At 64.7% G+C, this 41,072-nt stretch carries 40 protein-coding genes; 23 read left to right on the top strand and 17 right to left on the bottom strand.

Going from position 1 to position 41,072, the window contains the following annotated elements; genetic code table 11:
• The 3 genes from ACTHNC_RS07195 to ACTHNC_RS07185 form a co-directional block, all read left to right on the top strand.
• Positions 1 to 885: hypothetical protein (locus ACTHNC_RS07195; RefSeq protein ID WP_440293915.1), on the top strand; the 885-nt coding region annotated here is incomplete at its 5' end.
• A complete protein-coding gene (locus ACTHNC_RS07190) occupies positions 873 to 3,968 on the top strand; it encodes a type I restriction endonuclease subunit R (protein ID WP_440293914.1) in 3,096 nt (1,031 codons plus the stop codon). The genes ACTHNC_RS07195 and ACTHNC_RS07190, both read left to right, overlap by 13 nt.
• Positions 3,955 to 4,680, top strand: coding sequence for a M48 family metallopeptidase (locus tag ACTHNC_RS07185; RefSeq protein WP_440293913.1), 726 nt, complete (start codon positions 3,955 to 3,957; stop codon positions 4,678 to 4,680). The genes ACTHNC_RS07190 and ACTHNC_RS07185 overlap by 14 nt, the downstream gene beginning before the upstream one ends.
• A gap of 39 nt (positions 4,681 to 4,719) precedes the next feature.
• Here the strand turns inward: ACTHNC_RS07185 and ACTHNC_RS07180 are convergent, their stop codons facing one another.
• Positions 4,720 to 5,277: an ImmA/IrrE family metallo-endopeptidase gene (locus ACTHNC_RS07180; protein WP_440293912.1), complete on the bottom strand. Its 558-nt coding sequence runs from the start codon at positions 5,275 to 5,277 to the stop codon at positions 4,720 to 4,722.
• Positions 5,274 to 5,768 (bottom strand): helix-turn-helix domain-containing protein, encoded by a 495-nt coding sequence (locus ACTHNC_RS07175; RefSeq protein WP_440293911.1) that lies wholly within the window; start codon positions 5,766 to 5,768, stop codon positions 5,274 to 5,276. The genes ACTHNC_RS07180 and ACTHNC_RS07175 overlap by 4 nt, the downstream gene beginning before the upstream one ends.
• 160 nt (positions 5,769 to 5,928) lie before the next feature.
• On the opposite strand from ACTHNC_RS07175, the gene ACTHNC_RS07170 reads away from it, so the two are divergent.
• The 11 genes from ACTHNC_RS07170 to ACTHNC_RS07120 all read left to right on the top strand — a co-directional run bounded on the left by ACTHNC_RS07170 (position 5,929) and on the right by ACTHNC_RS07120 (position 22,990).
• A complete protein-coding gene (locus ACTHNC_RS07170) occupies positions 5,929 to 6,222 on the top strand; it encodes a multiubiquitin domain-containing protein (protein ID WP_440293910.1) in 294 nt (97 codons plus the stop codon).
• The gene (locus ACTHNC_RS07165) at positions 6,197 to 7,384 is read left to right on the top strand and encodes a ThiF family adenylyltransferase (protein WP_440293909.1); all 1,188 of its coding nucleotides are present in this window, start codon (positions 6,197 to 6,199) and stop codon (positions 7,382 to 7,384) included. Before ACTHNC_RS07170 ends, ACTHNC_RS07165 begins: the two co-directional genes overlap by 26 nt.
• Positions 7,381 to 7,803 (top strand): DUF6527 family protein, encoded by a 423-nt coding sequence (locus ACTHNC_RS07160; protein ID WP_440293908.1) that lies wholly within the window; start codon positions 7,381 to 7,383, stop codon positions 7,801 to 7,803. Before ACTHNC_RS07165 ends, ACTHNC_RS07160 begins: the two co-directional genes overlap by 4 nt.
• A gap of 326 nt (positions 7,804 to 8,129) precedes the next feature.
• On the top strand, positions 8,130 to 8,531 hold the full coding sequence (locus ACTHNC_RS07155) for a hypothetical protein (RefSeq protein WP_440293907.1): 402 nt from the start codon (positions 8,130 to 8,132) through the stop codon (positions 8,529 to 8,531).
• 15 nt (positions 8,532 to 8,546) lie between these two features.
• Entirely contained in the window at positions 8,547 to 9,719 is a 1,173-nt protein-coding gene (locus ACTHNC_RS07150; RefSeq protein ID WP_440293906.1) for a protein kinase family protein, read from the top strand.
• Between the two features lie 781 nt (positions 9,720 to 10,500).
• On the top strand, positions 10,501 to 14,409 hold the full coding sequence (locus ACTHNC_RS07145) for a DUF7507 domain-containing protein (protein ID WP_440293905.1): 3,909 nt from the start codon (positions 10,501 to 10,503) through the stop codon (positions 14,407 to 14,409).
• A gap of 653 nt (positions 14,410 to 15,062) precedes the next feature.
• Positions 15,063 to 16,052, top strand: coding sequence for a hypothetical protein (locus tag ACTHNC_RS07140; protein ID WP_440293904.1), 990 nt, complete (start codon positions 15,063 to 15,065; stop codon positions 16,050 to 16,052).
• A 215-nt stretch (positions 16,053 to 16,267) separates the two neighbouring features.
• Positions 16,268 to 17,770, top strand: a complete 1,503-nt coding sequence (locus ACTHNC_RS07135; protein WP_440293903.1) for a LuxR C-terminal-related transcriptional regulator — start codon at positions 16,268 to 16,270, stop codon at positions 17,768 to 17,770.
• A 516-nt stretch (positions 17,771 to 18,286) separates the two neighbouring features.
• Positions 18,287 to 21,013 carry a DUF7507 domain-containing protein gene (locus ACTHNC_RS07130; protein WP_440293902.1) on the top strand — a complete coding sequence of 909 codons (2,727 nt, stop codon included), beginning with the start codon at positions 18,287 to 18,289 and terminating at the stop codon, positions 21,011 to 21,013.
• A gap of 224 nt (positions 21,014 to 21,237) precedes the next feature.
• Positions 21,238 to 21,399 (top strand): hypothetical protein, encoded by a 162-nt coding sequence (locus ACTHNC_RS07125; RefSeq protein WP_440293901.1) that lies wholly within the window; start codon positions 21,238 to 21,240, stop codon positions 21,397 to 21,399.
• Positions 21,400 to 21,421: 22 nt separating this feature from the next.
• On the top strand, positions 21,422 to 22,990 hold the full coding sequence (locus tag ACTHNC_RS07120) for a helix-turn-helix transcriptional regulator (protein ID WP_440293900.1): 1,569 nt from the start codon (positions 21,422 to 21,424) through the stop codon (positions 22,988 to 22,990).
• A gap of 243 nt (positions 22,991 to 23,233) precedes the next feature.
• On the opposite strand, the gene ACTHNC_RS07115 is transcribed toward ACTHNC_RS07120, so the two are convergent.
• From ACTHNC_RS07115 to ACTHNC_RS07090, 6 genes are all read right to left on the bottom strand, one after another.
• Positions 23,234 to 23,608, bottom strand: a complete 375-nt coding sequence (locus ACTHNC_RS07115) for a tetratricopeptide repeat protein (protein WP_440293899.1) — start codon at positions 23,606 to 23,608, stop codon at positions 23,234 to 23,236.
• Between the two features lie 158 nt (positions 23,609 to 23,766).
• Positions 23,767 to 24,936, bottom strand: coding sequence for an epoxide hydrolase family protein (locus ACTHNC_RS07110; RefSeq protein ID WP_440293898.1), 1,170 nt, complete (start codon positions 24,934 to 24,936; stop codon positions 23,767 to 23,769).
• Positions 24,937 to 25,018: 82 nt separating this feature from the next.
• Positions 25,019 to 25,141, bottom strand: coding sequence for a hypothetical protein (locus ACTHNC_RS07105; RefSeq protein ID WP_440293897.1), 123 nt, complete (start codon positions 25,139 to 25,141; stop codon positions 25,019 to 25,021).
• A 267-nt stretch (positions 25,142 to 25,408) separates the two neighbouring features.
• The gene (locus tag ACTHNC_RS07100; RefSeq protein ID WP_440293896.1) at positions 25,409 to 25,768 is read right to left on the bottom strand and encodes a hypothetical protein; all 360 of its coding nucleotides are present in this window, start codon (positions 25,766 to 25,768) and stop codon (positions 25,409 to 25,411) included.
• Positions 25,765 to 26,550 carry a permease prefix domain 1-containing protein gene (locus tag ACTHNC_RS07095; RefSeq protein WP_440293895.1) on the bottom strand — a complete coding sequence of 262 codons (786 nt, stop codon included), beginning with the start codon at positions 26,548 to 26,550 and terminating at the stop codon, positions 25,765 to 25,767. The genes ACTHNC_RS07100 and ACTHNC_RS07095 overlap by 4 nt, the downstream gene beginning before the upstream one ends.
• Positions 26,547 to 26,870 carry a PadR family transcriptional regulator gene (locus ACTHNC_RS07090; RefSeq protein WP_440293894.1) on the bottom strand — a complete coding sequence of 108 codons (324 nt, stop codon included), beginning with the start codon at positions 26,868 to 26,870 and terminating at the stop codon, positions 26,547 to 26,549. Before ACTHNC_RS07090 ends, ACTHNC_RS07095 begins: the two co-directional genes overlap by 4 nt.
• Positions 26,871 to 26,942: 72 nt before the next feature.
• On the opposite strand from ACTHNC_RS07090, the gene ACTHNC_RS07085 reads away from it, so the two are divergent.
• On the top strand, positions 26,943 to 27,746 hold the full coding sequence (locus ACTHNC_RS07085; protein WP_440293893.1) for a methyltransferase domain-containing protein: 804 nt from the start codon (positions 26,943 to 26,945) through the stop codon (positions 27,744 to 27,746).
• A gap of 83 nt (positions 27,747 to 27,829) precedes the next feature.
• On the opposite strand, the gene ACTHNC_RS07080 is transcribed toward ACTHNC_RS07085, so the two are convergent.
• Both ACTHNC_RS07080 and ACTHNC_RS07075 read right to left on the bottom strand, forming a co-directional pair.
• Positions 27,830 to 28,429 carry a cation transporter gene (locus ACTHNC_RS07080; protein ID WP_440293892.1) on the bottom strand — a complete coding sequence of 200 codons (600 nt, stop codon included), beginning with the start codon at positions 28,427 to 28,429 and terminating at the stop codon, positions 27,830 to 27,832.
• Positions 28,426 to 28,812, bottom strand: a complete 387-nt coding sequence (locus tag ACTHNC_RS07075) for a hypothetical protein (protein WP_440293891.1) — start codon at positions 28,810 to 28,812, stop codon at positions 28,426 to 28,428. Before ACTHNC_RS07075 ends, ACTHNC_RS07080 begins: the two co-directional genes overlap by 4 nt.
• Before the next feature lie 92 nt (positions 28,813 to 28,904).
• On the opposite strand from ACTHNC_RS07075, the gene ACTHNC_RS07070 reads away from it, so the two are divergent.
• The 3 genes from ACTHNC_RS07070 (at position 28,905) to ACTHNC_RS07060 (ending at position 30,668) form a co-directional block, all read left to right on the top strand.
• Positions 28,905 to 29,459 (top strand): DUF2127 domain-containing protein, encoded by a 555-nt coding sequence (locus tag ACTHNC_RS07070; RefSeq protein WP_440293890.1) that lies wholly within the window; start codon positions 28,905 to 28,907, stop codon positions 29,457 to 29,459.
• A gap of 22 nt (positions 29,460 to 29,481) precedes the next feature.
• Positions 29,482 to 29,958, top strand: coding sequence for a GNAT family N-acetyltransferase (locus tag ACTHNC_RS07065; RefSeq protein WP_440293889.1), 477 nt, complete (start codon positions 29,482 to 29,484; stop codon positions 29,956 to 29,958).
• Between the two features lie 125 nt (positions 29,959 to 30,083).
• The gene (locus ACTHNC_RS07060; RefSeq protein ID WP_440293888.1) at positions 30,084 to 30,668 is read left to right on the top strand and encodes a dihydrofolate reductase family protein; all 585 of its coding nucleotides are present in this window, start codon (positions 30,084 to 30,086) and stop codon (positions 30,666 to 30,668) included.
• Positions 30,669 to 30,670: 2 nt separating this feature from the next.
• On the opposite strand, the gene ACTHNC_RS07055 is transcribed toward ACTHNC_RS07060, so the two are convergent.
• Complete coding sequence (locus tag ACTHNC_RS07055; protein WP_440293887.1) at positions 30,671 to 31,180, bottom strand: AAA family ATPase; 510 nt, start codon at positions 31,178 to 31,180, stop codon at positions 30,671 to 30,673.
• A gap of 130 nt (positions 31,181 to 31,310) precedes the next feature.
• Between ACTHNC_RS07055 and ACTHNC_RS07050 the strand changes: the two genes are divergently transcribed.
• The gene (locus tag ACTHNC_RS07050; RefSeq protein ID WP_440293886.1) at positions 31,311 to 33,044 is read left to right on the top strand and encodes an alkaline phosphatase family protein; all 1,734 of its coding nucleotides are present in this window, start codon (positions 31,311 to 31,313) and stop codon (positions 33,042 to 33,044) included.
• 99 nt (positions 33,045 to 33,143) lie between these two features.
• On the opposite strand, the gene ACTHNC_RS07045 is transcribed toward ACTHNC_RS07050, so the two are convergent.
• Together ACTHNC_RS07045 and ACTHNC_RS07040 are read right to left on the bottom strand one after the other, a co-directional pair.
• Positions 33,144 to 33,791, bottom strand: a complete 648-nt coding sequence (locus ACTHNC_RS07045; RefSeq protein WP_440293885.1) for a dihydrofolate reductase family protein — start codon at positions 33,789 to 33,791, stop codon at positions 33,144 to 33,146.
• A 1-nt stretch (position 33,792) separates the two neighbouring features.
• Complete coding sequence (locus tag ACTHNC_RS07040; protein WP_440293884.1) at positions 33,793 to 34,131, bottom strand: ArsR/SmtB family transcription factor; 339 nt, start codon at positions 34,129 to 34,131, stop codon at positions 33,793 to 33,795.
• A 209-nt stretch (positions 34,132 to 34,340) separates the two neighbouring features.
• Between ACTHNC_RS07040 and ACTHNC_RS07035 the strand changes: the two genes are divergently transcribed.
• A complete protein-coding gene (locus ACTHNC_RS07035; RefSeq protein ID WP_440293883.1) occupies positions 34,341 to 34,685 on the top strand; it encodes a YciI family protein in 345 nt (114 codons plus the stop codon).
• 16 nt (positions 34,686 to 34,701) lie between these two features.
• Here the strand turns inward: ACTHNC_RS07035 and ACTHNC_RS07030 are convergent, their stop codons facing one another.
• Entirely contained in the window at positions 34,702 to 35,370 is a 669-nt protein-coding gene (locus ACTHNC_RS07030; RefSeq protein WP_440293882.1) for a VOC family protein, read from the bottom strand.
• Between the two features lie 47 nt (positions 35,371 to 35,417).
• On the opposite strand from ACTHNC_RS07030, the gene ACTHNC_RS07025 reads away from it, so the two are divergent.
• Together ACTHNC_RS07025 and ACTHNC_RS07020 are read left to right on the top strand one after the other, a co-directional pair.
• Entirely contained in the window at positions 35,418 to 35,954 is a 537-nt protein-coding gene (locus tag ACTHNC_RS07025; protein ID WP_440293881.1) for a YbhB/YbcL family Raf kinase inhibitor-like protein, read from the top strand.
• A 33-nt stretch (positions 35,955 to 35,987) separates the two neighbouring features.
• Positions 35,988 to 36,521: a mycothiol transferase gene (locus ACTHNC_RS07020; protein WP_440293880.1), complete on the top strand. Its 534-nt coding sequence runs from the start codon at positions 35,988 to 35,990 to the stop codon at positions 36,519 to 36,521.
• A gap of 1 nt (position 36,522) precedes the next feature.
• Here the strand turns inward: ACTHNC_RS07020 and ACTHNC_RS07015 are convergent, their stop codons facing one another.
• On the bottom strand, positions 36,523 to 37,998 hold the full coding sequence (locus tag ACTHNC_RS07015) for a DHA2 family efflux MFS transporter permease subunit (RefSeq protein ID WP_440293879.1): 1,476 nt from the start codon (positions 37,996 to 37,998) through the stop codon (positions 36,523 to 36,525).
• Positions 37,999 to 38,075: 77 nt separating this feature from the next.
• Between ACTHNC_RS07015 and ACTHNC_RS07010 the strand changes: the two genes are divergently transcribed.
• Entirely contained in the window at positions 38,076 to 38,759 is a 684-nt protein-coding gene (locus ACTHNC_RS07010) for a winged helix-turn-helix transcriptional regulator (protein WP_440293878.1), read from the top strand.
• A gap of 70 nt (positions 38,760 to 38,829) precedes the next feature.
• On the opposite strand, the gene ACTHNC_RS07005 is transcribed toward ACTHNC_RS07010, so the two are convergent.
• Together ACTHNC_RS07005 and ACTHNC_RS07000 are read right to left on the bottom strand one after the other, a co-directional pair.
• On the bottom strand, positions 38,830 to 40,122 hold the full coding sequence (locus ACTHNC_RS07005; protein WP_440293877.1) for an ABC transporter permease: 1,293 nt from the start codon (positions 40,120 to 40,122) through the stop codon (positions 38,830 to 38,832).
• Positions 40,119 to 40,811, bottom strand: coding sequence for an ABC transporter ATP-binding protein (locus tag ACTHNC_RS07000; RefSeq protein WP_440293916.1), 693 nt, complete (start codon positions 40,809 to 40,811; stop codon positions 40,119 to 40,121). The genes ACTHNC_RS07005 and ACTHNC_RS07000 overlap by 4 nt, the downstream gene beginning before the upstream one ends.
• Positions 40,812 to 41,072: the final 261 nt, after the last annotated feature.

Here is a 41,072-nt window from a genome sequence, read left to right as displayed (position 1 = left end):
AGTTGCATCGACAACAACATGGCAGCCTTCGTCGTTGACCGCCAGATCGCAAGTTCGCGGTTCGTTCACTATGCGCTTACGAACTTTCGATTCGGCTCACTCGTCGCTGTCGGTGCGCTGCCTTCCCTCAATGGCACTCATTTGCGTACGATCCCACTGCTCGTGCCTCCGACTCTCGCAGAGCAGGAGCGCGTGGTCGAGGCTCTGTCGCATGCTGACGAGCTGATTGCCTCGCTCCGGAAGCTCATCGATAAGAAGCGCGCGATCAAGCAAGGGCTGATGCAGGAACTGCTGACCGGTCGGATCCGACTTGACGGCTTCTCTGGAGAATGGGCATCGCTGACATTTGAACAGGCTGTTGTAACGGTGAATACTCGCAATTCGCGAGTCGATGCAAGCCGGTACGGCGAGTCGGGGACGATTCCGGTTATTGACCAGGGGAAGGCCTACGTTGCCGGATACGTCGACACCGACCTGCCGGCCATTCAACCTGGTCAAGACGGACTTCTGGTCTTCGGTGACCACACGACAATCACCAAGTTCGTAGACTTCGTCTTCGTCGTAGGAGCAGATGGGACGAAGGTGCTTCGATCGCGTCGCACGGATGCAGTCAAGATTCGCTTCATCGCCTACTTACTGGAACTGAACCCCGTTGAGGCAACCGGATACAACAGGCATTTTGGAATGCTTCGCGAACGAATGTTCCTGCTTCCTGATGTCGATGAGCAGCGGCAGATTGTCGCTGCTCTCAGTGATGCCGATGACGAGATCGCCGCCCTGGAACGTCGCCTCGAGTCTGCTCGGGCTATCAAGCAGGGCATGATGCAGGAGCTGCTGACCGGCCGTACGCGTCTCACCGAGGAGGTCGCAGCATGGGTACCGTAGGTCAGATCGAACGCAAGACGCAGAACCGCATCGTGGCCCTCTTCCGTGATCGGCTCGATTACGAGTACGGCGGCAACCGCGAGGATCTTGATAACCGCAACATTGACGAGGCTCTGCTGATCCAGAACCTGAAGGCGCGCGGCTACGACGACGAGCTGATTCGTCGTGCGGTTTCGCAGCTTTTGACCGCCGCCTCTCTGGCGGATGGACAGAGGCTCTACGACTCGAACCGTAAGTTCTACGAGCTGCTTCGCTACGGCGTCAAGGTCAAGCGCGACGTCGGCGAGACCACCGAGACGGTTTGGCCGATCAACTGGGAGAATCCGCAGGCCAATCACTTCGTGGTGGCCGAGGAGGTCACCATCAAGGGCGAGCACACCAAGCGCCCCGACATCGTGCTCTACATCAACGGCATCGCACTGGGCGTGATCGAGCTGAAGCGCTCGTGGGTCAGCGTCAGCGAGGGAATCCGCCAGAACATCGGCAACCAGAAGCAGCACTTCGTGCGGCCGTTCTTCACGACCGTCCAGTTGCTGTTCGCAGGCAACGACGTCGAGGGCTTGCGCTACGGCGTGATCGACACGCCCGAGAAGTACTGGCTCGAGTGGAAGGAGTCCGGCGAGGAGCCGAACCCGCTCGACCGTTCCCTGCTCCAGATGTGCTCCAAGGATCGGTTCCTGGAGATCATCCACGACTTCATCGTGTTCGACTCGGGGGTCAAGAAGACTGCCCGACACAACCAGTTCTTCGGCGTCAAGGCGGCTCAAGAGCGCGTCCGCAGCCGCGAGGGTGGCATCATCTGGCACACACAGGGCTCGGGCAAGAGCCTGACGATGGTCTGGCTGGCGAAGTGGATTCGTGAGCACCAGACGGATGCCCGTGTGCTGATTATCACCGACCGCACCGAACTCGATGAGCAGATCGAGAAGGTCTTCGGCGGCGTCAACGAGTCGATCTATCGATCGACTTCGGGCGCTGACCTGATCGGCAAGCTCAACCAGAGCCAGCCTTGGTTGCTCTGCTCGCTCGTCCACAAGTTCCGCTCTGGCGACCAGACTGACGACGCGGACGAGACCGACAGCGACGAGTTCATCAAGGAGGTGGGCTCCCGCATCCCGGCCGACTTCAAGGCCAAGGGCAACCTGTTCGTATTCGTCGACGAGGCGCACCGTACTCAGAGCGGCAAGCTGCACAAGGCGATGACCGCCCTGCTGCCGGAAGCGATGTTCATCGGCTTCACCGGGACGCCGCTGCTCAAGGCCGACAAGATGACAAGCATCGAGACTTTCGGCTCGTTCATCCACACCTACAAGTTCGATGAAGCTGTCCGCGACGGCGTGGTGCTCGACCTGCGCTACACGGCTCGCAACATCGACCAGGACCTGATCGGCCCGGAGCAAGTCGACAAGTGGTTTGACATCAAGACCAAGGGACTGACTGACCTCAGCAAGGCACGCCTCAAGAAGAAGTGGGGCACCATGCAGAAGGTCGTGTCGGCTCGTTCGCGTGCCGCCATGATCGTGCAGGACATCCTGATGGACTTCGAACGTGAGCCTCGCCTGCTGTCTGGACGCGGCAACGCGATGCTGGTGAGCGAGAGCGTCTACCAGGCATGCAAGTTCTACGAGATGTTCGTCCAGGCGGGCTTCAAGGACAAGGTCGCCATCGTGTCGAGCTACGTCCCGACCGCTACCTCGATCTCGAAAGAGGACGCTGGCACGGGCGACAACGAAGAGCTGATCAAATACGACATCTACCGCCAGATGCTGGCGGACTACTTCCGCGAGTCGGCAGACCAGGCGGTGCTGCGAATCGAGGAGTTCGAGAAGGACGTCAAGCGTCGCTTCATCGAGGAACCTGGCCAGATGCGGCTGCTGATCGTGGTGGACAAGCTCCTGACCGGCTTCGACGCTCCGAGCGCCACCTACCTCTACATCGATAAGAAGATGCGGGACCACGGCCTGTTCCAGGCCATCTGCCGCGTCAACCGCCTCGACGGTGACGACAAAACGTATGGCTACGTCATCGACTACCGCGACCTGTTCAAGTCGCTGGATCAAGCCATCTCGGACTACACCTCCGGCGCCCTCGACGGCTACGCCAAGGAAGACATCGAGGGACTGCTCAAGGACCGCACCGAACAGGATCGACAAGATCTGGACGAGGCACTGGAACGGGTTCGTGCCCTCTGCGAACCCGTGGCTCCGCCGAAGGGAACGCTGGAGGACCAGCACTACTTCGTCTCCCACGAACCTGGCGATGCGGAGCAGATCAAGCTCAACGAGCCAAAGCGTGTCGAGCTGTACAAGTCGGTCGCATCGCTAGTCCGTGCATACGGCGCCCTGGCGAACGATATGGAGCCGGCTGGCTATACGGCTGTCGAAGCGGCTTCCATCAAAAGCGAGGTCGCTCACTACGTTGCCGTCCGCAATGAGGTCGAACGTGGTGCTGGAGAGAACATCGACATGAAGCAGTTCGAGGCAGGTATGCGTTCGCTGCTCGACACCTACATCCTGGCTGAGCCGTCAGAGACGGTGGCGACTCTGGACCAAGGCTTGGTTCAGTTGATCGTCGATCGCGGTGCCTGGGCTATCGACACGTTGCCGGAGGGCATTCGCAAGAACCCCGACGTCGTGGCGGAGACCATCATCAACAACGTCCGCAAGACCATTGTGGACGAACGGGCATTGAACCCGAAATACTACGACCGGATGTCTTCCCTGCTCGACGCCATCATCGAGCGCCGCCGAGAGGAAGCCGAGGCCTACGCCGACTTCCTCAATGACCTCCTCTCCCTGACGGCTCAGGTCGGCAAGAAGGAGTCGGACACCGCCTACCCTGCTTGGGCATCGACGCCGGCTCGTCGGGCACTGGTCGACTTCAGCTGGCCGAGCGACATCGTCATCGACGTTGAGTACCTGAGCGACGTCATCCAGAACAACAAGGAACACGACTGGGCAAGCAGCCCAATCAAGGAGCGCGCCCTGGCTCGAGTGCTCCGACGTGAACTGCCTGACGGGTTCGAAGTCGAGCGGCTCGATGAGCTCCTGAAGCTTCTGAAGGAGCACCATGAGTACCGCTAGTGCCTACCTCACCGTCGCAGGCGTTGGTGTCGATGTCGTCTATAAGGACATCAAGAACCTGCATATCTCGGTCTATCCGCCCCTCGGCCGTGTGCGCGTCGCAGCCCCGGAGACGACTGGCGAGGACACGATTCGCCTAGCCGTTATCCAGCGGCTGCCGTGGATCAAACGGCAACGGGGGCAGCTGCAGAACGCCGACCGTCAGACCAAGCGCGAGATGCAATCCGGCGAGACCCACTACGTCTGGGGCCAGCGATACCGCCTGGACACCTCCCGCATCTCCGGCAACTTCCGCGTCGAAACAAAAGGACAAACGCTTTGGGTGGTCACGCCGCCCGGAACCGACAGCGACGGCAAACGCGCGACGCTGGAGCGCTGGTACCACCGTGAGCTCAAGGCTGCCCTGACCCCCGTGCTCGCTAAGTGGGAGCCGATCATCGGTGTTGAGGCCGACAAGATCGTGGTGCGACGCATGAAGACGAAGTGGGGCACGTGCGTTACCCACTCCCGCACGATCTGGCTCAACCCTGAGCTAGCCAAGAAGAACCCGCGCTGCCTCGAATACATCATCGTCCACGAGCTAACGCACCTCCACGAACGAAACCATGGAGAGCGCTTCGTAGCGCTCATGGACCAATTCCTGCCGGACTGGCGATCGCGCCGCGATGAATTGAACGGTGCTCCGCTCGCGGACGAGGAGTGGGTGGATTAGCGCCGCCTCGTTCTCTGCGTGTCTCCCTGCAGGGGTTTGTCAGTGGGAGCGCTGCGCCTGCTTTTGGACTCCCGTGGTATTGATGCGGAAGCGAGCCATGTCGAGCGATACGTCGTAGCGCTGTGCCACGAGTTCTGGTCGTGCCGAATTGCGCCAGGCTGCTGACAGTAGGAGTGGTCGCGGTAAGAGGAGCGTCCCGCCGAAGGCGGTCGCCTGTTCTTCTTCCTCGGGACGGCAGGTTCGGAATGGCACTCCGGCGACTTCTCGGATCTCAGAGAGAGTGTGGTTTAGGAGGATGTGCGAGAGCTCATGTGCAATGTCGCTGTTGAGCCGGCCGGAGGATTGAAGCGGGCTCGTGACGATTACCTTGCGCCCGCGTACCTCGAAGGTCGCCGCGGAGAAGACACCGACTTGGAGCGCTTCAAGCTCCTCGAAACGTGATCTCTCGATGAGCCTGTCCCCGGCGATGACCTTTACGCCGAGGTGCTCAGCAAGCCGCAACATGTCCAAGGGATCGGAAGGCTTGAGGTCGAGCTCGTTGCGCAGACGGGTCGCTTCTCGCTCGGCGTTTGCCTTGAACCCCCGCGGCAGCGTCACAGCTCACCGACTGCGACGAGCCGTTCCAGTTCGTTCTCCATGTCGGATAGCGCGGAGCTGAGCCGCTCGGAGACCCCGGGCCGGAGCAAGGGGGCAGCCCGGAGGTGGCAGGCGACGAAAATCGACTCGGGTGCCGGTGCAGCGAGAGCGTTGTAGAGGTCGCGCAGGACGGAGCCGATCTTGCTTGCGTTCTCCTGAGTGAGCCGTCGGTCCTCGTAGAGGTGCGTAATCACGGAGTCGATCGGATCGGTCTCCCGCTGCGCGACCGGGGTGAAGAACTGGCTTGGCGGGAGCCCGAGCCATGCGCAGAGCTTGGTGAAGGAGACAAGGTCGGGCTGGGATCCGCCTTCGACGCGGGAAAATGTCGAGAAGGACACCCCCGCTTCTGCGGCGGCCTGGCGGAGCGAGAGCCTGCTACGGCGCTCGCGTAGCAGCTGGGCGAGGCCGGCGGTGTCGAACCGCTCGACCCTGTCGTTGGGCTGGTCGCTCATGAACTCAATTGTCAGTCGTTGAGGTCAGCATGAGACCGAGTTTAGCCACAGAGTGAAGCTTTGGTGACACGCCCGTGACCGTGTTGTCCTGCAATGCCGCTTTGCTGATACATTCCTATTGTCGCCGAAAGTCGGTGGCATCCGACAGGAAGGAGCCGCCATGGCTCTGGAAGACGCGGACAACCGCGAGCACGCCGGCCACCCCGGCGACCACCACCCCAAGCCCGTCCAGATCATGATCAATGGGCGCCGCCATGAGGTCTTCGGCGACTCGATCAGCTACGAGGAACTCATTCGGCTGGCGTTCCCCGGTGTGCAAGGCGAGGACAAGGCCTTCACCGTCACCTACCGACGTGGCCCAGCAGAGAACCGCGAGGGCACCCTCGCGGCCGGGCAGAGCGTGCGGATCAAGGAGGAGATGGTCTTCAATGTCGAACGCACCAATCGCTCGTAGCGCCGACCTGCGCCGGCTGCGCGACGAGGGCTACGACATCGAGGCCAGCGACGGATTCATCCGCGTGAAGCACGTGCCGTATGTGAACGAGTTCGGTGAGGTCAAGCACGACGGCATCCTCTCCGCGCCCTTCGACCTCGACGGGGATACAGCCATCCAGCGCGACCACACCGTCTACTTCACCGGCGACTACCCGGCCGACGCCGCGGGGAAGCGCCTGACCGCGGTCGTCAACAGACCCAACGCCCAGTCGATCGGCGACGGCCTGAACGCAAGTTGGTACCTGTCGAGCAAGCCCGACTCTGGGCACTACGACGACTTCCACCACAAGTTCACCCACTACGCCCACCTTCTGGCCGACAGTGCCGCCGCGCTCGACCCTGCGGCGACAGCCCGGACGTACCCGGTTCATCAGGACGTCGAAGACGACTCGCCGTTCGTCCTCCAGGACACCGCCTCCAGCCGCGCCGGGATCCTCGCGCCAGCCGCACGCCTGAAGGGGCAGCGCATCGCCATCGTCGGCCTCGGCGGCACCGGCTCCTACGTGCTGGACTTCGTCGCCAAGACCCGCGTGGCCGAGATCCACCTGTACGACGACGACGAGTTCATCCAGCACAACGCATACCGCAGCCCAGGCTTCCCCACCCAGGCCGACCTCAGCGAGAAGAAGCTGAAGATCGACTACCTCGCCGGAATCTACGACCACGCCCACAAGCGCATCACCCGGCACCCGGTGCGGCTGAGCAAGGACAACGCAGACGATCTGAGCGGCTTCGACATGGTCTTCCTGTGCACGGACGCCTTCGACGGCAAAGACGCGCTCCTCGAACGGCTCGAGCAGCTGGGTATCAGCTACATCGACACGGGCATGGGGCTGAGCCTCGACGACAACGAGCAGATCGGCGGAACGCTGCGGGTAACCACCAGCACCCCACGCGTGCGCAAGCACGTGCACGAACGCGACCTCATCCCTCTGAACGACGCCGGAGAGGACATCTACTCGAGCAACATCCAAGTCGTCGAACTCAACGCACTCGGCGCATCGCTGGCCGTGATCAAGTGGAAGAAGCTCAACGGCTTCTACCGCGACCTCGAAGCCGAACACCACTCGCTGTTCACGATCGATGGCAACCACCTGCTCAACGAGGTCGCAGCGGATTGATCACGCGACTGCAGCCCAAGTTCACCGAGACCATTCCCCCGCTCGCCGAGATGGAACCCGGAGTCCTGTACGTCTCTACGGAGTACGCCACCGTGTCCCACCTGTGCGCGTGCGGATGCGGAGAAGAAGTCACCATCTCCCTGAGACCGAAACGCTGGAAGCTGACCTTCGACGGCGACACCGTCACTTTGAACCCTTCGATCGGCAACACGGGCCTGGCCTGCCGGTCCCACTACTTTATCCGCGAGAACGGCATCATCTGGCTCGAACCCCTGAGCGATGATGCGTCGGTGCGGGCACGCCATCGTGACGATCTCGAATTGAACCGGCCCTCCATTCCGGATGACGCGCATCACACTCGAAGCTGGCTTGACCGGGTTACCGGCATGTTCCGTCGCGAAGGGCGCCGACACCGCTGATGTCACTCCGCAGTCCGTCGAAGGCCTCGCAACACACGTCGTCATATGATCTGACGCCGGGCACCGCGCGATCCTGCTCGCCGAGCAACAGGTTGCGGGAGACACCGCCATGCTGCGCGGCGAAACCGAGGCCGCAGATCGCTCACTTAGAGAACAGGGGTACACAGCAATTCACTCCACGCTTGACTCGGCGCGCTGAGGGGTCGGGCTTACGGACATTCCTGGTCGGCAACATGCCGCACTCCTCGGATCGATCGTCGCGTGAAGTGGGGGTTTCGAGGGTGTTGGTGGACCCAGTAGTGTCGCGCCGACGAAAGGAGCCAAACTTGAACTCGACAGAACTCACCTGCCCGAAGTGTGTGACTCGTTGGAACGGAGAGGCACGGAAGGGCGTGCACGGCCAATGCAAAGGCTGCGGCACCTGGCTTGTGGTCGACTATCCGCAGACGCTAGGCAAGCCGCTCCGACTCTTCGCCTACAAGACGGCCTCCTACGACAAAAAGGTGGGCGTTACCCGCAGTCTGCGGAGTACCGAGCCCTCAGTCGTGATCGAGTGTCCGTTCTGTGGCGTGCTCCACGAGCATGGTGGGTTCGGTTATCGCGTTCCCCATTGCAGTGGAGCCGTGACCGTGCCGCGTCACGGTATCGTCCAACTGATCGACCGCGAGCACGGGCGGGGCTACGACATTCAGATGCAGGGTGACGCGCCGGTGGCTATGCCCGTCTGATCGAAATGGGGTGCTGTGGCAACGCCGCTCGAGCTCGCGGTCTCCGATCTGAAGGCGCGATACCAGGACAAAGCCTCATCGCCGACGTTCGATCGGCTGTACGAGGACGACCCCGAGTTCGGGCATATGTTCTCAGTCCTTCACAAGCGCCTGAACCATCACTTCGAAAGCATCAATGACCGCGCCAGGAGCACTCATCACTATTGGGCGGACAACAGTCGGGATCTACTTACCCTGATCGAAGAGCTGAATCAGGATCGCCACCTGCTCTCGCGTGTCGGCGTCGAGGTGAAGCTTGATGATGGCTACCAGGCAGCGATCGAAGCTTGCGAGCCCTGGCTCTCGCCAAGCGGCGGCAGCCAGGTGCCGGACGACTTCGCGCAGATCGCGATCGAGAAGTATGCGCCAGTGTTCAGCCGCCCCTCCACCACTGTCGATCTACGCAAGAGCGAGCTACGGCCGAAGCTCACGATGATCGGCGAGGGGTCCTACGCCAACGTGTATTCCTACATCGACCCCGACTACGGGATCAGGATCGCAGTGAAGCGCGCGAAGAGAGGCCTGAACGAGCGAGACCTCGCGCGCTTCCGCCAGGAGTTCGAGGTCATGAAGAAGCTGAGCTTCCCTTACGTCGTCGAGGTCTACCGGTATGACGAGGAGCGGAACGAATATCGCATGGAGTTCTGCGAAGAGACGCTGCGTGAGTACATCGCCAAGAGGAACGGGTCCTTGGGCTTCGCCTCACGCAAGCGCATCGCACTGCAGATCCTCTACGGCCTCAACTATCTCCACGGTAAAGATCTTCTCCACCGGGACATCAGCCTGCAGAATGTAATGCTCAAGGTTTTCGACGGCGGTGCCGTCCTCGTTAAGCTGAGCGACTTCGGACTTGTCAAGGATCGGACATCGACCTTCACCCGCACGCAGACGGAGATGCGCGGCACGATCCGCGATCCACTGCTGGATCGCTTCAAGGACTATGCCATCGGGAACGAGATCTACTCGATCGGGTGGGTCTTGTCTTACATCTTCACCGGCACGGAGTCACTGAGAGTGAGGCCGGATGAGGTGGGGCTCATCATCCAGAGATGCACGTCGCCCGACTACTCGGCGCGCTACGGGTCAGTTCTCGATCTGATCGCAGAGGTCGAACGGCTTGAGACGACTCCGACCCAGGCGCCGGCCTAGAAACGCCGCAAGGGCAGCCGGAGCGCACCCGGAGAAGACCCCCGATGCAATCGAAAGCGTTGCAATCGGACTCCCTTGTGAAATGACCCTCGCCCGAGTGCGTGTAGGAATCCGCCATCTTCCGCGGGATCCAGGGACCAAATCGTCGCCAAATAGCGTGGAATCTCCGGTGCCCTCCGTCATCTCGCCGCGGAACCTACATGTAGCTCGATGTATGCCACATGGCGGTGGCAAAAGGAACCGTGCGCGTAGCGCGAAAGCGTCGCGGCGTCGAGGCTCCCGACATCGCGCATGCCGACTTCGACACAGTAGGTCAGATCCTCTCACCTCACTGACCACGCGGAGGCGATGAACAGCTGCTCGTCAAGCCCGCCTCCATGGTGACGTGTACCAGTAACGACAACCTGCTGCCTCCGAAGACCGCCTCTCCCCCAGGCCATGTCCTCCCGCGCGGCCCATGCTGACAGAGGGATACTTCGGAACGCCCCCGGCTCACCCCCTTACCCCTAAATAAGGGGTAAGGGGGTGAGATTTGGGGTGGTTTCCGCTCGGCGCTCTATCGCCCGGTGTGCTTGTTCCTCTTTGCTTATCCCGGGTTGCGGGGAATCACGCTCAATTCGGGTGTGCGTGGGGCTTACCCGCATGTGAAGTGGGGGAGCCCATGCGTTTCTGGGCAGGGTATTCACGTAAGGCACGGCACAGGGGTGGGCTTCCGCTGTTGTCGTCGGTGTGGTTGAAGACCACGGCGGCGGCGGGTGCTCTGGTCTTAGCGGTGGGCGTGGTGGCCGCGACGACAGTCACGCTGACGCCGCAGGCAGCGACTGCTGCCTCAGTGAAGCTTGCGGCCGCGAGTGCCGCGTCGACGCTGACGAAGACCGGCACCTCTACCGCCACCGGCACGAGCACCGACTCTTCCACGGGGACCACCGGCACCACCCAGCAGTCGGACACCCTCAACTGGGTCCTGCACTACACGAACAAGACCGGCGCTGCCGCGACCGTCAATCAGACGGATGCGATCACGGGCTTGCAGAACTACGTGCCCGGCTCATTGAAGACTCCGCCGAGCCTGTCGCCGCAGTACTCGACCGATGGCGGCGCGAACTGGACCGCAGGCAATCCTCCCGCCGGTGCCGCCGTGAACGGCGTCGGCGCAACGGGAACGGTCCCCGCCGGAACGACGAACGCGTCGTCGGCCAACTTCGCCGCCGCAGCGGTCACGTTCAATACCCCCGGCGGTGACGGATACAGCGTTGAGGGGTACCTCGGCAACGTGTACACGGTCTTCCACCACAACAGCAGCCCCACGGTCGTGTTCTGTGCGACGCTCGCCGGGGGCATCTGTCCTGGCTGGCCGTCACAGTCCTCCTATGTGGACCCGACTCCCGGCACCCCATTGGGAACGGGCTCGTCGACGACGTACTTCTCGGATCTGGTGAACGGTTCGTTCATCTCCAACGGGCGCCTGTACTGGCCGGTGTCGCAGAACGTGCCCAGCGGTAACCCGTTCGGGCTGCAGTGCCTGGACCTGAACGCGCTGACCAGCTGCGGCTTTACCCAGCTGGGTACGACGACGGTCGGCGGGTACTCGCTCTCTGGTGACGGCATCGCCGCTACCGATGGCAACCGCTATTACGTCGACCTGAGTGGTGACATGCACTGCGTCACTCCGGCCGGCGCATCCTGTGGTTCGACCACGGTTACCGCCGGCCAGCCGATGGCGCAGGCAGCCAATCCCGAGCTCGACACCTTCGGCCGCTACGTCTACGTGTCCTACGTGGACACCACCGGAACGAAAGAGTACTTGAGCTGTTACGACACAACGACGAAGGCAGTGTGCCCGAACTTCCCGATCTTCACCGGTGGCGGTCCAGGGCCGCACGGCAGTGAGGTGTTCCCGGTGGTCTCTTCGACGGGGACGGTCCTGGGCGGTTGTGCTGTCTACGATTCAGTCTGCTTCTCCACGACCGGTGCCCCGCTGGCGAACCCATGGAGCCAGACCAGCTTCGCATTCTCGCCAGCAACGAACGACGGTTTCGGTACCGGTGTGCTCGTGGGTACGAAGTACTACACGGCCAATGGTGACGTGGATGCATGCTATGACTTCTCCCGCCCACTGGTCGGCGGCACCAAGGTACAGAACTGTGCTGCGTTCACCACTAGCCCTGCGAACCTGCGTGGCTATACCGTGCGGCCGCTGGAGAACTTGCCAGGTTGCATGGCATCGAATGGTGATGGTGCGCAGATCTCGATCTTCAACGCGGAAACCGGCGGTCCCTGCACCACCGCTTCGCAGAACGTCAAGCTGACCCCGTCGCAGTACTACTGCGACGGGCAAACGGGACATGTCGCGTCATGGGGTGCGGTTACTCTGCCTGGCCTCACTGGCTCCGAATACTACGGTGCGACGGTGACGCTTCAGGATGCCAACGGCAACGCGGTCAACGGCTTCAACAACGTCGCGTTCCCTAGCGGCACTCCACCGACGTTGGATATCTCCTCCATTCCGACAACCGGCGCCACCTCCACTCTGACGGCGGTGGTCAACTTCGCCGGAGTCACGAACACCGCTGCCGTGAACGCGTCTCGCATCGAGTTGACCTGGAACGGCGACCCGATCCAGACCTGCTTCAGCACCACAGTGGCGAACGTGTGCCCGCCTGAAGGGACCGTAATCTCGAACACCGCCAACGTGGTCACCACGGGCGCGAACGGGGTCTCGGATGCGCCTGCTGGTACGACCTCCGGTGTCGCCTCGTTCGACTTCGTGCCCACCTCGGCGTGCGCAGGCATCTCCATTCAGAAGTACGCCAGTCCACCAGTTGATGTGAACGGGGATGGTCTCACCGATGCGGGAGACACCATCCAGTACACGTTCACGGTGACCAACACAGGGCATGTGACACTACACAACGTCGGAGTGACCGACACGAAGGCGGGCGCGGTCAACTGTCCGCAAACGACGCTGGCGCCGGGCGGCAGCGAGACCTGCACCGCAGTGAACCCGTACACCATCACGGCAGCCGACGTGACCGCAGGAGGAGTGGACAACTCGGCGACCGCGCAGGGCACAACGCCCGGGTCGAACACCGTGATCGTGTCCAATCCGTCTACGACGCACACGCCGACCACGGCCCCTGCTCCGTCGCTGAGCCTGGTGAAGTCCGCGTCGCCGTCGGATGCGGCCGCTTACACCCCAGGACAGACGATCACCTACCACATCGCGGTGACCAACACGGGCCAAGTGTCGATGAACAACATCACCATCAACGAGTCCTCGTTCTCGGGAACCGGGACGGTGACCGGGCAGGGAAAACTTGACCAACCGAACTGCCCATCGAACAGCCTGGATCCGGGCGTGCAAATGATCTGCACCGCCACCTATACGCTGACCCAGGCTGACGTGAACGCCGGCCACACGACCAACGACGCAGTAGCGGACGGAACCTCTCAGGGATCGAACACTCCGGTAGAGTCCAACCACTCGTCGGTGACGATTCCGGAGACCCCGGCGCCGGCGATCTCGCTGGTGAAGTCCGCCAACCCGACAACCGTGACCGCGGCCGGACAAACCGTGACGTACTCGTTCCTGGTGACCAACATCGGAAACGTCACCCTGACGAACCCCGCCGTGAATGAGACCAGCTTCACGGGCACCGGGACCATGTCGGCGATCACGTGTCCGGAGACGACGCTGGTGTCCGGCCAGTTCGAGACCTGCACCGCCACCTACGTCGTGACGCAGGCTGATGTGAACGTCGGTGTCATCACCAACACCGCCACGGCGGCGGGGAACCCTCCGAGCGGCAACCCGGTCACCTCGACTCCGTCCACGGCTACCGTGACCGCGACGCAGACACCGGCGCTGTCCCTCGTGAAGACGGCGAATGTGACGGCGGCTGAGGTCGGGCAGCAGATCACGTATTCGTTCAAGATCACGAACACGGGAAATGTGACGGTCACGGACCCGTCCGTGACCGATGGGACGTTCTCCGGGACCGGACAGCTGTCCGTGATCGACTGCCCCCAGGGTGTTGTGCTGCAGCCGGGTGATTCCACTACCTGCACCGCGACCTACACCGCTACGCAGGCGGACATCGATTCCGGAAAGATCACGAACACCGCGACGGCAACCGGCAATCCGCCGAACCATGAACCGGTCACCTCGAACCCCTCCACAGTGACCGTGGACACCAACCCGCATGCGGCACTGGCTCTGGTGAAGACGGCCAACATCCAGCAGGCGACGAGGGTTGGACAGGTGGTGACCTACACGTTCGCGGTCACGAACACCGGGAACGTTGACATCACCGACCCCAAGGTGAACGAGGGGGCGTTCAACGGGCACGGCACCCTGTCAGCCGTGACCTGCCCCGGGCCGAGCGTGCTGCCTCCTGGGCAGAGCATCGACTGCACCGCCACCTACTCGGTGGTCGCGGCCGACCTGACCGATGGGGGAACCCTGTCGAACACGGCGACCGTGAGCGGCAAGGCACCGGGCGGAGACCCGATCACGTCGGATCCCTCCACTGCAAAGGTGACCGAGGTTCCGCCGGCTACCCCCGCGTCGGGGCTTGCTTCGACCGGTAGCGACATCTGGACGGCGGGGCTCCTCGGGTTCGGTCTCCTCGTGCTCGGTCTCCTCGCCGCCGCAGCCGCGTGGATGCAACGCCGCCACCGCCTGAACTGAATACGGCCCTCAACGGGGTGACCGGCACCATTCAGGTTGGTGCCAGAGCCCCGAACTCGGGAGGGGATCAGCGCTGGCCCTACGGCTGATCCCCTTCCAACCTCCGTCAACCTGTGTTGAGCATCTGAGCCGAAGGAGATCCCATTCCCCCGGACAATCGGTCGCTGGCACCCGTGCTTCTCGCTACCCTGCAAGCGGCCATCGCCGCCGAACGCTCCGCGCACGGCTCGAATCGGCGGAGCGCATACCGGACCACCCGACATCTTCTCGGTGGCTGCCGCACCATCGGGATCGGTTCACGTGCACTGGCGGTCGCGCTGCATTCCAGTATTGGAAGCGTCAGCGCCCGCGGGAGTTTCGACGGCCCCATACCCGCGAGCACCTTTGCTGAGCTTGCGAACCTGCCTGATGGGACCATGGAGCGCTGGAACCGGCAACACCTACTGGCGGGAGCGGGCACGGACCCCGTTGAGGGAGAAACGTACCCGGCCTCGGAGCTGATCCGAACCCTGCTCACCCAGTCCCCGAGCACAGACGACACCCTGGCGCCCGCCGGTGTGCTGCACTCGCAATATTCGGGTTGAGTTTCTTTCTTTCGCCCGCGTGCACGACGTAAAGTCATGCCCGCAGCCATCAGTTCGGGGAGATGGACCGTGGAGATTCTCGAGGCGCGAACGCCTTCGCGACTGCTTCGCCTGCTGCTGTGCGGGCTCGGAGTAGCCGCCGGTCTCGTGCTGCTCGGACTCGCGTTCGGTTCGCACTCCGCCTCCGCGGATGAACCGGGGACTCCGCCGGCGGCCCCGTCGAGTTCCAGCTCCGGTTCCGGCCTGCTGGGCTCCGTCGGATACGTGCTCGGCGCCGTCACCGCTCCGGTCTCCGACACGGTCAGCGCGGTCACATCCACCGTCTCGAACGTCGTGAACCCCGTGACGCAGTCTCTTCCGGCTCCGGTGCAGCAGGTTGTGCAGCCCGTGACGGATGCCGTCACCACGGCGACGCAGTCCGTGTCGATCACGCACGCCCTCGCCCCGGTCACCGGCGTGGTCGACCAGGTGGTGGGCTCCGTCCCGGTGGTCGGGCCGACAATCAGTTCGGCGCTCGGCTCACTCTCCAAGGTCACGGTGCCAGTGACGGGAACCATCGACGCCGCGGCCGGCAACATCGGCACGATAACGGGCATAGTCTTCACACCACCTGCACCCGGTGGCGGCGTTCCCCCGGTGACCTCGGAAGGATCGTCCACCGGCTCCCAGACCACCGCGGTCCCCGCGCTCACTTCCGGCCCGTCGGCGACGTCGCCGCAGAACGCACTGCCGGCATCCGCGTCGGGTAACGCGGTGCAGAGATCCTCGTCGCTGTCGGTGTCCGTCGTGGCCACCAGAACTGCCGCTTCGATCAGCGACGCTACTGTGCCAGTGGCGCACGATCGCGTTCCGCCGTCTGCGCCTGGCACTCCGGGGGCCGGGGGCTCTGCCACGGGCACCGGCACGACCTCCGGCGGCGGCTCCGGAGCCGGTTCAGCCTTCAATCCCGCGCCCGACTTCGCCCTCTCCAGCCTCGGGTCCGGCCTGATCTCCGCGCCGCCTGGCGACGATCGACGTACATCGACACCTACTTACGAGACCGACTCCACACCTGATTGAGCGGATCCGGTCCGCCATGCCTTCGCACTGCATCCTGGCGATGCTGCGCGGCCGATAGGCGGAAGACGCGACCTCGAGTCTCTCCGTTAGTGGGTCTCAGGTGAGCGCAGTGCGCTGCTGTCTGGAGTGCGCGCTGCTGTCAGCTAGGGCCCGGAGGGACTGCTTGGTCGACAACGAAGTTTCTAGGGCGTCGTTGACGATGTGGGGAGTTTTCGGTGCAGATCTCTGTGCTGTTGGATGCGTTCTTGTCGGGCGACTGGGAAGCCGTGAACCGACTTCTTGACGAACACTTCGAGACCTATCTCTTCACCTCGCCGGACCTCCTCGACCGCATCTTCGAGGCGGCACCAGAGCAGTGGTTCGAACGGCATCCGCGACATCTGATGTCGCAGGCGCTCACGGCCGCTGCACGGCGTCCGGTGATGCTCATCGACGATCACGTGCAGCGACGGTTCTCCTCCTGGGTGGAATCACAGCACCCAGCAGCAGTCCGCGACCTGCTGACTCTGCGGCACGTGATCATTCGGGCGCTCCTGACGGCCGGGCGATACATCGATGCGGCAGCCAGTGCCGACGAAACGCTGGAACTCATCAGTACAACCGAGGACATCACAGGTTTCCAGGACGTTCTACCTCTGGTGCTGATTCTGTGCGGCACCGCGAAGCTCCTGACTGCAGACGTCCATGCAGCCATCGGCATCTACTCGGAAGCTCTCCGATGGGCAACCATGCACACGGAACACCCCGCCGCCAGATACGCCAGAGAGCACCTAGCCCTGGCCTACAGCCTGGTGGAGCAGTATCGACAAGCGAACACCCTCCTGGCGGGCAGTGACATCGAACTCCATCCGCCGGGAACGGTTCGGTTCCATTTCCAGCGACCCGGCCTTCTTTCCCGGGTTCTGGTCATCGCCGGAACAGCAAGCCCGAACCGGCAGCCCGCAATGCAGCAGTTCCCCGGTGCGGCATCCGACCCGTGGTGGTGGGTGCCGGCGCACGCGAACGCGATCACCGCGATACTGACCGGGCAACAATGGGCGTCGATCACTGAAATCGGTCAGCTCTTGGTCTCTGACCGGGTCCGCTCCGGCCCGGACTCACTGGCCGGAGCTGTGCTCCGTGCCGACCTAGCCACCCTTCACCAATCGGTCGGTGATCTGCGGCAAGCTCACCGAGTCCTGAACCGTCCCGGACTAGCCGCCGACTGGTCGGGAGTGCATCTCGCACGAGCTCGGCAGGAATGGCTCCAAGGACACCCCGAAAACACCCTCACGCTGTTGCAGGAAGAAGACGCGGACACATCCATCCCGCTCTGGCAACATGCCGGCGCGGCCGTGCTCTACGCCGAGGCCGAACTCGCCACCAGCGAATCCGTCAGCGACCAGACGCTCCACGCCGCCGCATCAGTGGTGAACACCTCCGGCGCGCGCAGCTGCCTGGCCCAAGCGTCCACCGCACTGCGCACCCTCCTGACACCACTGCTCGACAAGCCCACAGACGACATCCCGATCCGGTTCACCCCCCGGCCGCGACCACGACTGACTCGACGCGAAAGAGAAGTACTCGAGAGCCTGACCGAGCACTCCACTATCCCCGAGCTCGCCCACGCGCTCCACGTGTCACCCAACACGATCAGGAGCCATCTCAAAGCCCTGTATCAGAAACTCGGCGCGCACAGCCGCGAAGAAGCACTCTGGTTCGCCCGCAACACCCTCTAGAGTCCGCCACCGTCGGATGCCGCTGAACAGCGACGCGGCGTGCGACGTGAACTTCACGACGAACGCCGCGTGAGCGGCGGCCCCGAACGGGGGTCGCGAGGGTGAACTCTGGGGTGAAATCCGGCGAGAACGCTTTCCCTGGACCACTGCCATCCCATTGACTGTGCGTGCCCTCTGCTCGCGTTGAGCGTTTCGGGGTCCACAACGCGCTTATCAAGAGGGGGATACGTGCGCTTTCGTGCAGCGGGAATTTCGCGGAGTGAAAAGGCCGCCGGCTCTTTGCCGCGACGGCGGTCATCACGGCTGCGGGTGGTAGCGGCCATCAGCGCTTGGGTGTTGACGCTGGGCACAGCGGCGGCAACGACAGTCGTGTTTGCGCCTCAGGCGGCGGGCGCCGCCACTGCCGAGTCGTGCGGTTTCGCGTCACCGGGTACGGGCACGTATGCCAGCACGTTGTGCTGGTTCGACATGTCTTCGTACGATGCGACGCAAGCCGCCGCTGGACAACAGTTTGCGGTGTCGATCCCGGGCGGGTACACGCTCTCGTTCACGATCACGTCCTCAGGTGGGCCGATCGCAGCGCACGCGTTCCCGACATACGGGGGCGCGTATCTGGGCAACAACGGCCACTACACCGGTGTGCCCGGCAAGCCCGCCCTGTATCAGACACAGTCGGGTGCGACTACGACGTCTTCCCTGACCAACATCACGTTGACCGACAAGTCGGGGAACTCGTTGACTGGTTTCGCGCTCGTCGGCGCGGATGCCGAATCAACCGACGCCAGCGAGTCGTTGTCGTGGCACGCCTCTTCCCCGATCAGTTCCCTCAACCCTGTGGGCACCGCGTGCGGTGGAGGATTCGCCGGAGTCGGCACCACGACCGTCACGTGCACTGGCAACGGCGGGGCGAAGACCGGTGACGCGATCGTCGCTGCCACGAACCCGAGCTTCTTCACCCAGACGATGCACGGAGGCGGCCTGGAAGGATTCGCGTTCGGCGTGCTGCTGTCCAGTGTCGAGCTGAGCAAAACGGTCGCCGGCGGTTACGCGGGCGATTCGTTCGGACTCAATGTCTCGAACTCGGGTGGTAACACACTCGCCACCGCGAACACGAACGGCGGTACCACCGCATCCACTGGCATGGTGCCGGTAGTGGTGGACTCGACCGGTTCGGACTTCGTCCTGTCCGAGGCCGCGACCAGCGGAACAATCGGCAACTACACACAAACCTGGGTATGCACGCGAAACGGCGCCGCCGACCCGAGCCTGCCCGCTGGAGCCGGCGGCACCTCCGCCACCGTTCATGTCGGCATCGGCGACACCGTGATCTGCGGCATTACCAACACCGGACTCACCCGGTCGTTGCAGCTTGTGAAGCACGCCGGAACCCCCAACGACGTCAACAAGGACGGCCTGACGGACGCCGGCGATACCATCCAGTACACGTTCACCGTGAGCAACAACGGCCAGGTCCCGATGACCAATATCGAGGTGGTCGACAACAAGGCCCGCCACGTCACCTGCCCACAGCCCACTCTCGCAGTCGGTGCGTCTGAGGACTGCTCGGCCGACCAGCTCTACACGATCACTACGAGTGACGTGACCGTAGGCGCTGTGGACAACACGGCAACCGCCACCGGCAACGCAGTCGGAAGTAGCGAAACGGTTTCATCACCGGAAGCGTCCACTCACACCCCGACCACTGCGCCGGCCGCGGCCCTGAGTGTGGTGAAGTCGGCCGACCCGTCGGGCGCTGCCGCCTATAAGCCAGGCCAGAAGATCACCTACAACTTCACGGTGACCAACAGCGGGAACGTGACAGTGAACGGCATCCACATTGTCGAATCGACGTTCACGGGCAGCGACCCGCTGTCGCCCGCCACCTGCCCGTCCACGACTCTGGCGCCAGGTGCACAGGAGGTGTGCACCACGACCTACACGTTGACCCAGACGGACGTGAACAATAAGTCGATTCAGAATACGGCAGACGCCGAGGGCACGTCGCAGGGCGTCACCGTGAAGTCGAACGACTCCACGGTGACGATCCCGGAGACGCCGGCACCGGGCATGACGTTGGTCAAATCCGCGAACCCAACGACGGTCACTTCCGCCGGCCAGACGGTGACGTATTCGTTCGTGGTGACGAACACCGGGAACGTGACCCTGAACACCGTGAAGGTTACGGACACCGACTTCTCCGGCACAGGCTCCCTTTCCGCGATCAACTGCCCGAGCACCAGTCTGGTCGCGGGCCAGGTCGAGACCTGCACCGCCACCTACCAGGCCACGCAGGCGGACGTGGATGCCGGAAGCATCACAAACACCGCGCAGGTGACCGCCAACCAGCCGGACGACACCCCGGTGCCGATGGTGCCCTCGAACCCGGTGACGGTGCAGATTCCGGCTTCCCCGGGATTGACAGTCGCGAAGACCGCTGATGTGACTGCGGCTGCGGTCGCTGAGAAGATCACCTACACGTTCACGGTGACGAACACCGGCAACGTGACGATCACGGACCCGCAGGTGACCGACACCGGCTTCACCGGCACTGGGACCTTGTCCGCCCTGGTCTGCCCGCCCGGGCCAATCACACTGGCACCAGCTCAGGTGGAGACCTGCGCCGCCACCTACACCGTGACGCAGGCGGATGTGGATGCCGGTTCTATCAGCAACGCCGCACACGTGACCGGCACAGCACCGCAGGGGGCGAACCCGCCGACGAACGATTCGCCCCCGGTTGTGGTGCCCACGAACCCGCACCCGGCCCTGTCACTCGTGAAGACCGCCAGCAGCCAGCAGGCAACCACGGTCGGCCAGGTGATCGCCTACACCTTCGCGGTGACCAACACTGGAAACGTCGACATCAGCAACCCGACGGTGAAGGAAGGCACCTTCACCGGCCACGGCACCCTGTTCGCAGTGACCTGCCCGTCCGGTAAGACCCTGGCACCAGGCCAGGAGATCGACTGCACTGCCACCTACACGGTGGTTGCAGCAGACCTCGCCTCAGCCGGGACCCTGTCGAACACGGCCACCGTGACCGGCACTACCACAGGCGGGGATCCGGTCACCTCCGACCCGTCCACGTCGAAGGTGACCGAAGTCGCGTCGGTGACACCGGCCGGCGTACTGGCCTCCACGGGTAGCGACACCTGGGCCGGTGGCCTGGTGGGGCTTGGACTCGTGATCCTCGGACTGCTCGCCGCCGCCACAGTGTGGGTCCAACGCCGCGGACTGAGCTAAGAACGCGAGAGGGCTCGCATCAATCGAGTTGGCGCTGGTCCTCCCTCCGGAGGAGGAGAGGGCGGACACCATCCCAGCGGTGCTGGCCCTTCGCGCCGGCCACCTTTCACCCGTGAGGAGCCACCATCCCCGAGAACCAGACCCGACACGCACTCTTACATGCTCTCGAATCCCCGGGACCGGTCCGTCATCTTCTACGCCGCCGCTGGGCGAACGTCCTCGAGATGATCGCCGGTGCCATGGTGGTCGCCGGCGTTCTACAGATGGTGGCGGTGCAGCTCATCGACGGCCTCCGTCCGATGCTGAGCCTCGGCTTCGCCGCGATCCTCAGCGGAGCGATCATCATGCGTGTCTCGAGCCAGGTTCGACCGTTCAAGCCATCCTGATTAGGATCCCCGTGATGTGTGCATGAACGAGGTGGGCGAGAGCAGACAGCATGTAGCTGCGCTGCGTGAACGCGTGGAAGCCGGTGACGTTCGCGGGGTGGCGAGGGTGGTCCGCGAGAGCTGGTTCGACCTCCTCACCGAACACGGTGAGGTGACACGGGTGCTGCTGGAACGCGTGCCACCTGCTGACCTGCGATCGGAACCGTTGCTACTGATGATGCTCGGCATCTGCTACAACGCCGCGGGCTTTCACCGGTTACGGGGGCTGCGCTACTTCCAGTGGGCTGTTCGCGCCGCCGGTGCCGACCGCAACGACCTGGAGCTGATCGATCGAGCGTTCATCCGAGCCTCCGCAGGGGTCGCTTATCGTCTGGTCGGTCGGCCACGTCGATCCATTGCGGCATCCAAAGAGGCCGTGGAGTTGCTGGATCGGGTCGTGGAGTCGGAGCTCGAGGTACCCAACCAACTGACACGCGTGTATGGGCAGGTCGGGGTATCGCTGTTCTACGCCGGTGACGTACCGGCTGCGATAGACGCCCTGACGAAGGGCCTTGCCATCACCCCCACGCAGCCGCCATCGCCCGGGTTCGGAAACCTGGCAATGCTGGCCGGCATCCATGCCTTGCAAGGTGATCTCCCGGAGGCAAGGTCGCATGTCGACTACGCCCGCACCGGACCATGGACAGACCGCCAACGCGACATGTACCCCGGCACGTTCTACCGGCTGGCGGAGACCATGCTCGCGCTAGAACGCTTCGACACAGCCAGCGCGCGCGAGCAGTTGGCCGCTATGCGACACGACCGCCGCTCGATCGAACACTGGGTCGCGATCGCACAAGTAGAGACCATGACGGGCATGGTCGAAGGGCAACCGGGGCGCGCGCTGGCGCAGCTAGAGACCCTCGTGACGATGCGAGCCAGAGAGGCCCGGCACGGCTCGGCGAGTGGTGCGCTGAACCGGATGCGGGCGTTGCTGCAGCTGGGACTGGGTCGTCCGGAAACGGCTAAAGCCCTGGTAGGCCGAACCTCTGGGGACAACCCTCAGGTGCGCATCGACCGAGCTCGTGTCGAGCTCGCAATGGGGCACACCGGATCCGCGATGGCGAATCTTGAGTCCATAGCAGCAGCTGTTTTACCGGCACGGTCGGTGGCAGAGGCGACGGCCCTCGAAGCTGCTGTGCTGCTCAGACTCCATCCGCAGGGCAGAACCGACGGTGTGCTGAACCATCTAGGTGCCGTACTCAGAGAGACCCAGCTTCGCCTGCCGTTGGCGTTGCTGCCACCAGCAGATTTCGCTCGAGTCACCGCGGCTCTGACCGTCGCCGGCTTCGATGACGTCGTCTCGGCAACACCGCTGCGCTCACTCCTCCCCGAGCTGAACGGACGACCGGAACTGACCACGCGAGAACGCGCCGTGCTCGCCCAATTGATGACCACCGGATCGGCGTCAGAGATCGCTGCCGCACTGTTTGTTTCACCGAACACGGTGAAAACGCACACCAAAAGTCTGTACCGGAAACTCGGCGTCACCAACCGAGAGGACGCCATCGCCGTCGCCCACGGCGGAAGCCTCCTGGAGGAGCACAACTAACCTGTCGACGAACGAGGACTCGACCAACAGCAACTACCATCTTGGCTTCGCGATCATACGATTCACGGCGATCCGATCGCCCGCCCCGGCCGCGGGCGAACACCTCTATCGCGAACTGGGCTTCACCGAACCAAGCGACACCGCGTTGTCTGTGCGTCTCTCGTAGTTGCACACCGCACACCGCCTGTGCTGTGGGAACTTTCTTGCCGCTATCCGTCGCTGTTCACTCTGGGCGGCCGTTGGCTAGCCAGGTGGCGAGCCCGCGCATGCCCTCTCGCCATCGTCCGAGGTCGGTGTCGTCGTGATCAAGGATGACGGTGAGGAGTTTGTGCTCGCGTATTGGCACAGGCACCGACGCAGCACATCTCCGGCCAACCCCGCCGATAGAGCGCGCTCGTAGTAGCCCAGCGCCGTCTGCTCTTCACCGGCGGTGTCGTGCGCGCCAGCAACTTCGTACAGAACCACGGCGTTGCCGGGATGCTTCTCGAGCAATTCGTGGAAGTAGGTGATGGTCGGATCCATGTTCTGGCGATCTCGACGCTCATACCCGAGATCGATCGCGGCCTGCAGGGCTCCGTCCACCCCGGCAGAGCCCGACATCGACACCTGGTCGGCCACGTCTCCGCAAGGGGCGTCGTCAGGGAGTTCAGACACCAGCCCACAGTAACGATCCTGGTCCGACGATAACCGAGATGACCGGACTGGCTCTGGGCCCCAACGCAAACCGCGCCGTGCATGCCGCTGTGCAACAGATATCGGCACTGCGCTTCTGTGTGTCATCTGCGGAGGGTGCGGTAGAAGTCGCGGATGTCGTCGATCAGCAGCTCGGGTTCCTCGAGCGCGGCGAAGTGCCCTCCGCGACCTTCGACGTCGGTCCAGCGCACGATGTTGTTGGCCTTCTCCTCCGCAAAGCGCACACCCACATCGTGAGCGAAGACGATGACAGCGGTCGGCACCCCTGAGCTCTCCGGCTGAGCGCCCCAGGCAGCGTCTTGTGCATAACCCACATAGGCCGACGAGCCGCCCGACTCCGTGAACCAATACAGCGACGCGTTCTCGATGATGAACCGCTCGCCGATGAGGTCGGCAGCGGGCACCTCGGCGGGATGGGTCCACGCCTGCAGCTTGTCGAGGATCCACGCGAACTGCCCCACGGGACTATCGGCCGTCATGGCCCCGATCAGTGCGGGCCGCGTGGACTGGATGGCGATGTAGCCGAACTCCTTCTGCATGAACTCGCTGACCCGCCGGAGGCGATCCTGCTCCAACGGAGTGAGCCTGGCAGCGGTCTCCTCGTCGATCTGGCCCACGAAGGTTCCGAGTGAACCGTTGACGTGCACACCGATCACCCGCTCCGGTGCGAGTCGTGCGATCTCCGGCGCGACACCGGCGCCGACGTCGCCACCTTGCACTGCGAAGCGCTCGTATCCCAGCCGGCTCATCAGTTCGAGATACACACGGGCGATGTCCGCACGCTTCCAGTCAGCGCCCACCAGCGGAGTGGAGAACCCGAACCCCGGATGCGAGACGATGACCACGTCGAACGCATCCTCTTGGTCTCCGCCATGCGCGACCGGATCGGTGAGAGGACCGATCAGCCCTTCGAACTCGAGGAATGATCCCGGCCAGCCGTGCATCAGCAGCAACGGTGTCGCATCCGGATGCGCGGAGCGCACGTGGACCGCATGGATGTTCTGCCCGTCGATCTCGGTGATGATCTGCGGCAGCCGGTTCAGCCGCTCCTCCGTCGCACGCCAGTCGTGCTCTGCCCACCGTTGAACAAGATCACGCAGCACCGGCACCGGCACACCCATGCTCCAATCGTCGACGGGCAGCGGATGCGGCAGCCGGACATTCCGCAGGCGAAGACCCAAGTCCTCCACAGCGGAGTCCGGCACGGCGATGCGGAAAGAACGGATTCGAGAATCAAGCGAGTTCGTCATCATGGCATCAGCCTGGCTCAGCAATAGGACACTATCTGTCCTGTTTAGAGCCTGATGTGAGTGAAAGCCTGCTCGCCCGTGCTGTTTACCGCTGCTTGCCCTTCTTCAACCAGTCTTCGAGCCAGGACAGCGCGAACGGCAGGACGAACATCGCGGCGATGACGCCGCAGGCAATCTCGAACGTCTCGTCAGCGTCGATCCACGGCACGATGCATCCCGCCCGGCACGCTTCTCATGGTGCGCCTCGTCCTCAACTTGGCGAGGCCCGACCTGCAACATCCGCGCTGCCGGCCGGGCCTCTGGTCGTGGTTCCGTCCGTCTCCCCTGAGACTTTGTTGGGGTGCCCGCTGGAGGGCTGGTCTTCTGGAGTACGTCGGTCACCACCCGAATGACAGAAGAAAGGTAACTCGGCAACGGCGGCGACGAATACCTCTTGACAAATGGTGCAGGGGAAGTTCGACCGGGGCTACGTGGGTCAATCGCCGGAAGGCCGGTGTCGTTGGACTCCAAGCCGGATCAGGCGTGTGATCACGGTGAGGGCGATCGTGCAGACGGGTCCTACGAGACCTAGTGCGAGTGCGAAGAGGATCCGCTGCGCGACGGGTGTGTTGCCGGTGTTCGCGGCATAGAGGAACACGGCTACGAGCAGGTATCCGTAGATGCCGGATGCCAGCAGCGCGGTTCGGCCGTTGTCGGCGACAAGGCCGATGGCGATCGCGATGATCGCCCACGGGATCATGTTCCACGCGGTCCCGTCGAACAGGATTCGTCCGCTGAGGGCTCCGAGCCCGACGCCGGCAGCTCCGCTGATGACGATGGTGAGGGTGCGTGTCATGCCGCTGCGGCACCGGAGACCGGGCGAATGGTGAGGAGGAATCGCACGAGGAACACGATGCCGAAGATCAGCGCCACCGCGCCATCCGTGTAGAGCACGCCCTGACCCCAAGCGACGCGGGAGACGCCATCGACCGCGCCCGCAGCGATGAGGGCGATACCTGCACCGAGGAACGCTGTCGCGCCGATAGCGGCGACGACGTAGCGCGGAAGCCGGGACACCGCGCCGCTCGCGCGCCGGCGCACCAGCCGCAATGCTCCGAGGATGACTCCAGCGACGATCAGTCCGATGATCGCGGCGGCAAGGACGAAAAGGAAGGAGTCGTCGGAGCTCTCCATCGCTGCCGCCACGTGACAATTGCTCGCACTGGGCTGCACCGCGAGCCAGTGCGCGCACTGAGCGGCCGTGAACCGGTAGCCGGCGGGCGCGCCGTACACCCACTGCGTCGACGTCACGAGCGCAAGGCCACGCGCAAGGACCGCAGCCGCGCCGATCGCAGCGAAGCCGTAGACACCGAGCTGCGCCGCTGCTCGCACGAACGCGGCCAGCAGCTCGGCGGGCCGGCGACGATTCGATGCCGATGCGATCATCCGAGCCTCACCGAAAGCAGCGATCGCGGCCGACTGCGCGGCGTCGGCATCCATGCCGCCGCGCTGGAGTGCGTCGGCGGAGTCGCGGAGGTGCGTCTCCGTCTCGGAGAGCATCCGACGACGTTCCGCCGCCGTGCCCTCGAGGCGGTCGAACATGTCGTCGAGATAGGCGTCGATCCGGTCGCTGGTCATGAAGGGTCTCCCACCACTCGATTCATGCCGCTGGCGAATCGACGCCAGTCAGCCGCTTGCCGATCGCGAGCATCCCGCCCGGCTCCGCTGAGCTCATAGACACGGCGCCGCCTGCCACCGACGACCTGCCAGGAGCTCGTGATGAGCCCACGCGACTCGAGGCCGTGCAGCGCCGGATAGACAGTGCCCTCAGCCAGGACGAACTCGCCGTCGCTGCGGTCCCGGATGCTCGCCACGAGTTCGTAGCCATGCGCCGGTCCCGCGGCGAGCGCGGCGAGCAGCAGGAGGTCGAGGTTTCCCTTGAGCCGGTCGTGCGCCATAAGTAGATATCCTAGGCCTTGGAATCCTAGGTATCAAGAGTGGAAGCACTTCTTGAGAGGTGAAGGAGCGTCATGGCCAAGAACCGCAATCTCAAGCTCAGCAGCCCCTCGCGGGCATTCGAAACCCGACGACCCTCGGACTACCTGCTGCGGGCCGCAGGCTCGAAAACGGGACAGGCGTACAAGTCACTGGCGATCGAGCGACTGGGCATCGAGGAAGGCAACGCGGTTCTCGATCTCGGCTGTGGCACCGGCGGCGACCTCGGGCCGCTCTTGAGCTCGATCGGGCCCACGGGCTCCGTCATCGGCGTCGACGTGGACGCCACTGCGCTCGAGGTCGCGCATGAGCAGTACGCCGATCCGCGGCTGCGCCTGACGGTCGGAGACGCGCACGCGCTCGAGCTGGGCAGCTTCTCGATCGACCGGGTCTACGTCGACCGAACCATGCAGCACGTCGCCGCCGCGGCGAGAGTGCTCGACGAGGTGCGACGAGTCCTTCGGCCAGGCGGCCGCGTCGTACTCGCGGAACCCGACTGGCGGACGCTCCTCATCGACCACCCTGAGCCCGATCTTCCCGAGGCGTACCGGCAGTTCGTCGTCGGCCAGGTGATCCGCAACGCTCGTATCGGCAGCGAGTTGCCTCGACTGGTGCAGCGCGCCGATCTCGAGCTCGAGTCGGTCACCCCTGTCACAGCCACCTACACCGACGCCGTCGACGCCGATCGGATCTTCGGATTCGCACGGGTCACACGTCGAGCGGTGACGTCCGGCTACCTCACTCCGGACCAGGCCGGCCGCTGGCTGGGGCATCTCGAGGGACCCGTGTTCTTCGCCTCGCTCACAATCTTCGTCACGGCCGCCCGCAAGGCAGGCTAACCAGAAGAACGGCGAGAGCCTCGATTGCCTCGTCGGCGCCGTGAACCGCCGGTAGCTCGAGGTGGTCTGGACGAGCTTTCCGGTCAGGCCGACGGGCGGAAGATGTCGACGGCTTCGCGGATCGCGTAATAGACGATGACGAGCGTTGCAGCCGAGTCCGCCCACCACCAACCCAAAAGCGTGTTGAGCAGTACGCCGAGCAGAACGGCACAGGCCAGGAGACCGTCGATCATGGTTACCCGACCCTCGGTCCGCAGCACCGGGTTCCCCAGAGCACGTCCCGTGCGGGACTTGAAGGCGGCGAGTGTGAACATGCAGGCCGCGGTGACCGCTGTCCAGATGATGCCGCCGATACTGCCGTCCGGCCGGTGCCCGGTCAGCAGTGCCACGGCCGTCTGTATCAGGAGGTAGGCGGCCAGGGCGAGAAAGGCGATGCCGATGAGGCGCAGCGCGAACCTCTGCCGGTGCTCACCGGTGCCGGACAGCTCCCAGAGCACAACTGCGCTGGCGCCGATCTCGATCAGCGAGTCCAGCCCGAAGCCCGCGAGCGCCACCGAGGCGGAGCTGAACGCCAGGACGGCCAGCACGATCACACCGACCACGTTCCAGCCCAGCGTGATCCACTCCAGGGTGAAGCCGAGCCGCAGCAGTCGAGCGTGCCTCGCGGCATCCGTGGCGGTCATCCCGCCGCTTTCCTTCCGAAGAAGCTGCCGATCGGCAACAGCAGCCCGAGCAGGGAAAGCGCGATGAAGACGATCTGGTGGATGTGATCGGTGCCGGGCGGAAGACCGCCGATCAAGTGCAGCGCCCAGAACACCGGGTAGAACCAGAGTGTCCACCACGCCCAGCGCTCCCCGTGCCGGAACGGGATCACCGCGATCAGCCCTCCGAACAGGCCGAGACCGACCGAGGCGAGCCCGTCCGCCTTGTACAGCAACTCATCGGCACCCATCGGCACCAGGGCGACGACGAGACCGAAGCCGAGGATGCCCAGGCTCACGATGGTCAGGCAGATCCAGCCGATGCGGAGCATGACGCGGTGCGGCGCGGATTCCGTCGTGGCCATCGGTGGTCGCCCCTCCGTCCCGCTTGTTCTCGTCGTCTTGCCGCCAACCAATTCGTGGAGCCTCCTCAGAAGCGTATTGCGAGATTCGGTGCATGCGTTGGGTCAGATCGGGCCCCCATCGAGAGCTCGTCCTCGATTGGGTGTTCCTCGTCGGCGTGCTGCTCAAGGCGCTCGACGGTCTGGTCGAGCTGGTCGTCGGAATCCCCGCCCTCTTCATCACCAAGGTGCAGCTGATCGCTCTCGCTCACGCCCTCACCTCCGGCGAGTTGGCGGAGGATCCGCACGACCTCATTGCGAACCTGATTCTGCACGAGGCCGGGAAGCTCGGTGCGGCAGCGCTGGTCATCGGCGGGATCTACCTGGTGGTCCACGGGGCGGTGAAGGTGGCGATCGTGGCGGCCTTGTTTGTGGGTTCCACGCGGATCTATCCCTGGGCGGTGGGCGCGCTCACTGCGTTGCTGATCGTTCAGATCGTCGACCTCACTGCCCGGTTCTCCGTCGGCGTGCTCCTGTTGTCTGTGCTCGACGCCATCATCATCGCCCTGACCCTGCGCGAATGGCACCATCGCAGATCCCTGCGAGACGTCGTCCGGGCTCGGATGCCGTGGCTGACGCGCCTGCGGCGATCGCGCTCGCCGGCTGGATGACGACCGGTGTTACGGTGCCGCCATGGCGAGGTTCGGGATACGGCTCGCGCGGGCCGATGAAGGTCCCGCCATTTCGTCATTGGCTTTGCGATCGAAGGGCCACTGGGGTTACTCGGCGGACTTCTTGGAAGCCTGCCGGGCCGAACTCACGTTCGATGCGGAAACGTGCGGGTCCGGATGGATGTGGGTCGCGACCGAAGGCGGCGACGTCCGAGGGTTCGGCCTGATCGGCGGGGAGCCACCGGTCGGGGAGTTGCGTGCGCTCTTCATCGACCCCGAAGCCATCGGCACCGGCTGCGGTCGGCTACTGCTGGGCCACGCCCTCTCCCAGGCGCGCTCTGCCGGCTTCGAAAGGCTGGTCTTGGATGCCGATCCGGGCGCGGAAGGGTTCTACGTGCACTTCGGAGCACGGCGGGTGGGGGAAACGCCCAGCGGGTCGATCCCCGGCCGCATGCTGCCGAGCCTCGAGTTCGACCTCGCTGAGCTTGCGGAGTTCTGACGCGATTCGACTCCGCTGATCGGGGTGCCAATCCCGCTGCGGCTGTCGATCGACGGCGTCGCCGCCCGTCATGGTGGTGAGGCGGGCATCCGTCTCGGCGAGCAGAAGACGGGGAGACGCATCCGATGAGCAAGATCTACATCGCAAATCACATCAGCCTCGACGGGGTGATGCAGAGCCCGGGCCGGGATGGCGAGGACACCCGCGGTGGCTTCACGCGCGGTGGCTGGGCGACACCGCGTTCCAACGATGAGGTCGCGGCCGTGTTGCAAGACCGGGTGGCAAGGGCGGGTGGGATGCGCCTGCTCCTGGGTCGTCGCAGCTACGACGACATGCTCGGGTTCTGGAACACGCAGGACAGTCCGTTCAAGGACGGCCTCAACAACGCGGAGAAGTATGTGGTCAGCCGTTCGTCGTCCACCGTGCTGCCGTGGCCGAACTCGACACTCGTGCATGGCGACCTTCCGCACGAGATAGCGCGGTTGAAGGACCAGCGCGGCGCCGACCTGTGCGTGATGGGCAGCGGCGAACTGATCCGGCTGCTGCTTGAGAACGGCCTCGTCGACGAACTGCTGCTGTTCGTCCACCCGCTCATCCTCGGGAGCGGCGCGCGCATCTTCCCCGATGGCGGAGTCGGCGCGGAGCTGAGACTACTCGCGAGTTCGGTGACGAGGACCGGCGTCGCGATCGTGCACTACGAGGTCAACTGAGCTCAGGGCATCCAACCCGTCCGATGAAGGATCTCCTGCACGGACTGCTCGACCGTCGCGGGGTGGGTGACGACCTGGAAGTCGCGGATGCGCTCATGATCGGATCGAGCGTGGTAGACGTCGATCCACGTGCGCAGCGCTTCCGCCCACTCGTCCGTGGGCTCGCGTTCGGTCACCCGTTCCTTCAGCACCGCGATCGGCGCGGTTGTCTCGCAGACCAGGAGGCTCGCCCCGGGGAGAGCGGCGCGGAGGAGACCGACCTCCTCCTCGTCGTTGAACACCATCGGGATGATCAGCTTGATGCCGGGGGCCGCGGCAACGTAGTTCGGCCAGACGGCACGGAGGTTCTCGCGTGGGAACCAACGGCCCGGGTAAGGGTGCACAAGGCTGAGCTCGTCCATGTCGATGACGCCGTGGGTCACGTCCGCCAGCCGAAGCGCTTCGGAGAGGGCCCGCGCCAGTGTGCTCTTGCCCGAGCCCGGTGAGCCGTGCAGCACGAGGACATCCGTCACGGCCACCCATTATCGTCCGGGCTGTGCTGGTCTGATCGTTGGGGCCGCCGGGGCGCGGTGTCAGGAACCGCTAACCGTTCCTTTACGAAACCCTGACCCGCGGATGTCGCGACGGGATGATCGTGGAGGCATGACGGGTCCCGCTGGTACACGGAGGTCGCGGTTCGGGCAGTGGGTTCGGTCGCACCGGGCCGTGGCCGTCATCGCGGCCGCCGTGGTCGTCGTTCTGGTCGTCGTGGGTGTCACGCTCGGTGTCGCCTTCGGAGTGCGCTCGGGGCTGACCGCGGTTCGCGCGCTCGGGGCGCAGACATCCGCGGCACAGGCATCCGGCGCCGCAGGAACCGGGATCGAGACGGGCATCTCGAAGATCAAGCACGTCGTGGTGATCATGCAGGAGAACCGGTCGTTCGACAGCTACTTCGGCACGTTTCCCGGCGCTGACGGCATTCCGATGTCGAACGGATCCCCCACGGTCTGCGTGCCTGATCCCGCGAAGGGCTCGTGCGACAAACCGTTCCACGACCCGGCGGACGTGAACTCAGGCGGACCGCACGGCGCCGCCAACGCCACGGCCGACATCGACGGCGGCAAGATGGACGGCTTCGTCGCGCAGGCCGAGCAGGCGAAGAAGAAGTGTGCGCCCAACGCGCCGTCCTGCGCCGCCGGCACGACGACGGATGTCATGGGATACAAGACGGGTGCGGACATCCCGAACTACTGGGCGTACGCGAAGGACTTCGTTCTCGACGACCACCTGTTCGAGTCGAATGCGTCGTGGAGCCTGCCGTCGCACCTGTACATGGTCTCGGAGTGGTCGGCGAAGTGCAGCAAGGCGGGTGACCCGCAGAGCTGCGTGAACGCGCTGCAGAGCCCAGGCAACCCTCCCGACTTCGGCGGCGCCGTGAAGAAGAATCTGATCGGCGCGTGCCGTGGCGGCATGGCGAAGCCGGCGTGTCAGGCGCAGCTGACGAAGATCGGGATCACACCGGATGTCGCCGCCCAGCTGCACGCGCTCATCCAGCAGCACTGCACGGCGGCCGATTCGCTGTCGTCGTGCCAGGCCGCAGTGGACAAGGCGACGCTGCCCGATGCGCTCAAGCAGAAGCTGATTGCGGCATCCAATGCGCTCGCGCCGCCCGACTACGCGTGGACCGATCTCACCTACCTGCTGCACAAGCAGAACGTGTCGTGGGGCTACTACGTGTTCAACGGCACCGAGCCCGACTGCGAGGATGACTCGGCCATGACGTGCGCGCCCGTCAAGCAGAACGCGAAGACGCCCGGCATCTGGAACCCGCTCCCCTACTTCGACACCGTGAAGCAGGACGGACAGCTGGGGAACATCCAGTCGTTGACGAAGTTCTACACGGCGGCGAAGTCGGGAACCCTGCCCGCGGTGAGCTGGATCGATCCCAGCGGTCAGGTGAGCGAGCACCCGCCGGCGAAGGTCAGCACCGGTCAGGCCTACGTGACGGGGCTCGTGAACGCCGTGATGAAGAGCCCGGACTGGTCGAGCACCGCGATCTTCCTCTCCTGGGACGACTGGGGCGGCTTCTACGACAACGTCAAGCCGCCGGTCGTCGACCAGAACGGGTACGGCCTGCGCGTGCCCGGCATCGTGATCAGCCCGTACGCGCGCTCGGGATACATCGATCACCAGACCCTGAGCCACGACGCTTACGTCAAGTTCATCGAGGACGACTTCTTGCACGGGCAGCGGCTGGATCCGGCCACCGATGGACGGCCGGACACGCGTCCGGATGTGCGCGAGGACAACCCCGAGCTCGGCAACATCGCGGCCGACTTCGACTTCGGCCAGCCGCCACGAGCGCCCGTGGTCCTGCCCGGCGGCGTTACCTATTGACAAGGGAGGTGAGAGCAGAGCGCGCTTGCGTGGTCTGCCGAACCGATGGAGTCAGTCGGAGCGCGCAGCGCGACTATTGAGCCGAGCCATGACGTTCTCCTAGCGCGTGAAGTTGACGTGGATGGTGCCGCTCTCGGCCACCTCGGTCATGATCGCGTGGGTGCTCTCGAGCCCGCCCAGGTCATCCCACAGCCGTGTTCCACGACCGAGGATGACGGGAGCGATCATGAGGTGCAGGTGGTCGACCAACCCCGCCAGTAGAAACTCGCGAGCAGTCCCGATCCCTCCGCCGACGCGGACGTCTCGCCCGCCCGCAGCCTCAGTGGCCTCGGCCAGAACCGCCTCGACCGAATCGTCGCGGAAGTGGAAGACCGTTCCACCCTCCATCGGGATCGACGGACGCGGCGCGGTGTGCGTGAGCACGTAGACCGGGGTGTGGAACGGCGGCTGGTCGCCCCACCAGCCCTTCCAGTTCGGGTCATCCGGGAAGGAGTGCAGACCGAACATCCCTGCACCCATGACCTCCGAGCCGATGCCCTCGAAGAATGCGGACGCGTACTTGTCGTCGACGCCGGTCGTGCCGGCCCCGCCCGTGTCGCCGAAGACCATGCTCCGGAACGTGCGGGTCGCGGTGTAGGCGGCAGTGAGGCGCTCCCAGTCCGCGCCCATCGGGCTGTCGGGCGAGGGTTCGGCGCTCGCGACGTAGCCGTCGAGAGAGAGGAACAGGTCGATTCGAACTCGTGTCATGTCAGCCTTCTTTCGGTGTGGTGCGCGCCAAGTGGATGCCGAGCCGGTCGGCTTGGCGTTCCGCAGGGGTTCGCTGCTCTCCGAGCCACAGGTGCAGCACGTCGAGGGCGCCGGGGACCAGGCTCACGGTGCGGACTCGCCCGTTCTTCTCCGACGTGATCAGTCCGGCATCCTCGAGCACGCGCAGGTGCTGCATCAGCGAGGGCAACGCCATCGAGAACGGTGCGGCGAGTTCCGACACGACGGCCGGAGACTTCGCCAGCCGCTCCACGACGGCCCGACGCGTTGGATCCGCGAGAGCGCGGAGCACAGCGTCGAGCTCGTCGTAATACTTAGGCACGGACCTAAGTATGGATGTCGGGCATCCACTCGTCAACCCTCGTCCGGTCGACATGGCGTCGGCGTTGCAGAGTCTGGGCCCCCATCGCCAGAGGCTCCGCGCGCCGCACAGCGGCGTGTGGAGGGGCGATAGGGAGCGAATCGCCAGCATCCTGTTCGACGAAGAGATGTCGGGCGACAATGAGCCCGCATCAGTGAACGGAGCAGCTCGTGCCTCAGTACGCAGTCCTCATCTACGGCCCAAGTGACCCGACCGTCGAGATGGCGGACGATGAACGGGATGTCCACGACGGTTACGCGGAAGAACTGATCGCATCCGGTGACATGGTGGTCGCGTTCGCGCTTCAGCCGGCGACTACGACGGCCGTCTCGGTACGTCACGGCGAGGTGACCGACGGCCCCTTCGCGGAGAGCAAGGAGTACATCGCGGGCTTCTACGTGATCGAGGCGGATGACCTGGACTCCGCGCTCGACATCGCCCGCCGCAACCCGATCAACGGGCAGGGCGGCGGCGTCGAGGTGCGTCCCATCGAGGGTGGGTTCGTCGCGCGTTGAGGACCGACCGAGACGGTCAGCCGCCCCAACCCGACCAGGTGTCGGGCCAGGGAGCGATGTCGACCTCGTTGCCCTCTGGATCGGCGAGCGTCCACCATTGCGGGCCGTTGTCGCGCACGACGGTGCCACCAGCGGCGAGAGCCGCGGCGATGCGCGCCTGTGCCTGGTCGGCGGGTACATAGAGATCGATGTGGATGCGATTGCGCTGCGGGCGCGCGGCATCCATCTGCTGGAACCAGAAGTTCGGAGCGAATCCGTTCTCGTCGAACAGATCCTCCTCGGTAGCGGACCGCCCGAGCATCGCAGCCCAGAACGCCTGCACTTTCGGGATGTCGAGGGCGTCGATCGCGACCTGAACCGTCTGCACCTTGCTGGGATCGGTGGTGATCCCGAGCTCGCGTGCGACCTCGGAGATCTGCGCGGCAAGGGCGACGTCGCGCTCGCTCAGCCAGCCGTTCGGCATCACCTCGTGGGTCATCAGCTTGACGAGCACCGCTGGGTAGCGCAGGTCGATGTCGGGATGATGATTAGCGGCATCCGCCAGCGCCCCGATTCTGTCGACGAACTCGAGGCCCTTCGCGAACGATCCGGTTGCGAAGAACGCAGCCGCCCCGTCGGAGAGCACGCGCCAGTCTTCGACGCCTTGGGCTTCATGGAACTGCTTCGAGGTGATGGGCTCGACCATGGGGCGAACGTACGGCCGTCAGCGGAGGGCGTCAAGGCGTCGCCGGCGTGACCGCGAATTCACGAAGCCGGCTCGTCTGGGATGAGCCGAGTCTCGCCGCTCCCGACTCCCTCGGACTCAGAAGTCCAGACTTCGAAAGCGACGGATTCATCCCGTTGAGGCACGCAGCCGAACGCGCGGGAGGTGAGAACCTCTCCCCGGCGCTGGACTGGGACACTACCGCCGACGCGGCGCAGTTGCTGCTGCTCGTCGAGGATCCTGACGCGCCGACGCGAACTCCGTACCTGCACTGCCTAGCGCTTCTGGACCCTTCGCTGCTCCGGCTCGGTCGTGGCGCCCTGAGCGCGCCGCTGGAAGACAACGGAGTGCAGTTCGCTCGCTCGGCCGAGGGAGTGGGATACCTCGGTCCGGCCCCGCCAAAGACGCACGGGCCGCACCGGTATGTATTCGAGCTGTTTGCGCTCGAGGTGCAGCTCGAGATTCCGGCCAGCGCGCCCTCGACGGATGCTCTGATCGAGCTACTCACCCGCGGCGCCGAGGTGATAGCCCGGGGTCGCCTCGACGGCCTCTACCGGAGAACCTGAAGCCTGGTCCCGCGCATGGTCTAGTGTTCGGCCATGAGTGACGCTGCCCGAGCCTTGGGCTATCCAGACCTAGATGCCGACGAGCGCACCACTCTCACCCAATTCCTCGACCTCTACCGCCGACGCGTGATCGAAAGGTTCTCCGCCCTGTCCGATGCAGAGGCACGAGCGACGAGCTTGCCCGCAACGAAGCTGACACCCGGTGGGGTCGTGAAGCACCTCGCGCACATGGAAGATCACTGGTTCACCGCACGCATCGGCTCACGGGACCTTCCGGAGCCGTGGGCATCCGCTCCCTTCGATGGTCGGCCGGACTGGGACTTCGAATCCGCTGTCGACGACACTGCCGAACAGATCACCTCCTTGTACCAAGAGGCGTGTGAGCGCAGCCGCGGCGTTGTGGCATCGGTTTCCAGTCTCGACGCGAAGGCATCCGACCCGTCCTTCGGCAGAGGACCCGTAACGCTGCGGTGGGCGCTGGTACACATGCTCGAGGAGACGGCGTGCCATGTCGGTCACCTCGAACTCCTGACCGACCCGTTCGCGAACCACCGAGACGACGCATAGCTCAGTGGACATCCGTCGCAGGCGCCTTGCGCACGAACAGTGCGAGCGCGACGACGACGAGCGAGAGGATGCCGCCGGCCAGGAACGCGAGGTGTGAGCCTGCCGCGGCTGCCGCGGGCGATGGGAGATCGGGGTTCACGTTGCCCGTCGCGGCCACTCCGGTGGCGTAGAGCGCGACGAAGATCGCGGTCCCTGCGGCGCCGGCGACCTGCTGCAGGGTGGCGATGGTGGCGCTGCCGTGCGAGTACAGCTGGGGCGGCAACGAGCCGAGGGACGAGCTGAACGCGGGGGTGAACAGGAACGCGAGCGACAGCATCAGCGTGATGTGTGCGCCGAGCAGCACGATCCACGAGGAGCCCTCACCGAGTGCGAAGGCGAACGTGAACAGTGCGACCGCCAGTCCGATGGAGCCGGGGATGACCAGCGGGCGTGGGCCGAACCGGTCGTACAGCCGGCCGACCGGAGGACCGGCGAGACCCATCAGCAGCCCGCCCGGCAGCAGGATCGCACCCACCCAGAGGGGATCGAGACCGAGCGTGTACCTGGCGAACTGCGGCAGCACGATGAACGCGCCGAACAGCGACACCATGGCGACGCTCATCATGGCGACCGAGACCGCGAAGTCCCTCGACCGGAACGTGCGCAGGTCGAGCAGCGCGGCATCCGTGCGCTGCAGCACGAGCTGCCGCCACCCGAACACTCCGAGTGCCACCAGCCCGAAGACGATCGGCACCCACGGTTGCACGGCCGCCTCACCGACCGCGGCGGCGCCGATCTGGCTGAGCCCGAACACCAGCGAGGAGAACGCCAACGCGGCAAGGATGACCGACGCCGTGTCGAGCCGCACTCTGCGGGTCTCCGAGACGTTCGGCACCCGGCGCATTCCGATCACGAGCATCGTGAGGGCGATGGGCAGCATCACCCAGAACAGTCCCTGCCATGGCAGCACCTGGATGAGCGCACCCGAGACGATCGGGCCGACGGCGGGCGCGACAGACATCACGATCGACACGCGCCCCATGATCCGGCCGCGCTCATCGGCCGGGACGATCGTCATCACGGTCGTCATCATGAGCGGCATCATGATCGCGGTGCCCACCGCCTGAACGACCCGGCCGACCACGAGCGTCTCGAAGACCGGAGACAGCGCGGCGATCACGGTGCCCGCGGCGAAGCTCGACATCGCGACGGTGAAAACGGTGCGTGTGCGCAGTCGCTGCATCAGCCATCCAGTGATCGGAATGACGACGGCCATGGTGAGCGCGAAGGCGGTCGTCAGCCACTGCCCTCGTGTCGCATCGATGTGCAGGGACTCCTGGATGCGCGGGAGCGCGACCGCCATCATCGTCTCGTTCAGGAACACGACGAAGACGGCGGCGAGCAGCAAGCCCAGCGCTGTGCGGTCGCGTGAAGTAAGGCCGGAAGCGGATGCGGGTGCCGACAGTTCGACATCGGCGTCGGTGATGGTGTCGGTCATGTCACTCTCCTTCGAAATGCTGCTGCAAAAAATAAAGCATACTGCAAATAATGAAGTCAAGTGGTATGGTGAGATTCATGACGAACCAGCACTACGGGCAGTTCTGCGGGCTCGCGCGCGCCGCGGAGATCGTCGGTCAGCGCTGGACGCTGTTGATCCTGCGGGACCTGAGCGTGGGGCCGCAGCGCTACTCCGACCTGGTCTCCGGGCTGCCCGGCATCCCGACGAACACGCTGGCATCCCGCTTGAAGGACCTCGAAGACGAAGGACTCGTCGCGAGGGCGGCGCCGTCGGGCGCAGAGCGCTCGGTCGTCTACCGGCTCACGCCGCGGGGCGAAGAGCTCGGGCCGGCGCTGGACGCGCTGTCGCGCTGGGGAGCCGGCGGGATGCGCACGCCGCGCGAAGGCGAGATCGTCACCACCGCATCCATCACCGCCGCTCTCCGGGTGGCGGCGGGCGACGGAGTGGTGCCGAAGAAGTGGAACACCACCTACACCCTGCGTGTTGGCGACATCGAGGCGCATCTCGTCATGCGAGACGGCGCCATCACCGTCGGCCCGGGCCCGGCAGAAGGCGCCGACCTCACCATCACCGCCGGACCCCAGATCCGAGACCTGCTCGCCGGCGAACTGGATGCGCAGACCGCGATCGCCACCGGTGTCGTGCAGCTCGAGGGCGACGCGTCACTGTTCCAGCGGTTCGCCGACTCGTTGCGCGTTCCCTACAGCTCCAACGTGGCAGGAATCCCGGAGCGCACCTGACGGTCAAGCCGAGCGATGTGGGCCCCGTGCGACCGGACCCGACCATCGGGTGCCCGGATGGTACCTCGCCTCACTCGTACCGGAGCGCCTCGATCGGATCCTGACGGGAGGCCCGGCGCGCGGGCAACGTGCCGGCGACGAAGCTGATCGCCATGACCACGATGATGATCGTGGCGACCGAGGCCACCGAGAACTGCAACAGGTGCAGACCCGGCAGATCGGAGAGCAGCGTCGCGGAGAGCCGATTGCTGATCAGCGTTCCGAGACCGATGGCGGCGAGGGCTCCGATGGCGCTGCCCAGGAATCCGATGAAGACGGCTTCAAGGCTGAACAGGGTGAAGACGCGTCCGTTCCCCATTCCCATCGCCTTCATCAGCCCGATCTCGCGGGTGCGTTCCTGAACGCTCATCAGGAGGGTGTTCACGATGCCGAACCCAGCAGCGATCAGCGCGATCACGGCGAACGCGTCGAGCACGCCGACGATGCCGTTGATCACGGTGAGCAGGCTGCCCAGCTGGTCGTCGACGGTCTGGCCGGTGAACCCGGCGTTCTTCAGATCCGTCTTGATGGTGGCGATCTGCCGAGGCGTGGCATCCTTAGCGATCGTCGCCGTGGCGCTGCCATAGGTCGTTGCCACCGCGGCCGGCTTGCCCGTGGTCTGCGCCGTCACGAGCGAGCCGCGCAGGGTGTCGTTGACCGAGGCTCCCGAGGTGAAGAGCGTGGCGTTCTGGATGCCGACGATCGTCGCATCCACCTCGTGCATCGAACCGAGATAGTCCTTGATGCCGATGGTGACCGTCTTGCCGACGGCATCCTTCGCGGTGCCGAGCCCGAGGTTGTGCAGGTAGGTGGTCGGCAGCACGATCTGGTTCTGATTCGACCCGTTCTCCAGCTGTGCGCCGGATGCGAGATCGGCCTTGATGTTGCGCACCGGGTTCATCGTGACGACCCACTTGCCGCCCGCGGCGTAGCTGATCCACGACGGGTTGATCCCGGTGTTTCCGGTGACCGAGGTGATGCCGACGACATTCTTGATCGTCGTGATGTCGCTCGCGGTGAGCGCAGCCGCTCCGCCGCGGGCGAGCTCTCCGACCTGTCCAGAGCTCGCGCTGTCGGGGTTGTATTTCTGCGGGCCGGACCCGGTGGATGCCTGAGCGCTCTGCGCCTTCGTCACGGTCAGCGAGTCGGTGGAGCCGATCGCCGCGACCTGCGTCGTGATGTAACCGGAGATGCCGGTTCCGATGGCGGAGGTGAGCGTGAGGGTGAACGCGCCGATGAAGATGGCGATCACCGTGAGGGTGGTGCGCAGCTTGCTGCGGAACGTGTTCTGCACCGCGGATGCGATCAGGTCGCCGGTCTTCATGCCGCCACCTCCGAGACGTCGGAGATGAGTCCGTCGCGCATCGTGATGCTCCGTTTGCAGCGGGATGCCAGGTCGGCGTCGTGCGTGACCACCACGAGCGTGATCCCTTGCTCGCGGTGCAGCCCGAACAGCATCCCCTCGACTTCTGCGCCGGTCGAGGAGTCCAGATTGCCGGTCGGCTCGTCGGCGAAGATGACCTTCGGCTCGTTCACCAGCGCCCTGGCGATGACGACGCGCTGCTTCTGACCGCCGGAGAGGTCGTTGGCGCGATTGCGCGCCTTGTCGGCGAGGCCAAGCCGGTCCAGCGCCTCCATCGCGCGGCGCTTGCGCTGCGATCGGGATACGCCTGCGATGACGAGCGGGAGAGCGACGTTGTCGAGCACGCTCGCGTGGGCGTTGAGGAAGAACTGCTGGAAGACGAAGCCGAAGTCCTTGTTCCGGAGCCGATTCAGGTCTGTCCCGCGCACGTTCTTCGCATCCGCGCCGTCGACGAGCACAGCGCCGGAGCTGGGCCGGTCGAGCAGGGCGAGCAGGTGCATCAAGGTCGATTTGCCTGAGCCGCTCTTGCCCACGATCGCGAGGCTCTCGCCGCTCATCACGTTCAGCGAGACCCCGCGCAGGGCCTCGAAGCGGTCGGCGCCGCTCCCGTACGACCTGCGGAGGTCGCGCGCTTCCAGTACAGCTGCCATCGTGTCCGTTCTCTCTCGGGTGAAGAATGCCGCCAGTTCAGTGTCACGAGCGGCCGGGTCGGCGGCATCCGTCTGCTGCGGTGTCTTGGGTACCACGGTCGCGGTATGCGAGCGACCCCACTCGGCGGAGGACACCTCGGCGCAGCTGCGCGATGCTTGTCGGTGGAGGCGCTCGCGGGGAACGGAGGACGGATGCCGGCACAGGCCAGGTCTGTTCGCGCGCGGGACGTCGTGGTCGACGTCATCGTCTTCGTGTTCGTC

Origin of the sequence: Humibacter sp. (assembly GCF_051954055.1) — a bacterium.
Classification (GTDB): domain Bacteria; phylum Actinomycetota; class Actinomycetes; order Actinomycetales; family Microbacteriaceae; genus Humibacter.
Note: the sequence above shows the minus strand (reverse complement) of the source record. Positions and strands in the feature narration are given on the sequence as shown.

Coding starts and splice junctions, on each gene's coding strand:
- ACTHNC_RS07175 (WP_440293911.1), bottom strand. CDS start 5,768: ATGAGCGACCAGCCCAACGACAGGGTCGAGCGGTTCGACACCGCCGGC.
- ACTHNC_RS07060 (WP_440293888.1), top strand. CDS start 30,084: ATGAGCAAGATCTACATCGCAAATCACATCAGCCTCGACGGGGTGATG.
- ACTHNC_RS07100 (WP_440293896.1), bottom strand. CDS start 25,768: ATGACACGCACCCTCACCATCGTCATCAGCGGAGCTGCCGGCGTCGGG.
- ACTHNC_RS07090 (WP_440293894.1), bottom strand. CDS start 26,870: ATGGCGCACGACCGGCTCAAGGGAAACCTCGACCTCCTGCTGCTCGCC.
- ACTHNC_RS07120 (WP_440293900.1), top strand. CDS start 21,422: ATGAACGAGGTGGGCGAGAGCAGACAGCATGTAGCTGCGCTGCGTGAA.
- ACTHNC_RS07125 (WP_440293901.1), top strand. CDS start 21,238: ATGATCGCCGGTGCCATGGTGGTCGCCGGCGTTCTACAGATGGTGGCG.
- ACTHNC_RS07185 (WP_440293913.1), top strand. CDS start 3,955: ATGAGTACCGCTAGTGCCTACCTCACCGTCGCAGGCGTTGGTGTCGAT.
- ACTHNC_RS07110 (WP_440293898.1), bottom strand. CDS start 24,936: ATGATGACGAACTCGCTTGATTCTCGAATCCGTTCTTTCCGCATCGCC.
- ACTHNC_RS07030 (WP_440293882.1), bottom strand. CDS start 35,370: ATGGTCGAGCCCATCACCTCGAAGCAGTTCCATGAAGCCCAAGGCGTC.
- ACTHNC_RS07015 (WP_440293879.1), bottom strand. CDS start 37,998: ATGACCGACACCATCACCGACGCCGATGTCGAACTGTCGGCACCCGCA.
- ACTHNC_RS07050 (WP_440293886.1), top strand. CDS start 31,311: ATGACGGGTCCCGCTGGTACACGGAGGTCGCGGTTCGGGCAGTGGGTT.
- ACTHNC_RS07170 (WP_440293910.1), top strand. CDS start 5,929: ATGGCTCTGGAAGACGCGGACAACCGCGAGCACGCCGGCCACCCCGGC.
- ACTHNC_RS07190 (WP_440293914.1), top strand. CDS start 873: ATGGGTACCGTAGGTCAGATCGAACGCAAGACGCAGAACCGCATCGTG.
- ACTHNC_RS07005 (WP_440293877.1), bottom strand. CDS start 40,122: ATGAAGACCGGCGACCTGATCGCATCCGCGGTGCAGAACACGTTCCGC.
- ACTHNC_RS07000 (WP_440293916.1), bottom strand. CDS start 40,811: ATGGCAGCTGTACTGGAAGCGCGCGACCTCCGCAGGTCGTACGGGAGC.
- ACTHNC_RS07045 (WP_440293885.1), bottom strand. CDS start 33,791: ATGACACGAGTTCGAATCGACCTGTTCCTCTCTCTCGACGGCTACGTC.
- ACTHNC_RS07165 (WP_440293909.1), top strand. CDS start 6,197: ATGTCGAACGCACCAATCGCTCGTAGCGCCGACCTGCGCCGGCTGCGC.
- ACTHNC_RS07080 (WP_440293892.1), bottom strand. CDS start 28,429: ATGACCGCCACGGATGCCGCGAGGCACGCTCGACTGCTGCGGCTCGGC.
- ACTHNC_RS07020 (WP_440293880.1), top strand. CDS start 35,988: ATGAGTGACGCTGCCCGAGCCTTGGGCTATCCAGACCTAGATGCCGAC.
- ACTHNC_RS07095 (WP_440293895.1), bottom strand. CDS start 26,550: ATGACCAGCGACCGGATCGACGCCTATCTCGACGACATGTTCGACCGC.
- ACTHNC_RS07010 (WP_440293878.1), top strand. CDS start 38,076: ATGACGAACCAGCACTACGGGCAGTTCTGCGGGCTCGCGCGCGCCGCG.
- ACTHNC_RS07075 (WP_440293891.1), bottom strand. CDS start 28,812: ATGGCCACGACGGAATCCGCGCCGCACCGCGTCATGCTCCGCATCGGC.
- ACTHNC_RS07085 (WP_440293893.1), top strand. CDS start 26,943: ATGGCCAAGAACCGCAATCTCAAGCTCAGCAGCCCCTCGCGGGCATTC.
- ACTHNC_RS07070 (WP_440293890.1), top strand. CDS start 28,905: ATGCGTTGGGTCAGATCGGGCCCCCATCGAGAGCTCGTCCTCGATTGG.
- ACTHNC_RS07065 (WP_440293889.1), top strand. CDS start 29,482: ATGGCGAGGTTCGGGATACGGCTCGCGCGGGCCGATGAAGGTCCCGCC.